We start from the raw sequence: 56554 nt of genomic DNA, 5'->3' as shown, positions 1-56554 counted from the left end.
ATCGCCGGTGAAACCTTGTTGCTCCAGTACCTGCAAAAAATTCAGCACCAGCTGAACGACGCCCGGCGCTTGAGAAATCTGTGGGATCATGACGCTTGACCCTGCCTGAATATGTTGTGTTTAGAAGATGTAATAATGCGCAATTAAACGTTTGCGTGGCGCACTCAACTTTTTATCACATTTTTTTCATATCCGCCCACGAGATTTACGGGCAAAATCAGGCGCGCGAAATTATTGATATTATTATCTGTACATGGAATTACGCTGCGTCAGCATTGAGACGCGACTGGAAAGGTAAATTTTCTCTATGATTAACCAACATCAGCCCCGGGACATACCGCAAATTCTGCTGTCGGTGCTGTTTTTGTCCCTGATAATTATTTCCTGCCTGTGGGTTGTGCAACCATTTATTCTCTCTTTTGCCTGGGCCGGTACCGTGGTCATCGCCACCTGGCCGGTGCTGCTGCGTCTGCAAAAGCTGCTGTTTGGCAAGCGCTCGCTGGCGGTGCTGGTGATGACGCTGCTGCTGTTTTTACTGTTCGTTATTCCTATCGCCTTACTGGTGAATAGCCTGGTCGATAATAGCGCCCCGCTGATCAAAATCGTCAGCACCGGCCAGGTAACGCTGCCGGATTTCGCCTGGCTGAACTCGATTCCGCTGATCGGCGATAAACTCTATTCCGCCTGGCATAGCCTGCTGGAGATGGGCGGCGCGGCGATTATGGCTAAGGTTCGCCCTTATATTGGCGCCACCACCACCTGGTTTGTCGGCCAGGCGGCGCACATTGGTAAACTTCTGGTTTACTGCGGACTGATGCTGTTGTTCAGCGCCCTGCTTTACTGGCGCGGCGAGCGCGTCGCCTATGGTTTCCGCTACTTCGCGACCCGTCTGGCCTCAAAGCGTGGCGATGCTGCGGTGGTCCTCGCCGGACAGGCGGTACGCGCCGTAGCGCTGGGCGTGGTTGTCACCGCGCTGGCTCAGGCGGTGCTCGGCGGTATCGGGCTGGCGATAAGCGGCGTGCCTTACGCCGCGCTGTTGACCGTGGTGATGATTTTCACCTGTCTGGTACAGCTGGGGCCGCTTATCGTGCTGGTCCCTTCAATTATCTGGCTATACTGGACCGGCGATACGACCTGGGGCACGGTGCTGCTGGTGTGGAGCTGCGTGGTGGGTACGATGGATAACGTGATTCGCCCGGTATTGATTCGCATGGGCGCCGACCTGCCGATGATTCTGATCCTCTCCGGCGTTATCGGCGGCCTGATCGCCTTCGGGATGATTGGCCTGTTTATCGGTCCGGTGCTGCTGGCCGTCTCCTGGCGTCTTTACGACGCCTGGGTGCAGGAAGTGCCGCCACCGCCGCTGGACCCGGATCTGGTTCTGGCGGAGCTCGCCGAGCTTAATGCCAGCCATAACAAAAGCGAAAAGTAACCGAAAGGCGGGGAAACCCGCCTTAAACTTAAGCTAAATTTATCAATCCCCCGCCACTTCCGGCATATTCATGTTCCAGCTCGATATTTACCTCTCATATTCTTCACACTGATTTAACTATTGAGAAGAATCCGATCGACGCCAACAGCCCTGATGCCTACTATTAGCCCACGGTTATAGATCAAGATATTGATTTATAAGCATGGAAATCCCCTGAGTGAAACAACGAATTGCTGTGTGTAGTCTTTGCCCATCTCCCACGATGGGCTTTTTTTTACGTCAAAACCAACCATCGCGAAACGTTGCTGAAGGCAAAAAAAATCCCCGGCATCTCTGCCAGGGATTGGGCTATCCGCGTTGAACTTATTTATTCAGTTCAGCCAGACCTAACCAGGTTTGCACCACGGTATCCGGGTTCAGGGACAGGCTATCGATCCCCTCTTCCATCAGCCAGGCGGCAAAGTCTTCGTGGTCGGACGGCCCCTGGCCGCAGATGCCCACGTATTTGCCCTGTTTTTTCGCCGCGCGGATGGCCATCGACAGCAGCGCTTTCACTGCGTCGTTGCGTTCATCAAACAGCTCAGACACGACGCCGGAGTCGCGATCGAGGCCCAGCGCCAGCTGCGTCATGTCGTTCGAGCCAATCGAGAAGCCATCGAAGTACTCGAGGAACTGCTCCGCCAGCAGCGCGTTCGACGGGATTTCGCACATCATGATGATCTTCAGCCCGTTCTCGCCGCGCTTCAGTCCCTGACGTTCCAGCTCTTCAACCACCGCTTTCGCCTGCGCCACGGTACGTACGAATGGCACCATCACTTCCACGTTGGTCAGGCCCATGTCGTTACGCACGCGTTTCATCGCTTCACACTCCAGCGCGAAGCAATCGCGGAAGCTTTCTGAAACGTAGCGTCCGGCGCCGCGGAATCCGAGCATCGGGTTCTCTTCTTCCGGCTCGTAACGCTCGCCGCCCACCAGGTTGGCATACTCGTTAGATTTGAAGTCGGACAAACGCACGATCACCCGTTTCGGGTAGAAGGCGGCGCCAAGGGTAGCGATCCCTTCGGTCAGGCGGCCAACGTAGAACTCTCTCGGTGAGTCGTAGCCTTTCATCAGCTCGCGGATTTCGTTCTGCAGGCCCGGCTCCTGGTCGTCAAATTCCAGCAGCGCGCGCGGGTGAACGCCAATCATGCGGTTGATGATGAATTCCAGACGCGCCAGGCCCACGCCTTCATTCGGCAGGCAGGCGAAGTCAAAGGCGCGATCCGGGTTGCCGACGTTCATCATCACCTTCAGCGGCAGATTCGGCATCTCGCCAACGCTTGAGCTCTTCACGCTGAAGTCCAGTAGCTCCGCGTAGACGTAGCCGGTGTCGCCTTCAGCGCAGGAAACGGTGACGTTCTGGTTTTCCTGGATGCGATCGGTCGCATCGCCGCAGCCGACCACCGCCGGGATGCCCAGCTCACGGGCGATAATCGCCGCGTGGCAGGTACGCCCGCCGCGGTTGGTGACGATCGCCGAGGCTTTCTTCATGATCGGTTCCCAATCCGGGTCGGTCATGTCGGTGACCAGCACGTCGCCAGGTTCGATACGGTTCATCTCACTGATATCGTGGATAACCTTGACCGGGCCGGCGCCGATACGGTGGCCGATGGCTCGCCCTTCGGCAATGATCTGCCCCTGGGCATGCAGCGTATAACGCTCCATCACCTGACCGCGCGAACGGACGGTTTCCGGGCGCGCCTGGACGATAAACAGCTTACCGGTATGGCCATCTTTCGCCCACTCGATATCCATCGGACGACCGTAGTGCTTCTCGATCTGCACCGCCTGCTTCGCCAGCTCTTCCACTTCCTCGTTGGTTAACGAGAAAACATCGCGCTGCGCCTGCGGCACATCTTCGATGCGCACCTGCTTGCCGTGTTCCTGAGTCGGCGCGTATACCATGCGAATTTTTTTCGACCCCATGGTACGGCGCACGATAGCCGGGCGATTAGCCGCCAGGGTCGGTTTATGGACGTAAAATTCGTCGGGGTTCACCGCGCCCTGCACCACCATCTCGCCGAGCCCCCACGCCGAGGTGATAAACACCACCTGGTCGAAACCGGACTCGGTATCGATGGAGAACATCACGCCGGAGGAGGCCAGGTCGGAGCGCACCATCCTCTGCACCCCGGCAGATAGCGCCACGCCGCGGTGATCGTAACCCTGATGCACGCGATAGGAGATCGCGCGATCGTTAAACAGTGAAGCGAATACGTGCTTCACGGCAACGAGCACGGCGTCAAAGCCCTGCACGTTGAGGAATGTCTCTTGCTGACCGGCGAAGGAAGCATCCGGCATATCTTCCGCCGTCGCGGAAGAGCGCACGGCAAACGAGGCCTCGGCGTCATCGGCGGACAGCAGGTCATAAGCTTCGCGAATCGCGTTTTCCAGTTCGCTCTGGAAGGGGGTGTCGATGATCCACTGACGGATCTGCGCGCCCGCTTTCGCTAATGCGGAAACGTCGTCAATGTCGGTTTCATCCAGCAGTGCATAAATGCGCTGGTTAACACCGCTTTGGTCCAGGAACTGATCGAAAGCATCAGCGGTGGTGGCGAACCCGTTTGGTACGGAGACACCCATACCGGACAGGTTAGTAATCATTTCACCAAGGGAGGCATTTTTGCCCCCAACTCTGTCTACATCATTCATGCCGAGTTGGTTATACCAAAGCACCAGCGGTGACGAGCCATTGTTGGACATCGAGACAATCCTTTTGTGATTTAATACAAATTATAGAAAACACACGATCGACTACGGTATTCATCCTGACATATTTATGCCGCTGAAAAAAACGGTGAATCGTTCAAGCAAATTAATTTTCTGTTTTTCGGATTGTTTTCCAGAATTGTCTAACTCTATGATTAAAATGAAATCTATTGATATTTGATACAAATAATGGGCAAAATCAGAAACTGGACCTGCCATTTCATTAAAAACAAAAATAGCGTTTCATTTTTTTAAGTGAGACAAAGGTTAAAGCTCTGTGCTTAAATTTACTCTGCTTTTAGATAATTATACCGGATGGTCAAAATGGACAGTGCTGTAGATCGCCACGTATTTTATATTTCTGACGGTACCGCTATTACGGCGGAAGTTTTAGGCCATGCGGTAATGTCGCAATTCCCGGTGGCTATCAGTAGCGTAACCCTGCCGTTCGTCGAAAACGTCAGTCGCGCCCGGGCGGTTAAAGAGCAAATCGATGCCATTTTTCAACAAACCGGCATCCGGCCGCTGGTCTTCTATTCCATCGTTATCCCCGAAATTCGCGACATTATTTTGCAAAGCGAGGGGTTTTGTCAGGATATCGTGCAGGCGCTGGTAGCCCCGCTGCAACAAGAGTTACATCTGGATCCCACGCCGGTGGCTCACCGCACCCACGGCCTGAATCCCGGTAACCTGATTAAATACGATGCGCGTATCGCCGCCATCGATTACACGCTTGCCCACGATGATGGCATCTCGCTGCGCAATCTCGATCAGGCGCAGGTGATCCTGCTCGGCGTTTCGCGCTGCGGCAAAACGCCGACCAGCCTGTATCTGGCCATGCAATACGGTATTCGCGCCGCTAACTACCCTTTTATCGCCGACGATATGGACAATCTGGTTCTCCCGGCCTCGTTAAAGCCGCTGCAGCACAAGATGTTCGGCCTGACGATTAACCCGGAGCGACTGGCGGCAATCCGCGAAGAGCGCCGGGAAAATAGCCGCTACGCCTCGTTGCGCCAGTGCCGCATGGAAGTGACCGAAGTCGAAGCGTTGTACCGCAAAAACAAAATCCCCTGCCTCAACAGTACCAACTATTCGGTAGAGGAAATTGCCACCAAAATCATGGATATCATGGGGCTGAATCGCAGAATGTACTAACACACTAGTACATTATTGAAAATTTGTTTATGCTATCGCTCGTGGCCTATACAGGATCATGCCCTGCTCTTGCAATAAGCAGGGATTGGTTTATCGTGATGCGCATCACTTCCCGGCATTTTCGCCGCGGAAGAAACAGATTTTTGAGACCCCAATGAATAAAACAGACGAATTGCGTACCGCGCGCATTGAAAGCCTGGTAACGCCCGCGGAACTGGCGCAGCGCCATCCCGTGACGGCCGAGGTTGCCGCCCACGTCTCCGCCTCCCGCCGGCGGATTGAAAAAATCCTCAACGGCGAAGACCGCCGCCTGCTGGTAATTATCGGCCCCTGCTCCATTCACGACCCTGAAGCGGCGCTGGAATATGGGCGCCGCCTGCAGGGCATGCGCGAACGTTACCAGCCGCAGCTGGAAATTGTCATGCGCACCTATTTCGAAAAACCGCGCACCGTCGTGGGCTGGAAAGGTCTTATTTCCGACCCCGATCTCAACGGCAGCTACCGGGTCAATCACGGTATCGAACTGGCGCGTCGTCTGCTGCTGCAGATCAACGAGCTGGGTATCCCAACCGCCACCGAATTCCTGGATATGGTGACCGGGCAGTTTATCGCCGATCTGATTAGCTGGGGCGCCATCGGCGCGCGCACCACCGAAAGCCAAATCCACCGCGAGATGGCCTCGGCGCTCTCCTGCCCGGTTGGTTTTAAAAACGGAACCGACGGCAACACCCGTATCGCGGTCGACGCGATACGCGCCTCGCGCGCCAGCCATATGTTCCTGTCGCCGGATAAACAGGGCCAGATGACCATCTACCAGACCAGCGGTAACCCGTACGGCCATATCATTATGCGCGGCGGTAAACGGCCGAATTATCATGCAACGGATATCGCCGCCGCCGGTGAAGCGCTACGGGAATTCGATCTCCCTGAGCAACTGGTCGTCGACTTCAGCCACGGCAATTGTCAGAAGCAGCATCGCCGTCAGCTGGAAGTGTGCGCCAATATCTGCCAGCAGATCCGCGATGGATCCACCGCCATTGCCGGGATCATGGCGGAGAGCTTCCTCGCCGAAGGGACGCAAAAAGTGATCCCCGGTCAGCCGCTGATCTGGGGCCAGTCGATTACCGACCCGTGCCTGAGCTGGGAAGATAGCGAAAAAATGCTCGCTGAACTGGCTGCAGCCACCGCTACACGGTTGTAATCCCTCCCCCCGCCGCGCTCGCGGCGGGATTTCACCGCTCGCCGTTCATCCTCTGCGCAATAACTACCTGAAATGGTAAGCAACAACAAAAAAGGCTTGCCGTGAAAATTAACATTACTGATAATGATTATCATTGTTGCTTTTATTTTTATTTTGGTGCTATGACGCGTATGGACAACACTGCCACAGCTGAGAAAACGAAAGACAATGCTCCCTATCCCCTTGCCAGCGATCGCCAAATCAGCAGCCGGACGCTGTTGGGTGCGGAAGGTCGCGTGGTGATCGAACATGACGGCCAGCGCTATCTGTTGCGCCAGACCCACGCCGGTAAGCTAATTTTGACCAAATAAAACCCCGCGCGATGGCGAGGCTTTACGGTTAGCTGGAGCAGCTCACTTCCAGATGTTTACCCCAGTCAGGCGGGCGGCTGGCATAATCATCTGTACGATCGGCAAACGGCTGCGCAAGGGCTTCATGCAGACGTTCCAGCTCGCCCATGTCGCCATCTTCGGCTTTTTCTATCGCCCGCTGCGCCAGCCAGTTGCGTAGCACCACCGCCGGGTTGACGCCCTGCATCCGCAACTGGCGTTCGCTATCGTCGATCTGTTCATCGCGCAGCCGCGCCCGGTAGTCGGCAAACCAGCTATCAAAGGCCGCGCGGTCGATAAACTCATCGCGCAGCGGCGATGCCGCGCTGTGCTGCTCGCTTTGGCTCAGCATCCGGAAGGTACGAGTGTAGTCACTCCCTTCACGTTCCATCAGACTGAACAGTCCATCAAGCAGAGTGTTATCACCGGTTTGCTGAGTATAGAAGCCGAGTTTGTCGCGCATACGGCGGCCGTAGGTGGTCAACAAGGCAGGCTGATAGTCATCCAGCGCCGCGTTCAGCGCGTCGGCGCTGATGAACGGCGAGAGCGACTGGGCCAGACGCTGCAGGTTCCACAACCCTACCGCCGGTTGGTTATCAAAGCTGTAGCGCCCCTGGTAATCAGAGTGGTTACAGATAAAACCGGGCTGGAAATCATCGAGGAAGCCATACGGACCATAATCCATGGTCAGGCCAAGAATCGACATATTATCGGTATTCATCACCCCGTGGGCAAAGCCAACAGTCTGCCAGCTGGCGATCATTTCCGCGGTACGCGTGACAACGTCACGGAACCAAAGAATATACTTATCCGCCTCCTGCTGCAGCTGCGGCCAGTGGTGTTCAATCACATAATCTGCCAGCTGCTGCACTTTTTCCGCTTCGCGACGATAGTAAAAATGTTCGAAATGGCCGAAGCGGACGTGGCTTTCGGCGATGCGCATCAGCATGGTGCCGCGTTCTTCGCGTTCGCGGTAAACCGGCGTGTCGCTGGTCACCATCGCCAGCGCGCGGGTGGTTGGGATCCCCAGCGCATGCATTGCTTCGCTGGCAAGGCTTTCGCGGATAGTCGAGCGCAGTACCGCCCGGCCATCGCCCATTCGCGAATAGGGCGTCAGACCGGCGCCTTTAAGATGCCAGTCAAAACGTTGACCATCCGGCAACTGCTGCTCGCCAAGCAAAATGCCGCGCCCGTCGCCAAGCTGACCGGCCCAGGCGCCAAATTGATGGCCGCTATAGACCTGCGCCAGCGGCGACATCCCTGGCAGCACCGCTTCGCCTCCCCAGACGCCCGCCCCATGTTGCGGATTAAATAACGTCTCCGGGACGCCCAGCGTTTGCGCCAGAGCGGTGTTGCGCCAGATGAGACGCGCGTTATCCAGCGGCGTGGGCGCCAGTGAAGTGTAAAAACCCGGCAGCCGATCGCGCCAGTGAGTAGTAAAAGACAGGGTCATGGTTCCTCCTGCCGCCAGTGTAGTGCCTTCAACAGGGGATTAACACGGGCGAACTGCAGGGTTATGGCAATTAAAAAAGGGAGCTCTCGCTCCCTTTTCTCGCCAGATGCGGGTTAAATGCGCCTCGCCTGCCAGAATTTCTTATTCCAGTAGACGTTGTCCAGCGACGAGCGGGTTACGCCCTGACTGGTGGAGGCGTGAATAAATTGATTGTCGGTATCATAGATACCGACGTGCAGGCCGCTTTCGCCGGAGCCGGTTTTGAAAAACACCAGGTCGCCGGGCAACAGATCGCTTTTATCAATACGGGTGCCGATTTCCGCCTGCTCGCGAGTTTCCCGCGGCAGCTGCATGGCGAATTTGTCACGGAACGTGCGTACCACAAAGCCCGAGCAGTCGACGCCGCGTGGCGTCATGCCGCCATAGCGGTACGGCGCGCCGCGCCAGTTGCGCAATTGCTCATTGAGATTGGCTACCACGGTAATGGAATCAGCCAGTCGTGGATTCGGCGGCGGCGCGCGGTGGCTGCTACAGCCTGCCAGCACCATCGCCGCAATAAGAATGAACCACACACGCATCTCAGACGATTCCTCTGTTCCCTGTCCTGTTATTGCAATAATTTAGCCTGTTTAGCGGCTTACAGGCAAGATCCTTACCCGCTACTGTGACGCCACGAGCATAAGATGACCCGCGACTTCCACCCGCTGGAAAGCGATATGATAAGCGGCGGTCAAATTCTCTTCACTTAACACCTCATACGTTTCCCCGCAGGCAATCATCTGCCCCTTACAAATGAGCCACGCCCTCTGCGCATGACGCAATGTATGGTTGAGATCGTGGCTGCTCATCACGATAGCGATCCCCAGCGCGCACAGCGACGCCAGCACGTTATCCAGCGCCGCCTGCTGCGCCACATCAAGGCTGTTCATTGGTTCATCCAATAACAACAGTTGCCCGGCTGGATTCGCGCGGCGGTGAATCTGCAGGATCACCGCCGCCAGACGCACCCGCTGCCACTCGCCGCCGGAGATCTGGTTGACCTGGCGCCCCAGCTTATCGCTTAAGCCCAGTTGCCCGGCAATCTCGTTGAGCAACTCCTGCGGGGCGCTATCCTGCATATGTAACGACAGATAGTGCCACACCGGCATCGCGAAGGGCGGGAGCTGCTGCTGGCTCAGATAGGCGCGATGGCGGGCAAGCTCCGCTGCGGGCCACTGAGCCAGCGCCCGCTGGTTAAGCGTAATCAAACCGGGACCGCTGGTCAGCCCGGCCATGCGCGCCAGCAGGGTACTTTTTCCGGCGCCATTCGGCCCCACGAGATGGATTATCTCACCGGGCCGCACGTCAGCGGTAAACGGCGACAACCGCCCCGCTTCCGCTACATCCTGTAGCTGCATCAAAAACGGCATTATTGCGCTAGCGCTCCTTTTACCGCAGCCAGCAGTTGCGGGTCGTCCGGCGTCATATCCGGCGAGAAACGCTGAATCACCTGACCATCGCGGCCAACGAGGAATTTTTCAAAGTTCCACAGGATGTCGTCAACGTACAGCGGCGCGCGGCCTTTACTGGCCATCCGCTCATAGAAACCGCTCCCTTCCGGCGCGACGGCCTTCGGCGCGGCGGCAATCAATTTTTGATACAGCGGCGCGCGATGTTCGCCGTTGACGTCAATTTTACTGAACAGCGGGAAGGTGATGCCGTAGGTCACGCTGCAGAACGTTTTAATCTCTTCTTCGCTGCCCGGCTCCTGGCCGAGAAACTGATTACAAGGGAAGCCAAGGACGCTGAATCCCTGCGGGGCAAACTCTTCTTGCAGCGCTTCCAGTTGCTCATACTGCGGCGTGAGGCCGCATTTTGAGGCCACGTTGACGATCAGCAGCACCTTTCCGGCATACGCCGCCAGGGTGGTTTTTTCGCCATCGATGGTCGTCACTTCGGTATTAAGAATGTCGTGTTGCATAGCCTTCCCTCAGTCAATAATGCAGGTTAAGGAGATCCCTATCTACTGTAGCGGATTCAACGCGCTTGATTCTACTTTGATTCGCGGGCAAATGTCGCTTGATGTGACAGCGCTGCGCTTGTCGACGGCAACATGAATTCCTCTCAATATCAGCAACGGACAAATCAGTGTACAGTGTGAAAAGTATGTAATATTGTTTCGTTACTTGTTAATTTAAGAGAGTTTTTAGAGATGAAGAAGTTGTTAAGCTCGGTGTTAATCGCCACATCGGTGGCGCTGTTATCCGCCTGCTCTCCGGACGATAACAATAAGGTTAAAGTCGCGATCAATACCGGCCCGGATGAAGCTATCTGGAAAGTCGTAGAGCAGGTAGCAAAAGATAAATATAACCTCGACGTTGAGGTTATCTCTTTCAATGATTACGTCCTGCCGAATGAAGCGTTAAATAATAAGGATGTCGACGCTAACGCTTTCCAGACGCTGCCCTATCTCGAAGCGCAGTCGAAAGAGCGCGGCTATAAATTCGCCATCGTCGGTAAAACATTCGTCTTCCCGATCGCCGCCTATTCGCGCAAAATCAAAAATATCAGTGAACTGCCTGACGGCGCGACCGTCTCTATCTCTAACGAAACCACCACGCTTGGCCGCAGCCTGCTGCTGTTACAGGCGCAAGGATTAATCAAGTTGAAAGACGGCGTAGGCTATCTGCCCACTACGCTGGATATCATTGATAACCCGAAACACCTGAAGATTGTTGAAGTCGATACTCCGCAGCTGACCCGTACGCTCGACGATCCGAACGTAACGCTTGCCATCATCAACACTAATTTCTCGGCGCAGGTCGGTTTATCCGCCGCCCGCGATGGCCTGTTTATGGAAGGCCCGGATTCACCTTATGTCAATGCGATTGTGGCGCGCGAAGATAATAAAGACAGCAAGAAAATTCAGGAGCTGAAAGAGGCTTTCCAGACCAGGGAAGTCGCCGATAAAGCGCAGGAAGTCTATAAAGGCGATGCCATCAAAGGCTGGTAAGCGTCCCCCGACGCCGTCCATGCTGACGGCGTCTCCCTACCCCCGTCGCCCTGAACGCAGCAGCAACCAGATGAACACCGGCGCCCCCAGCGTCGCCGTCACCACGCCGATCGGTAATTCCGCCGCCGATAACGCCAGCCGGGCGATGATATCGGCGCCGAGCAGCGCGCTGGCGCCAGCTAACAGGCAGGCGGGAAGCAGCACCCGATGATCGCTCAGGCCGCACAGGCGCAAAATATGCGGGATCACCAGACCAATAAAGCCAATCGCCCCCGCCAGCGCCACGCTGACGCCGACCAGCCAGCCGGTGGCCACCACCAGTAATTTCCGCCATAGCCACAGCGGCAGGCCGAGCTGACGCGCCGAGACTTCGCCCAACGCCAATAAATTCAGCGGCTGCGACTGCCAGCATCCCCACAGCAGCACCGGTAGCAGCGCCAGCATCAGCCACAGCTGCTGCCAGTCGACACCGCCAAAACCGCCCATCATCCAGTACATCAGCTGGCGCAGGTCAAAAGAGGTTGAGAAATAGACCGCCCAGGTCATCAACGCGCTACAAATAATACCGAGCGCGACGCCCGCCAGCAGCAGACGGCTGGTAGACAGGTGACGCCGGGCGAAACGGAGCAGAATAAAGGTAATCAGCAGCGCGCCGGCAATGGCGCACAGCCCCAGCGCCCACATGGGTAACACGCCGTGGCCTAACAGCACGGCGGCAATCAGCCCAACGCCCGCGCCGTTAGAGACGCCCAACAGTCCCGGTTCCGCCAGCGGGTTTTCAAACAGCGCCTGCATGATCGCGCCGGAAAGCGCCAGCGCCGCCCCCACTAACAGCACCGCCAGCGTGCGGGGCAGACGGATTTGCCAGATAAACAGCTCGCCTTTGGCGCTAAACCACTCCTGCGGCGGGATCCATTGGTCGCCGGCGCACAGGCTAATAGTCAATGTGACGAGCAGGATCAGCGTTAAGGCGGTTAGCCAACGACGGTTATGGCGCTGTTGAATATCGGCAAAGGTCTGCATAAGTCCCGGAGGCAAATGAGCGAGGTGATTGATTTTACGGTGACGATGGCGGGGAGAAAAGGAAAAACTCAGAGTCATCACCACGCTGGCGCCAGCGCTCCTCGTGACGCCAGCGTGGGAATGGAATTTACACCAATACCTGGAACAGTAACGCGAAGAGAATGATATTCGCCACCACAATCGCCCAGCCGTTATACAGCATGTATTTCAGGTGGGTAGACTGCGCCAGCCCCATTTGACCAAACATATCCGAAGAGGGGAATGGGCCAAACCAGTCGACCTGCGAAGAGGCCAGTAACACCGCGGTAGTCCCCTGCGGCGGCACGCCGGCGGCCATTAGCATCGGGCCGAAAATTTTGTGGGTGAAGGTCATCTGCGCCACCGCCGCCCCCGGTACGTGGCCAATAATATTGAAAGCGAAGATGCAAAAGCACAGCCAGGCAGGCGAAATACCTTCCAGCAGTGGCTGGGTATAGTCGAGCAGCCCCTGATAGGCATGAAGGCCATCCATCAGCTCCAGGATCGGGTTATACAGCCAGTAGAGGATAAACATCCACACCAGACGGCCACAACCGTGGTACAGCGCCTGCAGGATCTGCGTCGGACGCAGGCCGCCCACCAGCCCGGTAATCAAGGCCACCAGCAGCATCACGATAATCGCAAAGCTGAATCCGGCTTTGATCACCACGCCAATGACCGCCATCACGATAATCGTTGCCGCGAAGGCCAACGCGCTGAGCTTACGCCGACGCAGCTGCGCGGCGCTCAGTGCTTCTGTTGGCTTCTCCGTGAGATCGACTTCATAGCGCAGTTTTCCTTCGGTCATCTTCTGGATCCGCCCCGCCATCACCCAGCCGGCCAGCAACGTCACCGCACTCATCGGCAGCCCCACGTACAGCAGATAATCCGGATAGCTTAATCCGCCGAGGCTCAGGATAGTCACGGTGCTGGGGGTAAACGGCCCGGTAAACAATCCCACGGATCCGGCGGTCATCATCAGCGCGGCCACCGTCGGCGGAGTCAGGCGTACCGCTGCCGCCACCGGGATGATCACCGCGACAATAATCGCGTTACCACCAGCCATCGTCCCCAGCGAGCCGCAGATTAAAATCGAGGACACCACAATGCCAAACTTCACTCGGGTCTGGCTGGACAGGCCGATGCGGTGAACCACAAATTTCACTAACTCAACCGCGGCGCCGGTACGGGTGGCGACTTCGCCCACCCCGGCGCCGAGCATAATAATCAGCCCGACGGTGGCGATAAATGAACCGGTGGATTTCGCCAACATGGTGCCCATTTCCGGCAACCCGGTGGAGGTCATAATCATGGCGATAATAATTGAAGAAATCACCGCCAACACAATATCGACGCCGACTAGCGACAGCACCGCTAACGCCACTAAAGGCGTAAAGCCCAACAGGCCGAGTTCACTGCTCGGGCGGCCATGGCACCACCACGCGGTCAACACAAACAGCACCAATAACAGGCCAATAATAACGTTTTTTCTTGTGATATTTCGTCTGGCGAGCGTATTGCCAGCGAGCGTTGAGTCACTCATATAACTCCTTAAAGCCATTAGAACCGACCGCGATTGCAGGTTGGCGTATTCGGGCCTGCTCAGAAAATATCCCCCCTCGTTATCATTATTGGCTTCATGGCCTGAGGGTTTGTAGGGTACAAAGGGAATGGTTCTGAGAACGTAAAAGACCGCCTGAAGACGGTACCAGCAGCACAATATGTAACCGGAGCGCTGATTGGCGATTAAATTTATGTTAATTTAGTGTTAGTAGAAAATGACTTTTTATCGGCAAGCTATAACCCTGAGTTAACTGTTCATGAAACTGCGCCATCTGGAAATCTTCTACGCCGTGATGACTTGCGGCTCTCTTTCACGTGCGGCGGAATCGCTGAATATCTCCCAGCCGGCCGCCAGCAAAGCATTAAAAAACGCCGAGCTTAAGCTCGGTTTTAAGCTGTTTCAGCGGGTACGGGGTAAGCTGCTGCCAAGTAGCGAAGCGCTCACACTTTTTGAAAAAGCGCAGAGCATTTATCAGGATCTCGATAACCTGCGCCTGCTGGCGGATAATCTGGCCCGCGATCCGCGCGCCAAGATCACCTTAGGCTGTTTACCAAGCCTTGGATTAAGCCTGGTGCCGGAGCTGGTGACCGATTTTTATCAACAAAACAGTAATCTGGTGATGACCTTAACCACCGAGCATACTGAGACGCTGGTCAAGAAATTGGATCTGCGCGAAATAGATTTAGCGCTGACGCTGCAGCCGGTCCAGCAGGGGGAGATCATCACCACCCTGATTGCCGAAGTGCCGCTGGTCTATATCGACCGCGACTACCGACAAGGCGCGGTGGACATCAAAGAGATCGATCAGCAGCGCTGGATCTCGCCGGGGCCACATTCGCTCTCTGCCGCCATCGCCACCCGCCGTGATTTTTCCACTACCCGGCTTAATGTACAGACCTACTACATGGCCACCGAGTTCGTGAAGCGCGGTATCGGCTGCAGCATCACCGATATCTTTTCGGCGCGACATAATCTGTCGCCGGAGATGATTCACCCGATTACGCCGCCAATGAAAATCAACCTTTGCCTGCTGCGTCGCGCCGATGTTTCGCTCAGCCCAATCACACAGAAATTTGTCGATTTTCTGTGTAAACAGCTGCGTCAACAGCTCAAAGAAATTAACCTGCAGTTATACCCTGACCATAAAAAGTCAATTGCGCCGCTGGGGTAAATGCTTTGACATAACTGCAAGATATTTATCAGCGGTGGATATATCAGGTTATGAAAAAACGCATTGTGATTATCGGCGGCGGCGTGGTGGGGCTGGCCACCGCCTGGGTATTAATTAAGAGCGGACACCAGGTGCAGCTACTGGAGCGCAACGCCGAGCCGGGCAGCGCCACAAGTTTCGCCAACGGCGGGCAATTAAGCTACCGCTACGTGGCGCCGCTTGCCGACCGTGGCGTCCCCCTGCAGGGGATTAAATGGATGGGCAAAGCCGATTCGCCGCTGAATATGCGCCTGCAAATGTCTTTCCAGCAGTGGCGCTGGCTATTGCAGTTCCTGCGCGCCTGCAATAGCCAAAGCAACAAAATTAACGGCGATCATATTTTACGCTTATCCCTGCTCAGCCGTCAGGTTATGCAGTCGTGGCTTGATGAAGATAATCTTGCTGATTTTCACTGGCGGCGTAGCGGTAAACTCATTATTCATCGCCGGGAGTACGACTTTCATAAAGCGGCGAAAGGGATTAATCCCCAGTATCAGCATGCCCTGAGCGCCGAAGCCTGCCTGCAGCTGGAACCGGCGCTGAAACACATCAGCCATTCGCTACAAGGCGGGATTTATTCACCGGGAGATGAAACGGCAGACTGCCATAAATTCTGCCTCGCCCTGCTCGACAAACTCAATGCCAGCAGCAACTTCAGCCTACTCACCCACTGCGAGGTGCTGCGGCTCAATAAGCACGACGGGCGTATCAGTTCGCTTGAGACCAGCCGCGGTACAATAACCGGCGATGATTATGTCGTCGCCGCCGGCAACGGTAGCGGCTCACTGCTGGGTCATCTGGGCGTGCGCGTGCCGCTGTGCGCGCTGAAGGGATACAGCCTGACCCTTCCCTACCCTAAAGAGGCCGGGATCGCGCCGGATATCAGCGTGACTGACTACGGACACAAAATCGTTTACGCCCGCCTGGGCGATCGGTTACGCATCGCGGCGATGGTGGATATCGGCTACGACGGTGAAGAAATACGGGATAGCCGCGTTCAGGCGCTGAAAAATATCGTCGCGAACAGCTTCCCCGATCTGCAGGGGCTGGATGAGGCTGAAGCCTGGACCGGTATGCGCCCGTCGACGCCAGCGGGCCCACCGATGCTGGGGCGCGCCGGATACCAGAATCTGTGGATGAATCTCGGCCAGGGTAGCCTTGGTTTTACGCTCGCGGCCGGCAGCGCCGTGATACTGGGAGCACTCCTCGATGGCGAAGCGCCGGCAATTTCTTTAGATGGTCTGACATGGAAACAATCCGCATGACAATTATTCGTAATAATCCGCAACCCCGACTTTCCGCCAGCGTCGAGTACGGCAACCTGGTGTTTCTCTCCGGCCAAACGCCGAAAAGCAGCGCTGATGATATTGCGCTGCAAACCCGCGAAGTACTGGAGAAGATCGACGCCCTGCTGGTCGCCGCCGGTAGCGACAAGCAGCACATCCTTTCCGCACAGATCTGGCTTAAAGATATCTCACGCGATTTTGCCGCGTTTAATGAGGTCTGGGTGGCGTGGATGCCGGAAGGCCATAGCCCGGCGCGGGCGGCCGTTCAGGCCGAGATGGCGCGGCCCGACATCCTGGTGGAAATCATGGTCACCGCCGTAAAAGCGTAAGATAAAACAGGTAAGAAAAAAGGCCGCATAGCGGCCTTTTTAATTAGTCAGTCCAGATTATTTCTCTCTGGGTGAAGCGTTTTCGACACGGCTTTTTAACTTCTGTCCGGGTCTGAAGGTCACCACACGCCGGGCTGTAATGGGAATATCTTCCCCCGTTTTCGGGTTACGTCCCGGGCGTTGGTTCTTATCACGCAAATCGAAGTTGCCAAACCCGGAGAGTTTTACCTGTTCTCCGTTTTCCAGAGCACGACGGATCTCTTCGAAAAACAACTCTACCAGTTCTTTGGCATCCCGCTTGCTAAGCCCAAGCTTATCAAACAGATATTCTGACATTTCAGCTTTTGTAAGCGCCATAGGTTCAATCCCTCAATGATGCCTGGAATCGCTCTCTTAATGCCTCTACACATTTGGCAACGGTAGCGGCAATCTCCTCTTCTTCGAGTGTACGGCTGGTATCCTGAAGGATCAGGCTAATCGCAAGGCTCTTAAAGCCTTCCGCCACACCCTTACCACGGTACACGTCAAATAAGTTTACGCCAACTACCTGATTTACGCCAACTTTCTTACATTCGGCCAAAACATCGGCTGCAGGGACGTTTTCCGCGACCAGTACCGCGATATCGCGACGGTTCGCCGGGAAGCGAGAAATTTCGCGCGCCTGAGGCACCACGCGGTCTGCAAGCTTGTTCCACTCGATTTCGAACACCAGAGTGCGGCCGTTAAGATCCAGTTTACGTTCCAGTTCCGGATGAACAACCCCAATGAAACCAATGCGTTCACCTTTCAGATAAATCGCCGCGGATTGTCCCGGATGCAGTGCGGTAGCCGCTTCTGCGCGGAATTCGATATCGGCTAATTTACCGGTCAGATCAAGAACAGATTCCAGATCGCCTTTTAAATCATAGAAATCGACGGTTTCTTTTGCCAGGTTCCAGTGTTCTTCGTAGCGGTTACCGCTAATCACCCCGGCCAGCATCACATCCTGACGAATGCCCAGCGGCGCCTGCGTATCCGGCACGAAGCGCAGACCGCTCTCAAAGATGCGCACGCGGCTCTGTTGACGGTTCTGGTTGTAGACGACGGTGCCCAACAGACCGGTCCACAGCGACAGGCGCATCGCCGACATTTCGCTGGAAATCGGGCTTGGCAGAATCAGCGCCTCTTCACCGGCGTGGATTAGCTGCTGTACTTTCGGGTCAACGAAGCTGTAGGTAATGACCTCCTGATAACCTTTGTCGTTCAGCAGCGTTTTCACGCGCTTCAGCGACAGGTCCGCTTCACGGTGGGTTCCCATGATGAGACCCGCCTGTACCGGCTCGTCAGGAATGTTGTTGTAGCCGTAGACGCGGGCCACTTCTTCAACCAGATCTTCTTCGATCTCCATATCGAAACGCCAGCTTGGCGCAACGGCCTGCCACTGGTCCTGACCAACGGTCACTTCGCAACCCAGGCGCTGCAGAATGTCGCTAACCTGCGCGTCATCGATATGATGGCCAATCAGGCGATCCAGCTTGCTGCGGCGCAGGGTGATGGTGGCGCGTTTTGGCAGCGTCTCTTCGTTGGTTACATCGATAATCGGGCCAGCTTCACCGCCGCACAGGTCGATCAGCAGACGGGTCGCACGCTCCAGCGCTTTATACTGCAGGGCTGGATCGACGCCGCGCTCGTAGCGATGGGATGCATCGGTGTGCAGGCCATGACGGCGCGCGCGACCGGTGATAGACAGCGGGCTGAAGAACGCGCATTCCAACAGCACGTTCTGGGTTTCATCGTTAACGCCGGAGTGTTCGCCGCCGAAGATACCACCCATCGCCAGCGCTTTCTTATGGTCAGCAATAACCAGCGTATCGCTATCGAGCTTAGCTTCAGAGCCGTCCAGCAGCACCAGCGTTTCGCCCTCTTTCGCCATCCGCACCACGATACCGCCTTCAATGCGGTCGCGGTCAAAGGCGTGCATCGGCTGGCCCAGTTCAAGCAGCACGTAGTTGGTCACGTCAACCACCGCATCGATGGAACGGATACCGCAGCGGCGCAGTTTTTCTTTCATCCACAGCGGGGTCGGCGCTTTGACGTTGATGCCTTTCACCACGCGGCCCAGATAACGCGGGCACGCCTGCGGCGCCTCAACCTGAATCGGCAGCACGTCGTCAATGGTCGCGGCAACCGGAGTGATTTCCGGCGCGTTCAGCGGCGCTTTGTTCAGCACAGCGACATCGCGCGCCACGCCGATGATACCCAGGCAGTCGGCGCGGTTTGGCGTAACGCTGATTTCGATGGTGTTGTCGTCAAGCTTGAGGTATTCGCGAATGTCGGTACCAATCGGCGCATCGGCCGGCAGTTCGATGATACCGCTATGATCGTCGGAAATACCCAGCTCGGAGAAAGAGCACAGCATCCCTTCTGACGGTTCGCCGCGCAGTTTCGCCGCTTTAATTTTAAAATCGCCCGGCAGTACGGCGCCAATGGTCGCGACGGCCACCTTCAGGCCCTGACGGCAGTTTGGCGCGCCGCAGACGATGTCCAGCAGACGCTCGCCGCCGACATTGACTTTAGTAACGCGCAGTTTGTCAGCATTCGGATGCTGGCCGCACTCGACCACTTCACCGACGACCACGCCGTTGAAGCTACCGGCCACCGGCTCAACGCCGTCAACTTCCAGGCCCGCCATGGTAATCTGATCGGACAGCGCTTCGCTGTCGATCGCCGGGTTAACCCATTCGCGTAACCACAGTTCACTGAATTTCATTGTTCTGTCCTGCCCTTATTTAAACTGTTTGAGGAAACGCAGATCGTTTTCGAAGAATGCGCGCAAATCGGTCACGCCATAACGCAGCATGGTCAGACGCTCCATGCCCATGCCGAAGGCGAAGCCGGAGTAAACTTCCGGATCGATGCCGACGTTACGCAGTACGTTCGGGTGCACCATGCCGCAGCCCAGCACTTCCAGCCATTTACCGTTTTTACCCATCACGTCAACTTCTGCAGACGGCTCGGTGAACGGGAAGTAGGACGGACGGAAGCGTACCTGCAGATCTTCTTCGAAGAAGTTATTCAGGAAATCGTGCAGGGTACCTTTCAGATTGGTGAAGCTGATGTTCTTATCAACAATCAGACCTTCCATCTGATGGAACATCGGGGTGTGGGTCTGATCGTAATCGTTACGATAGACGCGGCCCGGCGCGATAATACGAATTGGCGGCTGCTGGTTTTCCATGGTGCGGATCTGTACGCCAGAAGTCTGAGTACGCAGCAGACGGGTCGCATCGAACCAGAAGGTATCATGGTCGGCGCGAGCCGGATGGTGACCCGGAATGTTCAGCGCATCGAAGTTATGATAGTCATCTTCGATTTCCGGGCCAGTCGCCACGGTAAAGCCGAGTTCGCCGAAGAAGTTTTCGATACGATCGATGGTGCGGGTAACCGGATGTAAACCGCCGTTTTCGATGCGGCGACCCGGCAGCGAGACGTCGATGGTCTCTGCCGCCAGACGGGCATTGAGCGCGGCGCCTTCCAGCTCAGCCTTACGCGCGTTCAGCGCCTGCTGCACCTGCTCTTTCGCTTCGTTAATGACCGCACCCGCTGCCGGGCGCTCTTCCGGCGGCAACTCACGCAGGGTGGTCATTTGCAGGGTCAGATGCCCTTTTTTACCCAGATATTCAACGCGGACGTTGTCCAGCGCGGCAACATCTGATGCCTCGTTAATGGCTGCCTTGGCACTGGCAACCAGCTCTGCGAGATGTGACATGGTTTTCCTCATTATGTCGGTGCAGACACCGGTTTTAGTGAAATAAATATCCCGAATCTATATACGAAAAAAGCCTCCACAGGGGAGGCTTTCTGGCGCTGTTTTCCGTTTCTTCTTTCACGCGCTAGCCTCCTGAGTTCAGGTGCTAAAGTAAAAAAAGAAGCGGAAAATAGCAGCATTCATGCTTGCATTACCTTGTCTGGTAAGAAATGTCAGACCTGTATTGAAAAGCCTGCACGGATAAAAGTCAATGTATTGATAGTGTTGAAACGAAAAGAGGGAGACAAGCTCCCTCTTTCAACTGGCTTATGCCAGAGCTGCTTTCGCTTTTTCGACCAGAGCGGTGAACGCTAATTTGTCGAATACGGCGATGTCAGCCAGGATCTTACGGTCGATTTCAACAGAGGCTTTTTTCAGGCCGTTGATGAATTTGCTGTAAGAAATACCGTTCTGACGTGCTGCTGCGTTGATACGCGCAATCCACAGTTGGCGGAACTGACGCTTTTTCTGACGACGGTCACGATAAGCGTACTGACCAGCTTTGATAACAGCCTGGAAGGCAACGCGGTATACGCGAGAACGCGCACCGTAGTAACCTTTAGCTTGTTTCAAAATTTTCTTGTGACGTGCACGGGCAACTACACCACGTTTTACGCGAGCCATATGTGCTCTCCTGTATCTATTCTAATTAAAAAGTTAAAAGGGTTAACGACTTATGCGTACGGCAGGCACGCGATTACCAGGCCCAGATCGCCTTTGGAAACCATGGCTTTCGGACGCAGGTGACGTTTACGCTTGGTAGCTTTTTTGGTCAGAATGTGACGCAGGTTAGCGTGCTTGTGCTTAAAACCACCTTTACCGGTTTTTTTGAAGCGCTTTGCAGCACCGCGTACGGTCTTAATTTTTGGCATTTTAATAACTTCCACTTCGCATTGTTAATAAACGAAACAAAGGCGAACAAACCAGTGAGCCGAAGCCCACCGGAATGTTACTTGATGGCCTTACTGTTTCTTCTTCGGAGCGAGCACCATGATCATCTGGCGGCCTTCGATCTTCGTTGGGAAGGATTCGACTACTGCCAGTTCAACCAGATCGTCTTTCACGCGATTAAGCACTTCCATACCGATCTGTTGGTGGGCCATCTCACGACCGCGGAAACGCAGCGTGATCTTGGCCTTATCGCCATCTTCGAGAAAGCGAATCAGGCTGCGGAGTTTTACCTGATAGTCACCTTCATCAGTACCAGGGCGGAATTTAATTTCCTTAACCTGGATAACTTTCTGCTTCTTCTTCTGTTCCTTAGAAGACTTACTCTTTTCATAAAGGAACTTGCCGTAGTCCATGATACGACAAACTGGCGGTTCGGCGTTAGGGCTGATTTCAACTAAATCTACTCCAGCCTCTTCAGCCTTTTCGATAGCTTCTCTCAGACTCACAATACCCAGCTGCTCACCTTCCAGACCAGTTAAGCGAACTTCCTGGGCGCGAATCTCGCCATTAATACGATTCGGACGTGCCGTTTGAACTCGTTTTCCGCCTTTAATACCTTATTCCTCCAGTTGTTGAAGACTGCGGCTGCGAATCTCTTGTTGCAGCTTCTCGATCACTTCATTTACGTCCATGCTGCCGAGGTCTTTACCGCGACGGGTACGCACGGCCACTTTGCCGGCTTCGACTTCTTTGTCGCCACAGACCAACATATACGGGACACGACGTAAAGTGTGCTCGCGGATTTTAAAGCCAATCTTCTCATTTCTCAAGTCCGCTTTTACGCGAATGCCCGCATTTTGTAGTTTACGCGTCAATTCGTTAACGTATTCAGACTGAGAATCAGTAATATTCATGACCACTACCTGCACTGGCGCAAGCCAGGTTGGGAAGAAGCCAGCGAACTCTTCGGTCAGGATGCCGATGAAGCGCTCCAGCGAGCCGAGAATCGCGCGGTGAATCATTACTGGTACCTGACGCTCGTTGTTTTCGCCAACATAAGAGGCGCTTAAACGCTGCGGCAGGGAGAAGTCCAGCTGTACAGTACCGCACTGCCATGCACGATCGAGGCAGTCATACAGGGTAAATTCAATTTTCGGGCCGTAGAACGCCCCTTCGCCCAATTGATATTCAAATGGGATGTTGTTTTCTTCCAGCGCCACCGCCAGATCCGCTTCCGCGCGATCCCAGGTCTCATCGCTACCGATACGTTTTTCCGGGCGAGTAGACAGCTTGACGACGATTTTCTCGAAGCCAAAGGTGCTGTACATATCATAAACCATACGAATACAGGCGTTCACTTCATCGCGAACCTGATCTTCAGTACAGAAGATATGCGCATCATCCTGAGTAAAGCCACGAACGCGCATCAGGCCATGCAGCGCGCCCGACGGTTCGTTACGGTGGCAGCTACCGAATTCAGCCATACGCAGCGGCAGATCGCGGTAAGATTTCAACCCCTGGTTGAAGATCTGCACGTGACCCGGGCAGTTCATCGGCTTAATGCAGTATTCACGGTTCTCGGAAGAGGTGGTGAACATCGCATCTTTGTAGTTGTCCCAGTGGCCGGTTTTTTCCCACAGCACACGGTCCATCATGAACGGGCCTTTAACTTCCTGATACTGATACTCTTTCAGTTTCGAACGAACGAAAGTTTCCAGTTCACGGAAGATAGTCCAGCCGTCATTGTGCCAGAACACCATACCCGGCGCTTCTTCCTGCATATGATACAGGTCAAGCTGTTTACCAATTTTACGGTGATCGCGCTTAGCGGCTTCTTCCAGACGCTGCAGGTAGGCGTTCAGCGCTTTTTTATCTGCCCAGGCAGTGCCGTAGATACGCTGCAACATTTTATTGTTGCTGTCGCCACGCCAGTACGCGCCAGCGGTTTTCATCAGTTTGAAGTGATGGCAGAAACGCATATTCGGTACGTGCGGACCGCGGCACATATCGATATATTCTTCGTGATGATACAAGCCTGGCTTGTCATCATGGCCGATGTTTTCGTCAAGAATAGAAACTTTATAGGGTTCGCCGCGCTTCACGAAGGTTTCACGCGCTTCGTGCCAGCTGACTTTCTTCTTGATGACATCGTAGTTTTTCTCGGCGAGCTCGTGCATACGTTTTTCGAGCGCGTCGATGTCTTCCTGAGTCAGGGTGTGGTCCAGATCGACATCATAGTAAAAACCGTTGTCGACAACCGGGCCAATGGCCATTTTAGTGTTCGGCCACAGCTGTTTGATCGCATGACCTAACAGGTGAGCGCAGGAGTGACGAATGATCTCCAGGCCGTCTTCATCTTTTGCGGTGATAATAGAAAGCGTGGAGTCAGTTTCGATCGGGTCGCAGGCGTCAACCAGCTCACCGTTTACACGTCCGGCGATGGTGGCTTTCGCCAGGCCTGGACCGATATCCAGAGCGACATCCATCGGGCTAACTGCGTGGTCGAAATGGCGTTGGCTGCCATCAGGAAGCGTAATTACAGGCATTTTATGTCCTTATTTGCAGTGGTGCCCCGCACGAAAGAGCACATACAAAACAATATAATCATAATTATCAACGAGTTGTGGCTCAGCTCCCGCTTCACTCTGCGAAAATATGAGTACGCCCGTCTATCTATTGAACCGCCCTCACCTGCAGCCGCTCGTTGATAACACCGAGGGTTAGTGTACACATCATTACTGCGCGATTAAAGTCGCAATAACTAAATGGTTATTCTTCTTTTAAATAGCAAGGGGCGTTGACAATTTGTCGTGGCAATTCCCGCTTAAACCACACGGTTAATTAACCGATAAATTACCTGAAATGAAGAAATAAATGCCACCACCGCTAAAAAACGAAATGAAAAAATCATCCGTAATAGTGAGTATTCATACCCGGCAGGAAATAACAGGAATCAGGCCGGTTGCCCGGCCTGAAAATTACATTTTATAACCGAGCGATAAGGTGGTGCGGCGGTCGGTATGCTCCGGCGCCGAAGCCGGCGGCTGCGAGTTCCACGTCAGGTTATAGGCGACACGCAGCGCAAAGTGGGCGTTGATTGCCACATTTAATGCGCTTTCCGAGTTCAGCGTCGTGTCTTCAGCGCCGAATACCGAAACACCTTGAGTAAATTTGGCGTTATCGGTCATCTGCCATGCCCAGGTGCCGGAGGCGTACCCCAGCGGCTGAGTTTCGTTATCGCCATCGGTATACTCGTCGTAACGCACGCCCGGACCAAATTCAAAACGCAGGCTGTGAACCGGGCCGTTGAGGATCTGGCGACCATAACCGGCAGTCAGCACGTCGCGCTGTTGATAGCCGTTGTAGCGATCGGTCAGCCAGCTGGCCTGGCCAAATACATAGTTCATATCGGTCAGGTTATAACGACTACGGCCGCCAACGGCATATTTCTCCGAAGAGCGTTGATCGTTAGAGGACGTGTTGCTCGCATTGCCCCACAGTGACCAGGCCGTGGTATCGCCGTACCAGGTCAACGTGGAGTCAGCGGTCATTGAGGAGCTTTTCGTGTTGCCGGACTGAGCGAGATAACCCGCATTCACAGCACCTTCGAAAGGTTTTTTGGCAGTGGAAGGGTCATCCATGACGGTAAAAACGGAATCATCGGCCAGTGCGTTTACAGACGCAAAAAGCCCCCCCGCCAGCAATGCCGCTGCGGGTACTGTCTTCAAAAGCTTCATTATAACTCTCTAAAATACATATCTTCAGGACAGTACAAATGATGAATGGACCAGCGATCCCTTCATTTAATTTAGAGTCCGTACAACATTTAAGGAGACCAGGCAGGTCCCGGAAACTTTCGCGAGGCGCGCTGAATGCGAGTCCTAAGAAAGGCGCTTGATTATAAAAAAGCACGAATAACTTAGCAATCAGTTGCTATTTCGTTTTTTGAATAAGACTGTTCCCAAAACAATCTTTATTTCATAAAGATAAAAACCCAGACATCTTTGTAAATCCATCGTCCGCCCCGCTTCCCCTCACTCCATTTCAGTGCCATGCTTAAAAAAGCAGCTTTATTCGTATTAAGGAGGAACAGGATGACCAAAATTTATACGCTCACGCTGGCCCCATCACTCGATAGCGCAACGCTGACACCGCAAATATACCCTGAAGGCAAGTTACGCTGTAGCGCACCGGTATTCGAACCCGGAGGCGGCGGGATCAACGTCGCCCGGGCCATTACCTTTCTGGGCGGTAAAGCGACGGCGATTTTCCCGGTTGGGGGCGCCACCGGCGAGCATCTTACCGCCCTGATGGCTGATGAGCAGGTCCCGGTCGAAACAATAGAAACCCGCGACTGGACGCGGCAGAACTTACATGTGCATGTCGATGCCAGCGGCGAACAATATCGCTTTGTCATGCCCGGCGCGGCGCTAACCGAAGAGGAGTTCCGTCGCCTGGAAGAGAAAGTACTCGCGATTGAGCCCGGTTCTCTGCTGGTTATCAGCGGCAGTCTGCCGCCCGGAATCAGCGTCGAGCATCTGACTCAACTGGTAAAAAACGCGCAGCAGCACGGGCTACGTTGCATCATCGACAGCTCCGGCGATGCGCTGGCCGCCGCGCTGGATGTCGGCAACATCGAGCTGGTCAAACCGAACCAGAAAGAGCTTAGCGCGCTGGTACAGCGCGACCTCAGCCAGCCTGACGACGTGCGTAATGCCGCGCTGGAACTGATCCGCTCCGGAAAAGTACGCCGGGTTGTGGTTTCGCTGGGTCCGCAGGGGGCGCTGGGAGTTGATGCCACCGGCAGCGTACAGGTGGTGCCGCCACCGATGAAAAGCCAGAGCACCGTTGGCGCGGGTGACAGTATGGTCGGCGCAATGACGCTACGTCTGGCGGAACATGCCTCGCTTGAGGATATGGTCCGCTTTGGCGTTGCCGCTGGTAGCGCCGCCACGATTAACTACGGCACCCGCCTGTGTTCATTAACCAACACGCAGAAAATCTACGATTACCTGTGTGGCCGCTAGTATCGACACCCTTCACCCGGGTGAAGGGGGTCAATTCGCTACCATGGTCTATGCTAGAAATTCCATGCATAACAACAGAGTGAAAAATGAGCAACGATATTACCGCGCACGTGATCACCGTTAAGTTCCAGGAACAAGCGCTGACTGAGATTAACGAGCTCAGCAATCATTTCATTCGCGCAGGTTTCGTCCTGACGCTCAACGACGATGATGGCAAAACCCATGATTTAGGTACTAACACATTTGGCCTGCTGAGCGCACAAAGCCCCGAAGACGTTCGGGCATTAAGCGCAGGTCTCGCGGAAGCCGCTTTAGGCAGGCCGGCAGAGATCGCCATCACCACATTTAGCGAATGGTTAAAAGCTCAATAAGTGCGATCGCCATCGTGGAAGACGTCAGTTGTGCGTTAGCTCGAACTTTACGGCCAGGTTATACGCTAACCTTATGATATGGTGGAAAACATGGGGAGAGACAGCATGTGGCAAGCTATTAGCAATTTGTTAAGCGAGCAGCACACTGACGGCGCTGAAATCGAACTGCGCAACGAGCTACCCGGCGGAGAGATCCATGCCGCCTGGCATTTACGTTTTGGCGGAAAAGATTATTTCGTCAAATGCGATGAACGCGAACTGCTCCCCATTTTTACCGCGGAGGCGGACCAGCTGGAGCTGCTCTCGCGCTGTAAAACCGTCAGCGTTCCACAGGTTTTTGCCGTCGGCAGCGACCGGGATTACAGTTTTCTGGTGATGGAATATTTGCCGCCGCGACCGCTGGACGCGCATAACGCGTTTCTGCTTGGTCAGCAGATCGCCCATTTACATCAGTGGAGCGACCAGCCGCAGTTTGGCCTTGATTTTGACAACGATCTGTCGACGACCCCGCAGCCGAATGCCTGGCAGCGCCGCTGGTCAACGTTTTTCGCTGAACAACGCATTGGCTGGCAGCTGGAGCTAGCGGCGGAAAAAGGACTGCACTTCGGCGATATCGACAACATTGTCGAAAGTGTACAGCAGCGGCTCAGCAGCCATCAGCCGCAGCCTTCTTTATTACATGGCGACTTGTGGTCCGGGAACTGCGCGCTAGGGCCCAATGGGCCGTATATTTTCGATCCGGCATGTTATTGGGGCGATCGCGAATGCGATCTGGCAATGCTGCCTCTGCATCCGGAACAACCGCCGCAGATTTACGATGGCTATCAGTCGGTCTCGCCGCTGCCCGCTGGTTTCCTTGAACGGCAACCGATTTACCAGCTATACACTTTACTTAATCGGGCAATTCTGTTCGGCGGCCAGCACCTGGTCACCGCGCAAAAAGCGCTCGATGAAGCCCTGCAATAGGCGTAAAAAAAGGCCCTCAAAAGGGCCTTTTTCATCAGCGAGCTTAATCCATTTTTACGCCGTTTAAGCGGAATTTGATGTTCATCGTCAAACCCGTTCCCGGCCTGCCTGCCTCGTAGCGCCATTTGCGCATCGCGGTTTTGACATCACGCTCAAACATATTGGCCGGCTTCGCAGAGAGTATCTGGATATTCTCCACCCGACCATCGGCGGTGACATCAAATTTCACGCGCACGTCACCTTCAATACGCAGCGCCTGCGCACGTTGCGGGTAAGACGGGTCGCCGCGTTTCAACGCTTTAGGACCGCTCGGCGCGGTGGTCATCGGTTTTGCCGTTGCCGCCGTGGTACTCGGGGCAGTACGCGCAGGCGCCGTATTGTTATTCTCAAACGGCGAGACCGGGCGCGGCTCAGCGGGCTTCACCTCGCGTTTCGGCTCGACTTTTTTCTCCGGCTTAGGCTTTGGTTTCGGCTTGGGTTTGGGTTTGGGCTTCGGCTCCGGTTTGTGGATAACCACTGGCGCCTCTTTTGGCGGCTCAGGCACCACTTCAGGCTCCGGTTCCGGCTCCGGTTCAACAACGGGTTCAACGACCGGCTGCGCCGCCTGCGGAGGCTCTAAATCCGCCGGCGCCACCATCGTGATTTCGATTGGCTGTGAAGGCGAAGGCTTTTCAATAACCTGATGTACCGAGGTATAAAGCAACCCCGCCACAACGGCACCGTGGATAGCCACGGACAGCAGCGTTGGCCACGGAAAGCGGCGAGGTAAATCAAGGGTCATTGCGCTCATAGTCGTTTCTGTTGAAAAATGATGCCGTGATTTTAAATGCAAATAGCAATCATATTCAATAAGACGTGTTATCTTGCATCAAATTTTGCCTCGTTTTGTGGAAAAAAACCGGCGTGCCGTGGCATGCTAAAGGCGTGCACATCTTACATTGCTGCCCATAACGCTTTCACGTCACGTGATTTGCCTATTTTTTGATTAAGGAGCCTTGCCGTGCTTTACGTCATCTACGCAGAAGATATCGCCGATTCTCTGGAAAAACGCCAGGCGGTGCGCCCTGCCCATCTGGCGCGCCTACAACTATTACATGATGAAGGCCGTTTACTGACCGCAGGCCCGATGCCCGCGGTGGATAGCAATGAACCTGGCGCGGCAGGATTTAGCGGCTCAACGGTTATCGCAGAATTTGAATCGCTGGAAGCGGCGCAGTCCTGGGCCAACGATGACCCCTATATCGCCGCGGGCGTCTATCAGCACGTCTCGGTGAAACCTTACAAGAAAGTATTTTAGTTAAGCAAATTAGCTAGTTAATATCAGTAAGATATACCAATCATAATATAGCGATCATTCTGTAAAGGACGCATTTAGGTACACTAAGTGCAGAATGGTCGCCCTTCCTTGGATCCTCGATACGTCTTCACTTTCAGTCTGACCACTGGAGGTTGATATGTGCGGACGCTTCTCCCAGTCAATGACCCGTGAAGATTATCTTTCCTGTCTTGCCGATGAAGCCGATCGTGACATCGCATATGACCCGGAGCCGATTGGTCGATACAACGTCGCGCCCGGTACCAAAGTTTTGCTTCTGAGCGAACGCGATAGAACGTGGCATCGGAAATGCCCTGCTTACCGCAGACCTCCGGCACGGACGTCTCCAGTTCAGCCTGCTTCAGGGCAAAAACCATCTGTTCTTCGGTGAATCGTGACTTTTTCATCGGCACCACCTCCGTTCAGGGAGTGTAGATCATGCCGGCATTCTGTTTCTGAATGGTGCAGGATTTCGGGTCAGGGTCACAGCCGCAGTGTTCATGCAACCTTTCGTACCGGTATTGATCAACAGGTGGCCAATTCCGGGTTTGTTTCCTATTTTTTAAACCAGAACCCTTTCTTTAAGGCAATGAGGTCATGCTGAACACGTGGATCATCCTGATTGTGGCCATCGCGGCCGAAACCTTTGCAACAACCATGGTCAGAGCATCAGAAGGATTCACACGCCTGCTTCCTTCCCTTGGGGTCGTCGCCGGTTATGCCGTGTCATTTTACGGACTCTCTCAGGTCGTTAAGGTCATGAATCTGGGGATCGCTTACGCGATATGGGCCGGCCTGGGCATCTTTCTTGTCTCCATTTTTTCCTGGTTTCTCTTCGGCCAGAAGCTTGATCTTCCCGCCATTGCAGGGATGGGCTTGATACTGTCGGGGGTGGTGGTCATTCAGCTGTTTTCCTCCACCGTCACGCACTGATATTATCTGCAGGTACTGGATATGCCGAAACGTATACAGATTGCAGAAAAAAACTATCTTCCTGCCCTCATTATCTGGCCCGTCATTTATCTTATTCTGGCATTTATCTCTCTGAAACTGGACGATCCGCAAAATCGTGTAGCGATGGTCTGGTTTCCTGCCGGGGCTGCTGTCAGCGCTTTCCTTTCTCTGCCGCGACGATTCTGGCCCGCAATGTATATCGTGCTCTTTGCTGCCCGCGCAGGGATGGATCTGCTGATGCGCCATTCTTCGGAAACATCCCTGATACTTTCCCTGATTTCAGTCAGTGGTGACGTTACAGTGGCGCTGGCCGTACAGCACTACAGTCGTGGACAGGATGATTTTCGTAAGGTGTGTGTCTGGCTAATCAGTACCCTGATCATCAGCGCGCTGGCTGGTATGGCAGCAGCAGGATGGCTGTCTTCGCGTCATCCCGTGTCTTTTGCGGATACCACTGCTTTGTGGTGGGCGGCAAATGTCAGCGGCAACATCGTCGCCACTACCATACTGACAGGTCTGACATGGGAGCCAGCCCGGAAGGCAACGGGGGACGTCGTAAAGACCCTCGCCAGCGTGCTGTTGGTCGCGGTGATTGCCATACTCATTTTCTCTTCCCCTTCCGGGGAAGAGTCCCGGGCGGGGCTCATTTACGGACTGGCCTGCTTGCCGGTCCTGTTGACTGCTGTCGTCCCGGTCATCGCCGGTGCCCAGGCCGGCGCGCTGGCTTTTCTGGCACTGAGCATCGTTGTGGTTTCCTTTTCATGGCACCAGACAGGCCCCTTTTTTATTAAAGGCCTGGATCCGGGCGAACCGCTGCTTCTCGCTCAGGGATACCTGTCCGGTACGGCCATCCTGACTATCTTTGTCCGGCTGTTACTGCGGTTGCCGGATAAGCTAAACGGTCCGGGGCGTAAGCAGATGCATCACGAAGAAACCGCCTTTCGCATGGATATCCGAAGTGGCCGGATCGACTGGGATCTGCAGGGAACACCGGTGCTGGCAGATACGGTGGCACACCTGCCTGACAGAAAAATCCTGCTCCAGAGCGTGGATACTGCTGTCAGGCAACAGTTAACATCACGCTGGGAACAGGCGATCCGCGGCCTGCCCGTAGGCGGATCGTTGATATTTCGGCTTACATTGCCGGGAGATGAGCACGTAATGATCTGCGAGCGGGGACTATTCTTTTTGCCCGGTACAACAGGTGGATTCCTCGTCGGATACTGGTTACCCGCCAGTGGTCCGGTTTCCGTTATCCGTCCGGAGGACCACTGAATATGCTGCAGATTGCACTGCTTTTATGCGGCCGACGTTTTATCGGTGGCAACCGGTACCTTCTTACTGCTGCAGGTCTGATGTGGGGTCTTTTCGGTTTTCTGGTACTGGCGGACGGTATGCTGGGAGCACGCTATTTTCCGCTCGGACTTTTTGGCTGGTTTCTTTTGTGCGAGAGTCTGTTAACGCTTGTTGCGTCATCCGGTGCCACCGGGGCTAAGCGAGGAATTTATCTGTTTAAAGGTGGGATTATTGGAGCCGTGGCCCTGCTTATTCTGTCAGGATATTCAGGCAGTAATCTCCTCCTGGCTATCATACTGGGATTTATCTGTTTGTTGTCCGGCGCTTTTCAGGTTGCTGCCGCCTGGGTGGTTCGTTATCCGTACTGGAGACGCGCGCTGGCTGGCGGGATGTGTCAGATCCTGTATGCGGTATTCCTTTTCCAGCCCTATCCCACTCATCATGATGGAACGGTTCCTCAGTTCATCGGGGCGCTGATGCTGCTCAGTGCCGTTGACTGCATTCTGCTTGCTTTTCGGCTCCGAAGTCTGGCCCCGGGGGTGACTATTTTTGATGTCCAGTCTCCGGACAGCACAGGATACGCGCCGACAAATACAGAACCACAGCATCCCTGTCAGGAAGAAGTGGCGTTGGAAGCGACAGAGCTCCGGGTTCTGGTCTGGACACCGGAAGGTTCTGCTACCCAGGACACTCTCCCCCGGCCAGTGATGAATCGCTATATTGCAGCAGTGGATTCTGCCGGGGTCATTTCTACCGGACATGCCGCGCTGGAGATGCAGGATATCTATATCAGTCTTTACCCGGCAGTGGATATAGATCGGTCCCCTTCGGAGTTTTTTCGCACACTCCGGGCCGTACGGGAGAATAATGTACCCGGAAAATTTCAGGACAGTTACGCATCAGAGTCCGCCGCCTGGTGTGAAGCCGACAGACAGGTTTGTTTTCATACTTTCAACGCGGTATCACTCCGGGCATTCGCTACATACTATCGCCGCCAGGAAATATATAACCTTACCTGGCGAAATTGCTCCAGCAGTGTGGCATACGCACTTGAAGCCGCGTTAGATGGTGTGCTGTGCAACCGGAGCGGCTGGTCGGTTTTTTTACGGCTCTTCTTGCAGCCGGAGCTCTGGATCGCAGCACAACTCCGCCGCCGTGCCACTACCATGGCCTGGACTCCCGGGCTGGTTCTGGATTATTCCCGCGCATTGCACGGGCTGGTTCATCCGGCCAGACTGAACTGGTTTCGCAAACTATGAGATGCAACGGCGTCAGGAAAAGGTGCTCCTTCCGGGCGGTAGAAGAAACATCACCGGCTTCTGACTCCGCCTCCCTCCCGAGCCCTGACAGAAACCGGTATACCTCAGGGTTGTCGGGTCGTGCCGGCAAGTGGTGTCCTGTCAGGATGCTTGTTTCTGCCATCGCAACAGACGGTAGTGTTACCCCAGCATTGTTCATACGGAAAACCGATCAGGGCTTCCATGACGGCACGAACATCCGCTGTGACATGTGAAATCTGGCCACCAGCCCGGATACGTGCCACCTCAGCAAGCACCACCAGATGTGCCTTCCGGTTCAGCTTCATCTGCGCGCTGAAATAAATCCCCGCGAGAGCCAGTGCAATCACACCGACGCAAAAGACCAGCGCAATAGCCATTACCGCACTTTCCGGCTGGGTTTGCGATTTAGACTGGAATCCATAGTAACTCAGGATCGCTCCCATAGTAAACACAATCACAGAGCGCACAAGTTTACCGGAGAAGGTCATCGTGCCGGCATAGATCCCCTCGCGGCGGCGTCCGGTAAAGACTTCGTCAACATCAGCGAGAAAGGTATACACAGTCCAGGGAATGTAATACACCCCGCCCGTACCGATCCCGAAAACAACGGTAATCGCCAGCATCGCCGCAGTGGCATACTGTTGAGGTAGGTGGAAAAAATAGAGCGCGGCATAACACAGTACGGAAAAAATAACGATACCCAGCGCAAGTATATAGGGCTTGCTGAACCCATGTTTTACGCAGATAGCAATAAAAATAGCTGTGGAAAAGAGCTGAAGTACGGAGTTCAGGCTGCTCAGTCCGGATACCATGGTCGGATCATACTGCAGGACAAAAATGATAAAGTAGGTAAAGACAGAAGCAAACAGCCACTCTGCCCCGAAGCCGCACAAATACATACCCAGATGTTTGCGAAAAACACGCAGTGAAAAAGTCGATCTCATCTCCCTCAGCAATGCCAGCATTGCATGGCTGAGCGTGGTGTTTTCTTCACTTTCCGGCGAAGCATCTGCGGCCGGGCGCTCCCACGAGTAATACCAGAGTGTCCCCATCGCCACACATAAAATCACCCCATATGTCAGGGCGGTGTAAAAAAATGGGGTGGCCGATTCTTTACCGTAAACAAGAATGAACTGGCCCGGAATGAAAGCGGCGAGAAAGTTGGCTACTTTACCAAAAATAGCTTTAAAACCAGTGAGTTTAGATCGTTTCGCGAAATCTGCGGTCATTTCAGTGGCGAGTGTTTCATAGGGCACCATGACAGAGGTGTAGATCAACTCAAACAACACATAGGTACAAAGGTAATACCAGAAACCAAATCCATCGATCCACAGCAGGGGGTAGACCATCATCAGGGGGATGCCCAGCAGAATGAAGAACCGGCGGCGGCCAAAGCGTTTACCGAGACGCGTTTTGCCGAAATTATCTGAAATATATCCCATGAGCGGATTGCTGATGGCATCAATAATACTGGCAACCGAAAAAATAGCCGAAGCCTGCAGCAGTGTCAGACCACAAAAGGTGGTGTAAAAGTAAAGTAACCAGATACCGGCAATGGCCAGTGCCCCGCTACCCAGCAAGTTACCCCCTCCATATGCGAGTTGATGCCTGAAAAGAACTGGCCTTTCTGTCTTCATAACCCTGCCCTTTGTTATCAAACAAGAAACGAAATAGCGTTTTATATTTTATGAATCTGTGTTTTATAGTATGGGTAGCCGTAAAGAAAGGTGAGTATGTTCACATTAAAAACATTGCTAAGGGCGCTTCTGAAGAAATTGTGACCGGGGTTACATTTCCATCATCGGTACTGGACATTTCCCCTCGACAGAAAAGATACTTTGTTTTTATTATTATGAAACGCAATTTCATAATAAAATTTCCTTCTGTAATGCAGGGGCTAGTAATGGCTAAGGGTTCAACGATTCAGTTACATTTTCACCATTTCAGTGACCCGCATACCGGGGCTCGGATAACGCGTCTGACACCACCAGATGTGATATGTCATCGCAACTATTTCTATCAAAAAAGCTTTACACGTGACGGCAGCAAACTCCTGTTTGCTGCTGAATTTGACGGTCATCGCAACTATTACCTGCTGGACCGGCAAAAACAGACCGCCGTTCAACTTACACACGGTCGTGGTGACAATACTTTCGGTGGCTTTTTGTCGCCCGACGATCGCAGCCTTTATTACGTGAAAAACGAACGGGAATTACGTCGTGTCAGTCTGGATGATTACAGCGAACATACGATCTATACGGTACCGGAGGAATGGGTTGGCTATGGCACCTGGGTAGCAAACAGCGAATGTACGCGTCTGGTCGGTATCGAAATTGCCCGTGATGACTGGACACCGCTCACCGACTGGCAAAAATTCCGGACGTTTTATCTGCGTCGTCCGCATTGTCGCCTGTTGCAGGTGGATCTGCATAACGGTTCCACGCGGGTGATCCATGAAGCGAACGAATGGCTTGGACATCCCCTCTATCGACCTTACGACGACAGTACGGTGGCATTCTGTCATGAGGGACCTCACGATCTTGTGGATGCACGCATGTGGCTGGTCAACGAAGACGGGAGTAACGTACGCAAAGTGAAAACGCATGCGCCGGAAGAAAGCTGTACCCATGAGTTCTGGGTACCGGATGGTTCCGCACTCCTCTACGTTTCATACTTTAAAGGTCATTCCGAGCGTTACATTCGCCGCTTCTCACCACAAACCGGAGAAGACAGCAGCCTGATGACAATGCCGGCCTGCTCACATCTGATGAGCAATGCCGATGGCACGCTGCTGGTGGGTGATGGCTCGGGTACCCCGGTGGATGTACAGGATACCTCAGGGCATGTCATCGAAAACGATCCCTTTCTCTATCTCTTTGACACCCGAACCCGCCGCTATGCGCCACTGGCAACACATCAGAGTTCCTGGCAGGTGCTGGACGGCGACCGGCAGGTTACCCATCCGCATCCCTCTTTTTCACCCGACGACCGGGACGTGTTATTTACATCTGATTTCGAAGGCCTGCCGGCCCTTTATCTTGCACAAATACCGGATACTCAGGTCAGTTCACTTGGTAAGGAGTAACTATGTTTATTTTTAGGGACGAGACTTCGGAGGAAGATCTCGGTAACGGAGTACGCAGGCGGATTCTGGCGCACAGTGGTTCGCTGATGGCGGTCGAAGTACATTTTGAAAAGGGTGCTGTCGGGTCACTCCACCGGCATATTCACGAACAACTGACCTATGTGCTTTCCGGGCGCTTTGTGTTCACCATTGGCGATGAGACTCGTGAGGTGAAAGCCGGTGACACACTCTACAAACAACCGAATATCATACACGGTTGCGAGTGTCTGGAGGCAGGTATATTGCTGGATACTTTTACGCCACAGAGAGAGGATTTTCTGTAAGAGGCATGGTTTGACGTGGAGTCAGAGGAACCTGTAAAGAGCGGGAGAAGCCAGTGTGTAAGTATCCCGCATAATCGTGCCATTCATAAATGCAAAATGACGAACGGCATCGCTATTCTCTGCGCAGGTCCTGCAGCAGTGTTCCGTATTCCGCGTGAATGACGCTGGAAAATTCACGAATGTTAGCCACCGGGGCCGCTGTCTTGTGCCTGTCCGGTATCACGCACTTGCGATAACCATAGACGCAGCCAGACTCAAGCCAGAACTGTTTGATCTGCCCGGTCAGCATCTGGTCTGTCTGAAGACGGCGGATCCCGGCCTGAGCATCTGACTGTTCATTATGAGTGGAAGAATCCGGACCGTACTTCTTTATCCAGGCCTAAAGACTGTGAGTGGTGATATCGAGACGTGTTGCAACACTGGAAACAGAATGACCACGATCAACAACCTGTTTGACTGCTTCAATTTTAAACTCTTCAGAATAACGCTTACCGCTCATGGGCACCTCTCTTTAAGTCATCTTCAATGACTCTGAGGTGTCTGTTAAACCCGCGGCGATTCACGGTGCCTTTAATTTTTACTCTCAAAATTCAGAGAAGGTGAACAGCAAAGCATGACGCTGCCGTTTGACCAGGCACTTCCTGATTGAAAGAATCCGCATGTTGCGGCGAGATTGGGCTTCCAGCCAGCGCGATTTACGGCGACTTACTTGTCTAAGCATGCGCCAGCGCCCTACTTCCGTTCTACTACGCTTCATTGCTACTACTCTACGAGTGAAAACACGCCCCATTATAAACCGATGAATCTGTCTGACCATCGCTTTCGCTGTGTTTTTATTTGCCAGATGGATGCTGATGCGTAAACTCATGGCATCGGGCTATTCAAAAGGATTTTTCATCTATGACAACCTTTTACACGGTCGTAAACTGGCTGGTCATTCTGGGGTACTGGCTGCTGATTGCCGGCGTGACATTACGCATTCTAATGAAACGCCGTGCAGTGCCTTCCGCCATGGCGTGGTTACTGATTATTTACATCCTGCCGCTGGTGGGAATTATCGCCTATCTTTCCTTCGGCGAATTGCATCTTGGAAAACGGCGCGCCGAGCGCGCGCGCGCCATGTGGCCCTCTACCGCCAAATGGCTAACGGACCTGAAAAGCTGCAAGCATATCTTTGCGCAAGAAAATAGCCCGGTTGCCGAATCGCTGTTCAAACTCTGTGAACGTCGCCAGGGGATCGCCGGCGTTAAGGGTAACCAACTACAGTTGCTAACCGAATCCGATGACGTGATGCAGGCGCTGATTCGCGATATTCAGCTCTCACGACACAATATTGAGATGGTGTTCTATATCTGGCAGCCCGGCGGAATGGCCGATCAGGTCGCCGAGTCGCTGATGGCCGCCGCGCGCCGCGGCGTGCATTGTCGGCTAATGCTCGATTCAGCCGGCAGCGTCGCCTTCTTCCGCAGCCCGTGGGCGGCCATGATGCGTAACGCCGGTATCGAGGTGGTTGAAGCGCTTAAAGTTAATCTGATGCGCGTGTTCTTACGCCGCATGGATTTACGTCAACATCGTAAAATGGTGATGATCGACAACTATATCGCCTACACCGGCAGTATGAATATGGTCGATCCGCGCTACTTCAAACAAGATTCCGGCGTCGGTCAGTGGGTCGATCTGATGGCGCGAATGGAAGGCCCGGTGGCTACGGCAATGGGGATTGTCTACTCCTGCGACTGGGAAATTGAAACCGGCAAGCGAATTTTACCCCCGCCGCCGGACGTCAATATCATGCCGTTTGAAGAGGCTAACGGGCATACCATTCATACTATTGCTTCCGGCCCCGGCTTCCCGGAAGATTTGATTCATCAGGCGTTGTTAACTGCGGCTTATGCGGCGAAAGAACATCTGATCATGACCACCCCCTACTTCGTCCCCAGTGATGATCTGCTGCACGCCATCTGTACCGCAGCCCAGCGCGGCGTCGAGGTCAGTATTATTATGCCGCGCAAAAACGACTCCCTGCTGGTAGGCTGGGCCAGCCGCGCCTTCTTCACTGAACTGCTCGCTGCTGGGGTGAAAATTTATCAATTCGAAGGCGGCCTGCTACATACCAAAAGCGTGCTGGTAGATGGCGAACTGAGCCTGGTCGGTACCGTTAATCTTGATATGCGCAGCCTGTGGCTCAATTTCGAGATCACGCTGGCGATCGACGACGTGGGCTTTGGCGGCGACCTGGCGGCGGTGCAGGACGATTACATCTCCCGCTCGCGCCTGCTGGATGCAAAACTGTGGGCCAAACGACCGCTATGGCAGCGGATCGCAGAGCGACTGTTTTACTTCTTCAGCCCGTTGCTGTAAAACGTGCCCATCAGATGCTTAACGGGTAGCAATCATGGATATGGATTTAAACAATCGCCTGACCGAAGACGAAACGCTCGAACAGGCCTACGATATCTTTCTTGAGCTGGCGGCCGATAACCTCGACCCGGCGGATATCATTCTTTTCAATCTGCAGTTTGAAGAGCGCGGCGGCGCCGAACTGTTTGACCCGGCGGAAGACTGGCAAGAGCATGTCGATTACGACCTCAATCCAGATTTCTTCGCCGAAGTCGTTATTGGCCTGGCCGATACCGATGGCGGCGAGATCAACGATATTTTCGCTCGCGTTCTGCTATGCCGGGAAAAAGATCACAAGCTGTGCCACATTCTGTGGCGCGAATAAGCATTAAGCTAATGCGCCTGTAGGAAAGCCTGCCGACGGTAACATCGGCAGGCTTTTTGTTTTATACGTTATTGCGGTAATTCTGTTCCGCAGGCGTGGCAGAAACGGGCATTTTTATCATGCTCGGCGTTACTGCAGTTTGGGCAAACGCGGCGGGCACGTCGGTTTTGCAGCGCCGTCGTCATATGCGTCGTAATCAGCCCGGTCGGGATGGCGATGATAGAATAACCGATGAGAATAAGCACCGAGGCGAGTATCCGCCCTAATGGCGTATGCGGCGTAATGTCGCCGTATCCCACCGTAGTAATGGTGACGATTGCCCAGTAGACCGAGGCATTTAAGGTGGTAAACCCGTATTGCGGCCCTTCAATTAAATACATCAGCGAGCCAAAAATCACCATCACAATAGCAATAAACGAGTAGAACAGAATGAGCTGGTGACGGGCGCTGACGATAGCCCGCCAAAAAATATTCAGCGACGGCATAAAGCGCAGCAGTTTAAGAATACGCAGCGCGCGGATAACCCGCATGGCCCGCCAGGCAAAGACATACTCAAGGCTCATTTCCGGCCATAACCACATTACATACAGCGGAAGAACGGTCGCCAGATCGATAAATCCCCAGAAGCTGAAGATATAGCGCAGCGGATTCGGCCAGCTTATTACGCGTAAAATATATTCCACGGTGAAGACCGCGGTAATTCCTAATTCCAGCCAGACAAAAACATGCCATTCATCTAGCGACAGGTGATACTGCGAACCGAGTCCGGACTCAACAAAAATAATAACCACGCTCAACAGGGCAAATAAACCGCAAAGCCCTTCAAAACGGCGGCCGGAGCGACGAGTTTGATCAAAGAGTAGATGGTAAAGCCGCAAACGGGCGGCGGAAAGCGAAACTGCCACGTTAACCTCACAATAAAAAAGGGCTGACATCAGTCAGCCCGAGTGATTATAACGGGTCTACCTTCAGGCAGGAAACCGCATGGCGGAAACTGCCCTCCAGCACCGGCCGCGTTTTGGCGCATTCGGGCCCGGCCAATGGGCATCGGGTGCGGAATACACAACCCGATGGCGGATTAATCGGCGAAGGCAACTCCCCTTCCAGCAGTTGGATGGTTTTGTTTTTCTCCAGATCGGGATCCGGCACCGGCACCGCCGACATCAGCGCTTTGGTATAAGGGTGCAGCGGATTATGGTACACCTCATCATAGGTCCCCAACTCCACCGCGTGGCCTAAATACATCACCAGCACACGGTCGGAAATATGTTTTACTACCGCCAGATCATGGGCGATAAAAATCAATGATAGCCCCATCTCCCGTTGCAGTTGCTGTAGTAAGTTCACCACCTGCGCCTGAATGGAAACGTCCAGCGCCGAAACCGGCTCATCGCAAATAATCAACTTAGGCTCAAGGATCAGCGCACGCGCGATACCAATGCGCTGACACTGGCCGCCGGAGAATTCGTGCGGATAGCGGTTAATCAGGTTCGGCAACAGGCCGACCTTCATCATCATCGCCTTCACGCGATCGCGCACTTCCTGACGAGGCATCTTCGGGTGATAGGTCCGCAGCGGTTCAGCGATGATTTCGCCAATGGTCATACGCGGATTCAGTGAGGCCAGCGGATCCTGGAAGATCATCTGGATATCACTACGCACATCGCGCCACTCTTCAGGTTTCATGCCCAGCAGGTCTTTACCCAGCCAGGCGACTTTACCGTCGGTGGCTTTCACCAGGCCGATAATGGCGCGGGCGAAGGTCGATTTACCGCAGCCGGATTCGCCAACCACCCCCAGCGTTTCGCCTTCATACAGGCGCAGAGTGACGCCATCGACCGCTTTGAGCGTTTTTGATGGCTGCCAGAACCATTGCTTGCCATCTTTAATATCAAAATGCACTTTCAGATCGGCAATTTCGAGCAGCACTTTTCTTTGTTCGATCACGGCGTTCATAGCAGGTCCCCCACCGGTTTAAAGCAGGCACGCAGGCGGCCTGGCGCAAACGACTCCAGAGGCGGAGCGCTATTACAGATTTCCATGGCATGCGGGCAGCGCGGCTGGAAAGGACACCCTTTCGGCAGACGCAGCAGGTTCGGCGGGTTGCCTGGAATCGTTAGCAAGGAATCGCCTTCGCCATCGAGACGCGGTACCGCATTGAGTAAACCGATCGAGTACGGGTGCGACGGTTGATAGAAGACGTCGCGCGCCTGACCGTATTCCATGGTGCGCCCGGCGTACATCACCAGTACCTTATCGCAGATCCCCGCGACCACGCCGAGGTCGTGGGTAATCATAATAATCGCGGTGTTGAATTCGCGCTTCAGCTCGTTGAGCAAGGTCATGATCTGCGCCTGCACCGTGACGTCCAACGCGGTGGTCGGTTCATCCGCGATCAGCAGTTTTGGCCGACATAACAGCGCCATGGCGATCATCACGCGTTGGCGCATCCCGCCGGAGAACTCGTGCGGGAACATCTTCATGCGCTTACGCGCTTCCGGCATCTTCACCGCATCGAGCATCCTTACCGACTCTTCAAAAGCCGCGGCTTTGCTCAGCCCTTTATGCAGCATCAGCACTTCCATCAACTGCTCGCCGACCCGCATATAAGGGTTCAACGAGGTCATCGGGTCCTGGAAAATCATCGAAATCTGTTCGGCGCGCAGCTTATTCAAATCGCGCTCGGGCAAATTAAGGATTTCGCGACCGTTAAAAGTGGCGGAACCGCTAATATGGCCATTCGCGGCCAAAAGCCCCATTAGCGCGAACGCCGTTTGCGATTTACCGGAACCTGACTCACCGACGATGCCTAAGGTTTCGCCGGCCCTCAGGTTAAAATTCAGATCGTTAACCGCGGTGACATCGCCGTCTGGCGTTTTAAACGTCACCCGAAGATCCTTCACATCCAGCAGCAGACCGCTTTGCTGCGCGGCCTGCGGCGCTTTAGTCATTTCAATTGTGCTCATGACGGCGCTCCTTAGCGGTCTTTCGGGTCGAGGGCATCACGCAGGCCATCGCCGATAAAGTTAAAACAAAACAGCGTTACCACCAGGAACCCGGCAGGGAACAGCAACAGCCACGGCGATACCTCCATTGAGTTGGCGCCATCACTGAGTAATGCGCCCCAACTGCTTAGCGGCTCCTGGGTCCCAAGGCCGAGGAAGCTCAGGAAGGATTCGAACAGAATCATGCTAGGTACCAACAGTGATGCGTAAACCACAACTACACCCAGCACGTTCGGCACGATATGACGAATAACGATATTCGCGGTAGAGACCCCGCCGACCTGCGCGGCTTCAATGAACTCTTTACGTTTCAGACTCAGGGTCTGGCCGCGTACGATACGCGCCATATCCAGCCACGACACCATCCCGATCGCCACAAAGATCAGCAGGATGTTCTGGCCAAAGAAGGTAACCAGCAGGATCACGAAGAACATAAACGGGAAGGAGTTGAGGATTTCCAGTAAACGCATCATCACCGAGTCCACTTTGCCGCCGAGATAGCCGGAAAGCGAACCATAGAGGGTACCGAGGATCACCGCCACCAGCGCCGCGGCAACGCCAACCATCAGCGATATGCGCCCGCCAATCGCCACGCGCACCAGCAGGTCGCGACCGGATGAATCGGTACCAAAATAGTGACCAGACTCCATATCCGGGGCATTGGACATCATCCCCCAGTCGGTATCGAAATAGGAGAACTGCGACAGCATTGGAGCGATAGTCACAAACAGTGCAATAATCACCAGCACAATCAGGCTTGCCACCGCCGCGCGGTTATGCATAAAGCGACGACGCGCATCCTGCCACAGGCTACGGCCCTCAACTTCCAGCTTCTCACTGAAGTGCTCCAGCGCCTCGCTGTTTTTCTTACTTAACATCATGGCGAACTCCGGCTTCAGTAGCGAATTTTCGGATCGATAACGGCGTACAGTACGTCGACGATCGCGTTAAACAGAATGGTCAGCGCGCCGACCAGAATCGTCAGGCTGAGCACCAGCGAGTAGTCGCGGTTAAGTGCCCCGTTGACGAATAACTGGCCAATACCCGGCAGGCCGTAAATCGTTTCGATAACCATTGAGCCGGTGATAATGCCGACGAATGCCGGCCCCATATAGGAAAGCACCGGCAGCAACGCAGGCTTCAGCGCGTGGCGGAAGATAATTCGGCGCATCGGCAGGCCTTTCGCCCGTGCGGTACGGATGAAGTTGGAGTGCAAAACTTCAATCATCGATCCACGGGTGATACGGGCGATACTGGCAATATATGCCAGCGATAACGCCACCATCGGCAGGATCATAAATTTCAGCGCCCCGCCGTTCCAACCGCCGCCAGGCAGCCAATGCAACGTGATGGCGAAAATCATCACCAATAGCGGCGCCACCACAAAACTCGGTATGACGACGCCGGTCATTGCCACCCCCATCACCGCGTAGTCCCATTTGGTATTTTGTTTTAACGCGGCAATAACCCCGGCGCTGACGCCCAGGATTACCGCTAATAAAAAGGCGGCAAGGCCCAATTTGGCGGAAACCGGGAAGCTTGATGCCACCAGATCGTTCACCGAATAATCTTTATATTTAAAGGAAGGACCAAAATCACCGTGCGCCAGCTGCTTCAGATAATTGAAGTACTGGGTCATGATGGGGTCGTTTAAATGATATTTCGCTTCAATGTTCGCCATGACTTCCGGCGGCAGCGTACGTTCACCGGTAAAAGGACTGCCCGGCGCGAGGCGCATCATGAAGAAAGAGATAGTAATAAGGATGAATAGCGTCGGAATCGCTTCCAGACAGCGACGTAATATGAATTTTAACATTGCCCGTACCTTCTGGCCTGTGCCTATCGAGTGCGATGAATTCAGACACGGTGGGGCAAGCTCTGCCTGCCCCACGTCTTGCCATTAATGTTTGATAATATATAGGTTCTTCACGTAAATATTATCCAACGGGTCTTTACCGGTATAACCGCCAACCCACGGTTTAACCAGGCGCGCGTTCACATAGTAGTAAACCGGAACAATCGCGGAATCTTTATCCAACTGTTGCTCCGACTGCGCGTACAGCTCTGCGCGTTTCGCTTCATCGGTGACCTGCAGGGTATCGCCGATGATCTTATCAAATGCCGGGCTCTTATAATGCGCCGTGTTGTTAGAACTGTCGCTGAGCATGGTGTTCAGGAACGATGTCGGCTCATTGTAATCAGCACACCAGCCGGCGCGGGCGACGTCAAAGGTGCCTTGATGGCGGCTGTCGAGGAAGGTTTTCCACTCCTGATTTTCCAGCTTAACGTTAGCGCCAAGGTTTTTCTTCCAGATGGACGCCACGGCAATAGCCAGTTTTTTATGTAGGTCGGAAGTGTTATACAGCAGGTTAAAGGTCAGCGGCTTATCAGCGGTATAACCGGCTTCCGCCAGTAATTTTTTCGCTTCTTCATTACGCTTTTCCTGAGACCATTTGAACCACTCGGGTTCAACGAGTTTCATGCCGTCGGTGTATGGCGGAGTGTAACTGTAAGCCGGCAGATCGCCCTGGTTTTTCACTTTATTGACGATAATATCGCGATCCAGCGCCAGCTTAAGCGCGGTACGGACGCGTACATCGGTAAATGGCGCTTTCTGGTTATTGATTTCGTAATAATAAGTACACAGATAAGGATCGACGTGAACTTCTTTCGGGATCTCTTTTTTCAGCTTCTGGAACAGTTCAATCGGCATGTTGTTATAGGTCATGTCGATTTCGCCGCTGCGGTAGCGGTTCACATCGGTAACTTCAGAAGAAATTGGCAGGTAAGTTACCTGGTTAATAACCGTTTTAGCGTTGTCCCAGTAATTCGTATTACGCTCGAGCACAATACGTTCGTTCACCACCCAATCTTTTAGTTTATAGGCGCCGTTGGTGACGATATTCGCCGGCTGAGTCCATTTTTCACCATATTTTTCGATGGCGGCTTTTGGTACTGGGGAAACGGATGGATGGACAAGGAGTTTATAGAAATAAGGGACCGGCTCGCTCAGGGTGACTTCAAAGGTTTTGTCGTCGATCGCTTTGACGCCGAGATCGGTTGCTGGTTTTTTGCCGGCAATAATCTCATCGACGTTGGCGACATGGCCGTACTGGAGATAGCTGGCGTACGGTGATGCTGTTTTCGGGTCGGCCAGACGCTGCCAGCTATAAACGAAATCTTGCGCGGTAACCGGCGAACCATCAGACCATTTGGCATCTTTGCGAATATGGAAAGTCCAGACTTTAAAATCTTTGTTATCCCACGATTCGGCAACGCCCGGAACAGGATGGCCGTTAAGATCGCCAATCACTAACCCTTCAAACAGATCGCGGTTAACGTTGGACTCCGGTACACCTTCAATTTTATGCGGATCCAGAGATTGCACCTCTGCCCCGTTATTACGCACCAGCGTTTGTTTATCCGCCAGTTGCACCCCGGCAGGAACATCCGCTGCCATAGCAACATTTGCGGTGATGAGCGCAGATAAAATTCCCGCCGCTACCAGACTTTTTTTAGTGATGATGGTCATGTGTTGTTACTCCACTCATTATAATTACTGGTTATTTAACCAGCCTGTTATTTTTCCCTTATAGGGATTCTGTACAGTGCAGGAGTCTTTGCCGCTGTCAGATTTTACTGCTTGCTATCACCGACTTATTTATTACGACCGCTCAAACGGCAGCCTTGACGTCGATTCTTTACCCCTTGTCCAGAGGGGAATGTCGGCACAACGAGTCATTTAATAATAATTCTCATTTGTGCATATTAGTTAGTTAGCGATCAGGCCGGAAAGTACCAAAACGATTTCTTGTCCGCCAATGCAATTTGCAAATATGTTACCGGATTCTCTTTTATTGTTTTTTTTACCGTGCTTATCGTAAGACTTATAACGCCAAAAAAGAAAAAACATTGTTTTTAATCAGCAAGATAGGACCACCCTGTCGTTTTGCGGCCCGGCGCTGCGCGCGAAGTTGCTTTTTTGTACAAAAATTTAACAGTTGTCTATTTTTTAGCACATTAATCTGCTGTCTCAATGAAATTACTAATATCATTTCAATGATCCGACAGCAAGCGCCAGAGAATGGTGTGATGAAAATAACAGTGACGACAGGAGAAAGACAGTACGGCGAGATAGAATAAAATCAACTAACCATATGATAAATATAAAATTAAATTATCATTAGCAAAAGTTATCGCTTGTCTTTGTTATTAGTACCAGGAATAACTTTTGCTAATAATCTTTCAAACGCGAGGCCCAACCCCGCGCCTGATACACCGGCTATGCTGTCAATCCAGGAAACAACGCTTTAATCCCGGTAACAATAAACTCGATGCCTAAAGCCATCAGTAACAGACCCATGATACGTGTAATGACGTTAATACCGGTCTGCCCCAGCAATCTGACTAACCATGGCGCCATGCGGAAAATTCCCCAACAACAGGCGGCAAACAACGCAATAGCGATTGAAAAACCAATCAGATGGGCAATCGAGTGATAACGCGTGCCCCACACGATCGTGGAACTAATTGCCCCCGGCCCCGCCATTAAAGGTAATGCCAACGGTACGACACCAATGCTTTCACGAATGGCCGTCTCCGACTTCTCTTGTTTATTTTGTTTATCTTCGCCGAGTTTGCCGCTGATCATCGACATGGCGATCGTCACCACCAGGATCCCGCCGGCAATACGGAAGGAATCAATTGAGATGCCGAAAATTTGTAAGATGCCATCGCCAAGAAAGAGCGAGGTAAGCAGGATGATACCCACCGACAGGTTAGCCGTCAGATTCGTCTTATTACGTACCAGCGCCGTCTGGTAACTGGTCATACTAATGAAAACCGGAATGATGCCAACCGGATTGACCAGCGCGAACAGGCCGATAAAAAATTTAAAATAAATAGCGAAATCAAACAACGGTAGGGTCACAGTGAACTCCGCAGCACCATTAAAAAAGGCTGTTGACAGTATCGGTACAAAATAATTGCGCAGAAGATACCCTTTTCATCGCCACAATTCATCTCAAATATGCAGCCGGGGTTTATTGATTTTATTTGTTATATATTTGTTTCGCGCATGCACTTTATTCATTAAATATGCATATCTTATCATTAACCTTGACTTGATTGGTTAATTATTGACCTGCTGAAAGGTATCAGCATCGCCAAATATTGATCCAAATCACGTAATTAATACTCAGAAGTGAGTAATCTTGGCTACATCAACAGAGTGAAAGGCCGAAGTACCTGAGTGCGTAGTGAGACAAAGCTTTTTTAGTAAATCAGTGGGTTCAAAGCGTTAGAAATCTTTACGTTAACATTTACATGCAAGCTGTTAACAGCCTGTCTATAATGTCGAATCGAGCTACTGTTTTACTAAAAAAGTTTAACATTATCAGGAGAGCATTATGGCTGTTACTAATGTCGCTGAACTTAACGCACTTGTAGAGCGCGTAAAAAAAGCCCAGCGTGAATATGCCAGTTTCACTCAAGAACAAGTTGATAAGATCTTCCGTGCCGCCGCTCTGGCCGCTGCAGATGCTCGAATCCCTCTCGCTAAAATGGCTGTTGCCGAATCCGGCATGGGTATTATTGAAGATAAAGTGATCAAAAACCACTTCGCTTCCGAATATATCTACAACGCCTATAAAGATGAAAAGACCTGTGGCGTCCTGTCTGAAGACGACACTTTCGGTACCATCACCATTGCTGAGCCAATCGGTATTATTTGCGGTATCGTCCCGACTACCAACCCGACTTCTACTGCTATCTTCAAATCGCTGATCAGCCTGAAGACGCGTAACGCCATCATCTTCTCTCCGCACCCGCGTGCTAAAGACGCGACTAACAAAGCGGCGGACATCGTATTGCAGGCAGCTATTGCCGCAGGCGCGCCGAAAGATCTGATCGGTTGGATCGACCAGCCTTCCGTAGAACTGTCTAACGCACTGATGCATCATCCTGACATCAACCTGATCCTCGCCACCGGCGGCCCAGGTATGGTTAAGGCCGCTTATAGCTCCGGTAAACCAGCTATCGGCGTTGGCGCGGGCAACACGCCGGTTGTTATTGATGAAACGGCTGATATCAAACGCGCTGTGGCGTCCGTACTGATGTCAAAAACCTTCGATAACGGCGTTATCTGTGCTTCTGAACAATCCGTGGTGGTTGTCGACTCCGTCTACGACGCCGTCCGCGAGCGTTTTGCCAGCCATGGCGGCTACCTGCTGCAGGGTAAAGAGCTGAAAGCCGTTCAGGACATCATCCTGAAAAATGGCGCGCTGAATGCGGCGATCGTTGGTCAACCAGCGGCAAAAATCGCTGAACTGGCAGGCTTCACCGTGCCAGCCACCACTAAGATTCTGATCGGCGAAGTTACCGACGTTGACGAAAGCGAACCGTTCGCTCACGAAAAACTGTCTCCGACGCTGGCAATGTACCGTGCGAAAGATTTCGAAGACGCGGTCAATAAAGCAGAAAAACTGGTCGCCATGGGCGGTATCGGTCACACCTCTTGCCTGTACACCGACCAGGACAACCAGCCGGCTCGCGTGGCCTACTTCGGCCAGATGATGAAAACCGCGCGTATCCTGATCAACACCCCGGCTTCCCAGGGTGGTATCGGCGACCTGTATAACTTCAAGCTCGCACCTTCCCTGACTCTGGGTTGTGGTTCCTGGGGTGGTAACTCCATCTCTGAAAACGTTGGTCCGAAACACCTGATCAACAAGAAAACCGTTGCTAAGCGAGCTGAAAACATGTTGTGGCATAAACTTCCGAAATCTATCTACTTCCGTCGTGGCTCACTGCCAATCGCACTGGATGAAGTGATTACTGATGGTCACAAACGCGCGCTGATTGTGACTGACCGCTTCCTGTTCAACAACGGTTACGCGGACCAGATCACTTCCGTACTGAAAGCGGCTGGCGTAGAAACCGAAGTGTTCTTTGAAGTTGAAGCTGACCCAACGCTGACTATCGTGCGTAAAGGCGCGGATCTGGCCAACTCCTTCAAACCAGACGTAATCATCGCCCTGGGCGGCGGTTCCCCGATGGATGCGGCAAAAATCATGTGGGTCATGTACGAGCACCCGGAAACCCACTTCGAAGAACTGGCGCTGCGCTTTATGGATATCCGTAAACGTATCTACAAGTTCCCGAAAATGGGCGTCAAAGCCAAGATGGTTGCCATTACCACCACCTCCGGTACCGGTTCTGAAGTTACCCCGTTCGCCGTAGTAACCGACGATGCAACTGGACAGAAATATCCGCTGGCTGACTACGCTCTGACTCCGGATATGGCGATTGTCGATGCCAACCTGGTCATGGATATGCCGAAGTCTCTCTGTGCCTTCGGTGGTCTGGATGCCGTGACTCACGCTCTGGAAGCTTACGTCTCCGTACTGGCTTCTGAGTTCTCCGATGGTCAGGCTCTGCAGGCGCTGAAACTGCTGAAAGAGTATCTGCCGGCCTCTTACCATGAAGGTTCTAAGAACCCGGTAGCCCGCGAACGTGTGCACAGCGCCGCCACTATCGCCGGTATCGCGTTTGCTAACGCCTTCCTCGGCGTGTGCCACTCAATGGCGCACAAACTGGGCTCGCAGTTCCACATTCCTCACGGTCTGGCAAACGCCCTGCTGATCAGCAACGTTATCCGCTATAACGCGAATGACAACCCGACCAAGCAGACCGCATTCAGCCAGTATGACCGTCCGCAGGCGCGCCGTCGCTACGCTGAGATCGCAGACCACCTGGGCCTGAGCGCTCCGGGCGACCGCACTGCGGCGAAAATCGAGAAACTGCTGGCATGGCTGGAAAGCCTCAAAGCTGAACTGGGTATTCCGAAATCTATTCGCGAAGCCGGCGTTCAGGAAGCTGATTTCCTGGCTCACGTTGATAAGCTGTCTGAAGACGCCTTCGATGACCAGTGCACCGGCGCTAACCCGCGCTACCCGCTGATCGCCGAGCTGAAACAGATTCTGCTGGATACCTACTACGGTCGTGACTTTGTAGAAGGTGAAGCGGCGGCTGTGAAAAAAGAAGCGGCTCCGGCCAAAGCTGAGAAAAAAGCGAAAAAATCCGCTTAATTCGCAGAATTGAAATGAACGAAGCCCCATCTATTGATGGGGCTTTTTTTATATTCGTACTTTATTAGAGTTTCATCCAGGAGTATTGAATGCAATGAATCTGGTGAAGTCGGAATAAAGGAACCGATTCCATAAAAGACAACAGGCGCCATTTAGACGCCTGAAGGTAATGAAATTACAGCATTATTCGCCGTGGCGCAGCTTACTTTGCACCTGAGTTAATGAACCGGTGCTTAACGCCTCTTTATAATGCTTACGGCATACGGAAACGTACCGCTCATTACCGCCAATCACTACCTGTTCTCCTTCATTGTATGGCCGCCCTTCCTGATCAAGGCGTAACACCATGCTTGCCTTACGGCCACAGAAGCAAATCGTTTTTAACTCAACCAGTTTATCCGACCATGCTAACAAATACTGGCTACCGCTGAATAACTCACCGCGGAAGTCTGTACGCAAGCCGTAGCACAATACAGGGATATCCAGCTCATCCACGACTTCTGAGAGCTCATGAACCTGTTCGCGGGTCAGGAACTGGCTTTCGTCCACCAGTACGCAATGGATGGGCTGGCGGGCATGTTCTGACGCTATATCGGCATATAACGATGTCTGAGGATTATACAGCCGCGCTGGTGAAGAAAGCCCGATTCGTGAGCTCACTTTGCCAGAACCAAAACGGTCGTCAATTTCAGCGGTATAAACGACGGTACGCATCCCTCGTTCCTGGTAATTGTACGACGACTGCAACAGCGCAGTAGACTTACCTGCATTCATTGCAGAATAGTAAAAATAAAGTTGTGCCATCGGCTGCGTAACCCCAATCAATGTGTTTTACCGCGCAATTGTATCATATATTACTGAGCCTACCGTGCTTTCACGGCGGTATTGCTGCTGGTTTAATGACAATGCTTTACAACAAATGAAACGGCCAGCGAAGGAATAGCGTTCAGACATCACCGTCACCACGGTAGCAGATACAAATCATTGTCGTTTTGTGCTTAAACCGCCATTCTCCAGACAACTATAATGGGTTTTGGTCGCCAATTTATATTAAACATCACCATAACTAATGCGCTAAAACTGAAGTGTGATATTTATCCACGTGAAGTATAAATTTACTCTCGAAACGCAGGAAAATCATCCTGACTCATGGTTTTAGCGTCAGTGCGTATGCTTAAGCTATAAGCGAGAAGATGTGAAGTCGCGCGAAAATTTAACTTAAATTATTTAATCAACCAGACAAATAACAAGTAATTTTGAATTCCTTACATTCTCCCCTATTGCACATCTGATTTTATCGCTCTATTATTAGTTCAACAAACCACCCCACAATATAAGTTTGAGATTACTACAATGAGCGAAGCACTTAAAATTTTGAACAACATCCGTACTCTTCGTGCGCAGGCAAGAGAATGCACCCTTGAAACGCTTGAAGAGATGCTGGAAAAATTAGAAGTTGTCGTTAACGAACGTCGTGAAGAAGAAAGCGCCGCTGCTGCTGAAATTGAAGAGCGCACTCGTAAACTGCAACAGTACCGCGAAATGCTGATCGCTGACGGTATTGATCCGAATGAACTGCTGAGCACTATGGCAGCAGTTAAAGCTGGCACCAAAACTAAACGTGCTGCACGTCCGGCAAAATACAGCTACGTTGATGAAAACGGCGAAACTAAAACCTGGACTGGCCAGGGTCGTACTCCGGCAGTCATCAAGAAAGCAATGGACGAGCAAGGTAAAACACTGGACGATTTCCTGCTCTAATTCGCTTTACGCTTGATATAAAAATCCCGCTTCGGCGGGATTTTTTTTATCGTTACACGCTGAAAGTATCAGGCATAAAAAAACCGGTTCGCTATCAGGCGAACCGGTTTTTCGGGTGGCGAATATTACTTCGCGACCACTTGCGCAAGCCAGGCTTTAAAGTCTTCGCCCAGAGTTTTATGGCGAACGCCATATTCTACGAAGGCCTGCATATAGCCGAGCTTATTACCGCAGTCATGGCTTTTGCCTTTCATGTGGTAAGCTTCTACGGTTTCTTTCTCGATCAGCATATCGATAGCATCTGTCAGCTGAATTTCATCACCGGCTCCCGGAGGGGTTTTCGCCAGCAGCGGCCAAATATCGGCGCTCAGCACATAACGACCGACTACCGCCAGATTAGACGGCGCGACGTCTGCTTTTGGTTTCTCAACAACGCCAACCATCGGCACGCTTTCGCCAGGCTGCAGGCTTTCGCCTTTGCAGTCAACAACACCATAAGCGGTGACGTCTTCAACCGGCTCAACCATGATCTGGCTGGCGCCCGTTTCGTCAAAGCGAACAATCATCTCCGCCAGGTTATCACGGGTCAGATCGGACTCATATTCGTCCAGAATCACGTCGGGCAGAATAACCGCAACCGGCTCATCGCCGACAACCGGATGCGCGCACAGCACCGCGTGACCCAGACCTTTAGCCAGCCCCTGACGTACCTGCATAATGGTGACGTGCGGCGGACAGATAGACTGAACTTCTTCCAGAAGCTGACGTTTTACACGTTTTTCCAGCATCGCTTCGAGTTCGAAGCTGGTATCGAAATGGTTTTCAATAGAATTTTTCGAAGAGTGTGTCACCAGAACAATTTCAGTAATCCCAGCGGCGATACATTCGTTAACAACATATTGGATTAATGGTTTATCTACCAGTGGCAGCATTTCTTTCGGAATAGCCTTGGTGGCGGGTAGCATCCTGGTGCCTAATCCCGCTACCGGGATAACAGCTTTTCTTACTTTAGAATTAAGGGCAGCCATTGAAATCTCCTGGACTGTTCGTTTTTTGAACTTAATCGTCAATAAATAACGCATCGAGTATATCAGTCTGATCAGTTAAACCTGGTCTGAAAAGGTATGGATACCCTCGAATTAGGACTTTTACGCATAAAACGCAGTGATAGTACCACCGGAAATGTAGGCCCGGTAATCCCACCTACTAAAAATAGAGCGAATTGTTCAATCTGCAGACAACATCAAGCGTAAACGTCCCCCTGCTCCCCAAATTTGGCACTGCCAGGATGCGCAGCGCTGACTAATTTGGTTGAGGTATGCGTTGCCCAACGTTCCTAATGGAACGCCGTTACTAATTTGAATTTTATGCTCTCCGGTATTCAACGTACCGTTAAGACCGGCAGAAACCAGAATCAAATTTTTTAATCCGCTGTGATAATAACCAACCAGCAATGGGAATTGACCCGGTAAATTGGCCTGGCGGAGTAATTGGTTAACTTGTTTTAACAATGCGCCCATTTCCGGCAGGCGCTGTCCCTGATGAGCAAGTTGTTCTTGCAGCAAACCATTAAACAAAGCGCGTAATAATAATGCCGCCAGAACGCCATTATCGCCAGCGCGGGTGACATCCAGGCAATAAAACGCCAGATCGTTTTCTGATAACGGCGCAATATCCAGCACCAACCCCGGCTTATCCGCTGAGATAAGCTGACGATAATTGATACGACAATGGGAAATCTCCTGCTGCACCGGCGGCTGAAGTTCCTGTAATAACCTTGACGCCGCCAGGGGATCGCTAACTAACGCGTCCCAGTCTTCAAATAATCTCTCTTCCTCTTCAACTCGTGAACTAAACATTGTCGGGTAGAGACATGCATACACCGTTTCACGCAGGCGATTAAAATCTTTTACCGGCTTCAGTAAGACATCCTGCACGCCAAGACGTAATGCTTTAGCAATATCCGCCATGTTTTCGGTTGCTGAAATCATCAGAATCGGGAGCTGTTCACCCTGGTTGCGAACCTGCTCAACCAGTTCAAGGCCGTTCATCCTCGGCATCGAGATATCGCAAATCATCAGATCCGGTTTCGAAATCGCGATTTGCTGTAGCGCTTCAATGCCGTCTTCCGCCTGGCGGGTAGTCGCCCCCAGGGAAGTTAGCCAGCTATCAAGGAGAGAGCGGAAAACGGGTTCGTCTTCAACTATCAGAATCTGTTTTCCCGCCAATGGCTGCGTCATGTTCTCTCCCCTGGCTGACGATAATTAAATAGTGGCACGCTATTCACGCTATCGCCTGTCAGAATTTACTTAAGTGTTGGACAAGTGCGCTACGCGGAAGTGCGCACCAAGGGTAATAATTCATCCATTTTTTTCTCAACGGCCAGCTGTCCTGCGGCCATCGCTTCGCCAGCACGATGAAAATCGAGAGTGGAGATTTGCGGACAAAACGGCTGGAGCAGGATATCCGGCGGATCGCCTGCCATACGATTACGTTTAAGGCGATTTTCCAGCACCTGTATCGAGGTTGACATAATCTCCATCGCCGTGGGGGTTATTGTCGCACGGCGAGAGCTCATTCTCCCCAACCGGGATCGCAGACGGGAATGCCAACTGAGCTCCTCTATCGGCTCCGGACGAGGCGACTCTATTGATAATAAATCCTGTTGCATAAGATGGGCGTCATGCTGGAGATCGACGGCAATCACAATATCCGCCCCCAAAGCTCGCGTCAGTGAGACCGGGACCGGATTAACCACCGCGCCATCCACCAGCCAGTAGCCGTTATGCATCACCGGCGACATCAGGCCAGGCATACTACAAGAAGCGCGGACCGCCATGTGCAGATCGCCTTCCGTAAACCATAATTCGCGCCCGGTACTCAGATTAGTCGCCACGGCGGCAAAACGGCGTTCGCACGCTTCAATTTGCGCGACGGGCATAATTTGCCGGTATTGATTGAACACCCGCTCGCCGCGTAACAGTCCGCCGCGCCGCCAGGAGAGATCCATCAATCGCAGCACGTCCCAGTTGCTAAAGGAGCTAACCCACTTTTCCAGCGCAGGGAGGCGATTGCAGGCGTAGGCCGCACCGACTAAGGCACCAATCGAACATCCCGCTACCACATCGACATCAACTCCCGCCCGATGCAGCGCTTTGATCACGCCGATATGCGACCAACCGCGCGCGGCGCCAGCCCCTAGCGCTAAACCAATCTTTAGCTTTCTCATTAGTACAGATACATATCCTTCCACTCCGAGCATGACATCAGCGCCATCGCTCAGTTAACATAATGCACTTTGGCGCTCTGGCGCCGTCATTCTTTTCCATGGAGGCGATTTTGTCGCAATTATGCCCCTGTGGCAGCGCTCTGGAGTATAGCTCATGTTGCCAGCGATATCTGACTGGCGGTCAGCTTGCGCCGAGCCCGTCACAGCTGATGCGTTCCCGCTATAGCGCATTCGTGATGAAAGATGTCGATTATTTAATCAAAACCTGGCATCCACACTGTGAGGCGCCACGCTTTCGCGCCGATATCGAAAAAGGCTTTGCCAATACGCAGTGGCTTGGTTTAACCGTTTTCGCAACCGATAACGGCCGTAGTTCCGATGAAGGCTTTGTCAGCTTTATCGCACGCTTTACTGAAGATAACCGTCCCGGCGCGATTATTGAACGTTCCAGATTCTTAAAAGAAAACGGACAGTGGTACTATATTGACGGCACCCGACCATTAATTGGTCGTAATGACCCCTGCCCTTGCGGCTCAGGTAAAAAATTTAAAAAATGCTGCGGCCAGTAAGGCCCGGCATCAGCAATTGCAAACACAACAGGATTTTCCCCGCGATGCATTCATTACAACGTAAAGTACTACGCACCATTTGCCCTGATCAGAAAGGCCTCATCGCGCGTATCACGAATATTTGTTACAAACACGAGCTGAACATTGTACAGAACAATGAGTTTGTCGATCATCGTACCGGCCGCTTCTTTATGCGTACCGAGCTCGAAGGCATCTTTAATGACGCCACCCTGCTCGCCGACCTCGATAGCGCGCTGCCGGAAGGCTCAATCCGTGAACTCAATCCCGCGGGCCGTCGCCGGGTGGTGATTCTGGTCACCAAAGAAGCTCACTGTCTCGGCGATCTGCTGATGAAAGCCAACTATGGCGGTCTGGATGTCGACATCGCCGCGGTTATCGGCAACCATGAAACGCTGCGCACGCTGGTAGAACGTTTTGATATTCCTTTTGAGCTGGTGAGCCATGAAGGATTGAGCCGCGAAGAGCACGACCAGCGGATGGGTGATGCGATAGCCGCCCACGATCCGGATTACGTGGTACTGGCAAAATACATGCGCGTGCTTACCCCGGAGTTTGTCGCCCGCTTCCCGAATAAAATCATTAATATCCACCATTCATTCCTGCCCGCGTTTATCGGCGCGCGTCCGTATCATCAGGCCTATGAGCGCGGCGTGAAGATCATTGGCGCCACCGCCCACTACGTGAATGATAATCTGGATGAAGGCCCAATCATCATGCAGGACGTGATTCATGTCGATCATACCTATACCGCCGAAGATATGATGCGCGCGGGCCGCGACGTGGAAAAAAACGTCTTAAGCCGTGCGCTGTATCAGGTGCTGGCGCAACGCGTCTTTGTTTACGGTAATCGGACGATTATTCTTTAATCGACAGCGAAATGAATTGGTTAGCTTTGCGGCGTTACGCGTAAAAATCAGGCAACCAGTTTAATTTTGTCAAAGGAATGCTTTACAGGGGCGCGTCATTTGGTATGATGCGCCCCGCTTCCCGAGAAGGGAGCAGGCCAGTACAAAGCATTACCCCGTGGTGGGGTTCCCGAGCGGCCAAAGGGAGCAGACTGTAAATCTGCCGTCATCGACT

Annotated in this window: 55 protein-coding genes, 1 other RNA gene, 3 pseudogenes and 1 other annotated feature (1 of these 60 cut by a window edge); of the genes and pseudogenes, 26 read left to right on the top strand and 33 right to left on the bottom strand. The window is 53.1% G+C overall.

What is annotated here, in order from left to right:
• Nucleotides 1-90: the 5' portion of an FAD-binding and (Fe-S)-binding domain-containing protein gene (locus ABLV08_RS17785; protein ID WP_015367023.1), read on the bottom strand. It extends 2967 nt beyond the left edge of the window; 90 of the gene's 3057 nt are visible here — the first part of the coding sequence; its start codon is at nt 88-90; the stop codon falls past the left edge of the window.
• A gap of 217 nt (nt 91-307) precedes the next feature.
• On the opposite strand from ABLV08_RS17785, the gene ydiK reads away from it, so the two are divergent.
• The gene (ydiK, locus tag ABLV08_RS17780) at nt 308-1432 is read left to right on the top strand and encodes an AI-2E family transporter YdiK (RefSeq protein WP_015367025.1); all 1125 of its coding nucleotides are present in this window, start codon (nt 308-310) and stop codon (nt 1430-1432) included.
• Between the two features lie 170 nt (nt 1433-1602).
• An RNA gene (gene rprA, locus ABLV08_RS17775) (antisense sRNA RprA) lies at nt 1603-1710 on the top strand.
• Between the two features lie 85 nt (nt 1711-1795).
• Here the strand turns inward: rprA and ppsA are convergent.
• The gene (gene ppsA, locus ABLV08_RS17770) at nt 1796-4174 is read right to left on the bottom strand and encodes a phosphoenolpyruvate synthase (protein WP_015367026.1); all 2379 of its coding nucleotides are present in this window, start codon (nt 4172-4174) and stop codon (nt 1796-1798) included.
• Between the two features lie 76 nt (nt 4175-4250).
• Between ppsA and ABLV08_RS17765 the strand changes: the two genes are divergently transcribed.
• From ABLV08_RS17765 to hemP, 4 genes are all read left to right on the top strand, one after another.
• Entirely contained in the window at nt 4251-4361 is a 111-nt protein-coding gene (locus ABLV08_RS17765) for a hypothetical protein (protein WP_072201375.1), read from the top strand.
• 143 nt (nt 4362-4504) lie between these two features.
• Complete coding sequence (locus ABLV08_RS17760) at nt 4505-5338, top strand: pyruvate, water dikinase regulatory protein (RefSeq protein WP_015367027.1); 834 nt, start codon at nt 4505-4507, stop codon at nt 5336-5338.
• Nucleotides 5339-5492: 154 nt separating this feature from the next.
• Nucleotides 5493-6539, top strand: a complete 1047-nt coding sequence (locus tag ABLV08_RS17755; protein WP_348856087.1) for a 3-deoxy-7-phosphoheptulonate synthase — start codon at nt 5493-5495, stop codon at nt 6537-6539.
• A gap of 170 nt (nt 6540-6709) precedes the next feature.
• Complete coding sequence (gene hemP, locus ABLV08_RS17750) at nt 6710-6889, top strand: hemin uptake protein HemP (protein ID WP_026612342.1); 180 nt, start codon at nt 6710-6712, stop codon at nt 6887-6889.
• A 28-nt stretch (nt 6890-6917) separates the two neighbouring features.
• Here the strand turns inward: hemP and selO are convergent, their stop codons facing one another.
• The 4 genes from selO to ABLV08_RS17730 all read right to left on the bottom strand — a co-directional run bounded on the left by selO (nt 6918) and on the right by ABLV08_RS17730 (nt 10320).
• Nucleotides 6918-8360, bottom strand: a complete 1443-nt coding sequence (gene selO / locus ABLV08_RS17745; protein ID WP_126028787.1) for a protein adenylyltransferase SelO — start codon at nt 8358-8360, stop codon at nt 6918-6920.
• Nucleotides 8361-8473: 113 nt separating this feature from the next.
• Nucleotides 8474-8938, bottom strand: coding sequence for an NlpC/P60 family protein (locus tag ABLV08_RS17740; protein ID WP_015367031.1), 465 nt, complete (start codon nt 8936-8938; stop codon nt 8474-8476).
• 81 nt (nt 8939-9019) lie between these two features.
• Entirely contained in the window at nt 9020-9769 is a 750-nt protein-coding gene (btuD, locus tag ABLV08_RS17735) for a vitamin B12 ABC transporter ATP-binding protein BtuD (RefSeq protein ID WP_047056334.1), read from the bottom strand.
• Nucleotides 9769-10320: a glutathione peroxidase gene (locus tag ABLV08_RS17730; protein ID WP_032707807.1), complete on the bottom strand. Its 552-nt coding sequence runs from the start codon at nt 10318-10320 to the stop codon at nt 9769-9771. The genes btuD and ABLV08_RS17730 overlap by 1 nt, the downstream gene beginning before the upstream one ends.
• Before the next feature lie 231 nt (nt 10321-10551).
• Between ABLV08_RS17730 and ABLV08_RS17725 the strand changes: the two genes are divergently transcribed.
• A complete protein-coding gene (locus tag ABLV08_RS17725; RefSeq protein ID WP_015367035.1) occupies nt 10552-11352 on the top strand; it encodes a MetQ/NlpA family lipoprotein in 801 nt (266 codons plus the stop codon).
• Between the two features lie 36 nt (nt 11353-11388).
• Here ABLV08_RS17725 and btuC read toward each other — a convergent pair whose 3' ends face one another.
• Complete coding sequence (btuC, locus tag ABLV08_RS17720) at nt 11389-12375, bottom strand: vitamin B12 ABC transporter permease BtuC (RefSeq protein ID WP_032711434.1); 987 nt, start codon at nt 12373-12375, stop codon at nt 11389-11391.
• Between the two features lie 127 nt (nt 12376-12502).
• Nucleotides 12503-13936 carry a gluconate:proton symporter gene (locus ABLV08_RS17715; protein WP_213708249.1) on the bottom strand — a complete coding sequence of 478 codons (1434 nt, stop codon included), beginning with the start codon at nt 13934-13936 and terminating at the stop codon, nt 12503-12505.
• A gap of 277 nt (nt 13937-14213) precedes the next feature.
• On the opposite strand from ABLV08_RS17715, the gene ABLV08_RS17710 reads away from it, so the two are divergent.
• Genes ABLV08_RS17710 through ABLV08_RS17700 form a run of 3 tightly spaced genes read left to right on the top strand, consistent with a single transcriptional unit; the run spans nt 14214 to nt 16782 of the window.
• Nucleotides 14214-15128 carry a LysR family transcriptional regulator gene (locus ABLV08_RS17710; protein ID WP_015705115.1) on the top strand — a complete coding sequence of 305 codons (915 nt, stop codon included), beginning with the start codon at nt 14214-14216 and terminating at the stop codon, nt 15126-15128.
• Between the two features lie 38 nt (nt 15129-15166).
• Nucleotides 15167-16432 (top strand): D-amino acid dehydrogenase, encoded by a 1266-nt coding sequence (locus ABLV08_RS17705; protein ID WP_340172096.1) that lies wholly within the window; start codon nt 15167-15169, stop codon nt 16430-16432.
• Nucleotides 16429-16782, top strand: a complete 354-nt coding sequence (locus tag ABLV08_RS17700; protein ID WP_026612343.1) for a RidA family protein — start codon at nt 16429-16431, stop codon at nt 16780-16782. Before ABLV08_RS17705 ends, ABLV08_RS17700 begins: the two co-directional genes overlap by 4 nt.
• 57 nt (nt 16783-16839) lie before the next feature.
• Here the strand turns inward: ABLV08_RS17700 and ihfA are convergent, their stop codons facing one another.
• The 9 genes from ihfA to ABLV08_RS17655 all read right to left on the bottom strand — a co-directional run bounded on the left by ihfA (nt 16840) and on the right by ABLV08_RS17655 (nt 25197).
• Entirely contained in the window at nt 16840-17139 is a 300-nt protein-coding gene (ihfA, locus tag ABLV08_RS17695; RefSeq protein ID WP_015367042.1) for an integration host factor subunit alpha, read from the bottom strand.
• 4 nt (nt 17140-17143) lie between these two features.
• Entirely contained in the window at nt 17144-19531 is a 2388-nt protein-coding gene (pheT, locus tag ABLV08_RS17690; protein ID WP_015705112.1) for a phenylalanine--tRNA ligase subunit beta, read from the bottom strand.
• A gap of 15 nt (nt 19532-19546) precedes the next feature.
• Complete coding sequence (gene pheS, locus ABLV08_RS17685) at nt 19547-20530, bottom strand: phenylalanine--tRNA ligase subunit alpha (protein ID WP_015367044.1); 984 nt, start codon at nt 20528-20530, stop codon at nt 19547-19549.
• Nucleotides 20531-20593: 63 nt separating this feature from the next.
• Nucleotides 20594-20718 (bottom strand) — a sequence feature (Phe leader region).
• The gene (gene pheM / locus ABLV08_RS17680) at nt 20669-20713 is read right to left on the bottom strand and encodes a pheST operon leader peptide PheM (protein ID WP_001386830.1); all 45 of its coding nucleotides are present in this window, start codon (nt 20711-20713) and stop codon (nt 20669-20671) included. (Overlaps the previous feature by 45 nt.)
• A 118-nt stretch (nt 20719-20836) precedes the next feature.
• On the bottom strand, nt 20837-21193 hold the full coding sequence (gene rplT / locus ABLV08_RS17675) for a 50S ribosomal protein L20 (protein WP_004102963.1): 357 nt from the start codon (nt 21191-21193) through the stop codon (nt 20837-20839).
• 50 nt (nt 21194-21243) lie between these two features.
• Entirely contained in the window at nt 21244-21441 is a 198-nt protein-coding gene (gene rpmI, locus ABLV08_RS17670; RefSeq protein WP_001124225.1) for a 50S ribosomal protein L35, read from the bottom strand.
• A gap of 90 nt (nt 21442-21531) precedes the next feature.
• A complete protein-coding gene (infC, locus tag ABLV08_RS17665; protein ID WP_004189469.1) occupies nt 21532-22074 on the bottom strand; it encodes a translation initiation factor IF-3 in 543 nt (180 codons plus the stop codon).
• Nucleotides 22075-22077: 3 nt separating this feature from the next.
• The gene (gene thrS, locus ABLV08_RS17660; RefSeq protein ID WP_015367045.1) at nt 22078-24006 is read right to left on the bottom strand and encodes a threonine--tRNA ligase; all 1929 of its coding nucleotides are present in this window, start codon (nt 24004-24006) and stop codon (nt 22078-22080) included.
• Between the two features lie 432 nt (nt 24007-24438).
• Nucleotides 24439-25197, bottom strand: a complete 759-nt coding sequence (locus ABLV08_RS17655) for a YdiY family protein (protein WP_015705111.1) — start codon at nt 25195-25197, stop codon at nt 24439-24441.
• Nucleotides 25198-25554: 357 nt separating this feature from the next.
• Here ABLV08_RS17655 and pfkB point away from each other — a divergent pair, with 357 nt between their 5' ends.
• From pfkB to ABLV08_RS17640, 3 genes are all read left to right on the top strand, one after another.
• On the top strand, nt 25555-26487 hold the full coding sequence (gene pfkB / locus ABLV08_RS17650) for a 6-phosphofructokinase II (protein WP_348856085.1): 933 nt from the start codon (nt 25555-25557) through the stop codon (nt 26485-26487).
• Between the two features lie 86 nt (nt 26488-26573).
• Nucleotides 26574-26858 (top strand): type V toxin-antitoxin system endoribonuclease antitoxin GhoS, encoded by a 285-nt coding sequence (ghoS, locus tag ABLV08_RS17645; RefSeq protein WP_015367048.1) that lies wholly within the window; start codon nt 26574-26576, stop codon nt 26856-26858.
• Nucleotides 26859-26963: 105 nt separating this feature from the next.
• Nucleotides 26964-27824 carry a fructosamine kinase family protein gene (locus ABLV08_RS17640; protein WP_015705109.1) on the top strand — a complete coding sequence of 287 codons (861 nt, stop codon included), beginning with the start codon at nt 26964-26966 and terminating at the stop codon, nt 27822-27824.
• Between the two features lie 43 nt (nt 27825-27867).
• Here ABLV08_RS17640 and tonB read toward each other — a convergent pair whose 3' ends face one another.
• Nucleotides 27868-28614: a TonB system transport protein TonB gene (tonB, locus tag ABLV08_RS17635; protein ID WP_032711427.1), complete on the bottom strand. Its 747-nt coding sequence runs from the start codon at nt 28612-28614 to the stop codon at nt 27868-27870.
• A gap of 210 nt (nt 28615-28824) precedes the next feature.
• On the opposite strand from tonB, the gene ABLV08_RS17630 reads away from it, so the two are divergent.
• Nucleotides 28825-29121, top strand: coding sequence for a YciI family protein (locus ABLV08_RS17630; protein ID WP_015367051.1), 297 nt, complete (start codon nt 28825-28827; stop codon nt 29119-29121).
• Nucleotides 29122-29278: 157 nt separating this feature from the next.
• A pseudogene (locus ABLV08_RS17625) lies at nt 29279-29431 on the top strand (SOS response-associated peptidase); the annotation flags it as partial.
• Here the strand turns inward: ABLV08_RS17625 and ABLV08_RS17620 are convergent.
• Nucleotides 29430-29546 (bottom strand): annotated as a pseudogene (locus tag ABLV08_RS17620) (transposase); the annotation flags it as partial. The pseudogenes ABLV08_RS17625 and ABLV08_RS17620 overlap by 2 nt on opposite strands.
• Before the next feature lie 190 nt (nt 29547-29736).
• On the opposite strand from ABLV08_RS17620, the gene ABLV08_RS17615 reads away from it, so the two are divergent.
• From ABLV08_RS17615 to ABLV08_RS17605, 3 genes are read left to right on the top strand one after another with little or no spacing between them, the layout of a single operon-like run.
• On the top strand, nt 29737-30072 hold the full coding sequence (locus ABLV08_RS17615; protein ID WP_015367055.1) for an SMR family transporter: 336 nt from the start codon (nt 29737-29739) through the stop codon (nt 30070-30072).
• Nucleotides 30073-30093: 21 nt separating this feature from the next.
• Nucleotides 30094-31368 (top strand): MASE1 domain-containing protein, encoded by a 1275-nt coding sequence (locus ABLV08_RS17610; RefSeq protein ID WP_045385830.1) that lies wholly within the window; start codon nt 30094-30096, stop codon nt 31366-31368.
• A gap of 2 nt (nt 31369-31370) precedes the next feature.
• Nucleotides 31371-32648: a peptidase gene (locus ABLV08_RS17605; RefSeq protein WP_032711425.1), complete on the top strand. Its 1278-nt coding sequence runs from the start codon at nt 31371-31373 to the stop codon at nt 32646-32648.
• A 104-nt stretch (nt 32649-32752) separates the two neighbouring features.
• On the opposite strand, the gene ABLV08_RS17600 is transcribed toward ABLV08_RS17605, so the two are convergent.
• Complete coding sequence (locus ABLV08_RS17600; RefSeq protein WP_348856084.1) at nt 32753-34306, bottom strand: MFS transporter; 1554 nt, start codon at nt 34304-34306, stop codon at nt 32753-32755.
• Nucleotides 34307-34572: 266 nt separating this feature from the next.
• On the opposite strand from ABLV08_RS17600, the gene ABLV08_RS17595 reads away from it, so the two are divergent.
• Entirely contained in the window at nt 34573-35754 is a 1182-nt protein-coding gene (locus ABLV08_RS17595) for an oligogalacturonate lyase family protein (RefSeq protein ID WP_348856083.1), read from the top strand.
• Between the two features lie 2 nt (nt 35755-35756).
• Complete coding sequence (locus ABLV08_RS17590) at nt 35757-36077, top strand: cupin domain-containing protein (RefSeq protein WP_020079107.1); 321 nt, start codon at nt 35757-35759, stop codon at nt 36075-36077.
• Nucleotides 36078-36303: 226 nt separating this feature from the next.
• Here ABLV08_RS17590 and ABLV08_RS17585 read toward each other — a convergent pair.
• Nucleotides 36304-36576, bottom strand: a pseudogene (locus ABLV08_RS17585) (transposase); the annotation flags it as partial.
• 84 nt (nt 36577-36660) lie between these two features.
• Nucleotides 36661-36834: a YciY family protein gene (locus ABLV08_RS17580; RefSeq protein ID WP_086538044.1), complete on the bottom strand. Its 174-nt coding sequence runs from the start codon at nt 36832-36834 to the stop codon at nt 36661-36663.
• Nucleotides 36835-36977: 143 nt separating this feature from the next.
• On the opposite strand from ABLV08_RS17580, the gene cls reads away from it, so the two are divergent.
• Nucleotides 36978-38438, top strand: a complete 1461-nt coding sequence (gene cls, locus ABLV08_RS17575; protein WP_015367063.1) for a cardiolipin synthase — start codon at nt 36978-36980, stop codon at nt 38436-38438.
• Between the two features lie 34 nt (nt 38439-38472).
• Nucleotides 38473-38802 carry an HI1450 family dsDNA-mimic protein gene (locus ABLV08_RS17570; RefSeq protein WP_015367064.1) on the top strand — a complete coding sequence of 110 codons (330 nt, stop codon included), beginning with the start codon at nt 38473-38475 and terminating at the stop codon, nt 38800-38802.
• A 68-nt stretch (nt 38803-38870) separates the two neighbouring features.
• Here ABLV08_RS17570 and ABLV08_RS17565 read toward each other — a convergent pair whose 3' ends face one another.
• From ABLV08_RS17565 to ABLV08_RS17535, 7 genes are all read right to left on the bottom strand, one after another.
• The gene (locus ABLV08_RS17565) at nt 38871-39737 is read right to left on the bottom strand and encodes an ion transporter (RefSeq protein ID WP_020079110.1); all 867 of its coding nucleotides are present in this window, start codon (nt 39735-39737) and stop codon (nt 38871-38873) included.
• Between the two features lie 16 nt (nt 39738-39753).
• Nucleotides 39754-40758, bottom strand: coding sequence for a murein tripeptide/oligopeptide ABC transporter ATP-binding protein OppF (gene oppF / locus ABLV08_RS17560; protein WP_015367066.1), 1005 nt, complete (start codon nt 40756-40758; stop codon nt 39754-39756).
• The gene (locus tag ABLV08_RS17555) at nt 40755-41768 is read right to left on the bottom strand and encodes an ABC transporter ATP-binding protein (RefSeq protein ID WP_015705106.1); all 1014 of its coding nucleotides are present in this window, start codon (nt 41766-41768) and stop codon (nt 40755-40757) included. The genes oppF and ABLV08_RS17555 overlap by 4 nt, the downstream gene beginning before the upstream one ends.
• Nucleotides 41769-41779: 11 nt before the next feature.
• A complete protein-coding gene (gene oppC, locus ABLV08_RS17550; RefSeq protein WP_015367068.1) occupies nt 41780-42688 on the bottom strand; it encodes an oligopeptide ABC transporter permease OppC in 909 nt (302 codons plus the stop codon).
• Between the two features lie 14 nt (nt 42689-42702).
• On the bottom strand, nt 42703-43623 hold the full coding sequence (gene oppB, locus ABLV08_RS17545) for an oligopeptide ABC transporter permease OppB (RefSeq protein WP_015367069.1): 921 nt from the start codon (nt 43621-43623) through the stop codon (nt 42703-42705).
• An 84-nt stretch (nt 43624-43707) separates the two neighbouring features.
• The gene (gene oppA, locus ABLV08_RS17540; protein ID WP_015367070.1) at nt 43708-45339 is read right to left on the bottom strand and encodes an oligopeptide ABC transporter substrate-binding protein OppA; all 1632 of its coding nucleotides are present in this window, start codon (nt 45337-45339) and stop codon (nt 43708-43710) included.
• Between the two features lie 750 nt (nt 45340-46089).
• On the bottom strand, nt 46090-46737 hold the full coding sequence (locus tag ABLV08_RS17535; protein WP_015367071.1) for a YchE family NAAT transporter: 648 nt from the start codon (nt 46735-46737) through the stop codon (nt 46090-46092).
• A 478-nt stretch (nt 46738-47215) separates the two neighbouring features.
• Here ABLV08_RS17535 and adhE point away from each other — a divergent pair, with 478 nt between their 5' ends.
• Entirely contained in the window at nt 47216-49894 is a 2679-nt protein-coding gene (gene adhE / locus ABLV08_RS17530; RefSeq protein ID WP_015705105.1) for a bifunctional acetaldehyde-CoA/alcohol dehydrogenase, read from the top strand.
• A 183-nt stretch (nt 49895-50077) separates the two neighbouring features.
• Here adhE and tdk read toward each other — a convergent pair whose 3' ends face one another.
• Nucleotides 50078-50698 (bottom strand): thymidine kinase, encoded by a 621-nt coding sequence (tdk, locus tag ABLV08_RS17525; RefSeq protein ID WP_015705104.1) that lies wholly within the window; start codon nt 50696-50698, stop codon nt 50078-50080.
• 549 nt (nt 50699-51247) lie between these two features.
• Between tdk and hns the strand changes: the two genes are divergently transcribed.
• Entirely contained in the window at nt 51248-51655 is a 408-nt protein-coding gene (gene hns, locus ABLV08_RS17520; RefSeq protein WP_004103116.1) for a histone-like nucleoid-structuring protein H-NS, read from the top strand.
• A gap of 125 nt (nt 51656-51780) precedes the next feature.
• Here hns and galU read toward each other — a convergent pair whose 3' ends face one another.
• The 3 genes from galU to rssA all read right to left on the bottom strand — a co-directional run bounded on the left by galU (nt 51781) and on the right by rssA (nt 54884).
• Entirely contained in the window at nt 51781-52683 is a 903-nt protein-coding gene (galU, locus tag ABLV08_RS17515; RefSeq protein WP_048228664.1) for a UTP--glucose-1-phosphate uridylyltransferase GalU, read from the bottom strand.
• A gap of 198 nt (nt 52684-52881) precedes the next feature.
• On the bottom strand, nt 52882-53895 hold the full coding sequence (rssB, locus tag ABLV08_RS17510; protein ID WP_015367077.1) for a two-component system response regulator RssB: 1014 nt from the start codon (nt 53893-53895) through the stop codon (nt 52882-52884).
• Nucleotides 53896-53984: 89 nt separating this feature from the next.
• Nucleotides 53985-54884, bottom strand: coding sequence for a patatin-like phospholipase RssA (rssA, locus tag ABLV08_RS17505; RefSeq protein WP_015367078.1), 900 nt, complete (start codon nt 54882-54884; stop codon nt 53985-53987).
• 110 nt (nt 54885-54994) lie between these two features.
• Between rssA and ABLV08_RS17500 the strand changes: the two genes are divergently transcribed.
• Nucleotides 54995-55453, top strand: coding sequence for a YchJ family protein (locus ABLV08_RS17500; RefSeq protein ID WP_026612345.1), 459 nt, complete (start codon nt 54995-54997; stop codon nt 55451-55453).
• Between the two features lie 44 nt (nt 55454-55497).
• Nucleotides 55498-56340, top strand: coding sequence for a formyltetrahydrofolate deformylase (gene purU, locus ABLV08_RS17495; protein WP_015705100.1), 843 nt, complete (start codon nt 55498-55500; stop codon nt 56338-56340).
• Nucleotides 56341-56554 lie beyond the last annotated feature (214 nt).

Source organism: Klebsiella sp. CN_Kp088 (genome assembly GCF_040064335.1).
In the GTDB taxonomy this organism is placed as follows: domain Bacteria; phylum Pseudomonadota; class Gammaproteobacteria; order Enterobacterales; family Enterobacteriaceae; genus Klebsiella; species Klebsiella aerogenes.
This window is presented reverse-complemented; position numbering and strand designations above follow the sequence as displayed.

What these genes read in the sequence shown, in the direction of transcription:
- pheT (WP_015705112.1), bottom strand. Translation starts at nt 19,531, where the DNA reads ATGAAATTCAGTGAACTGTGGTTACGCGAATGGGTTAACCCGGCGATC.
- selO (WP_126028787.1), bottom strand. Translation starts at nt 8,360, where the DNA reads ATGACCCTGTCTTTTACTACTCACTGGCGCGATCGGCTGCCGGGTTTT.
- hemP (WP_026612342.1), top strand. Translation starts at nt 6,710, where the DNA reads ATGGACAACACTGCCACAGCTGAGAAAACGAAAGACAATGCTCCCTAT.
- ihfA (WP_015367042.1), bottom strand. Translation starts at nt 17,139, where the DNA reads ATGGCGCTTACAAAAGCTGAAATGTCAGAATATCTGTTTGATAAGCTT.
- ABLV08_RS17760 (WP_015367027.1), top strand. Translation starts at nt 4,505, where the DNA reads ATGGACAGTGCTGTAGATCGCCACGTATTTTATATTTCTGACGGTACC.
- ghoS (WP_015367048.1), top strand. Translation starts at nt 26,574, where the DNA reads ATGAGCAACGATATTACCGCGCACGTGATCACCGTTAAGTTCCAGGAA.
- galU (WP_048228664.1), bottom strand. Translation starts at nt 52,683, where the DNA reads ATGGCTGCCCTTAATTCTAAAGTAAGAAAAGCTGTTATCCCGGTAGCG.
- ABLV08_RS17580 (WP_086538044.1), bottom strand. Translation starts at nt 36,834, where the DNA reads ATGAAGCGTAGTAGAACGGAAGTAGGGCGCTGGCGCATGCTTAGACAA.
- ABLV08_RS17700 (WP_026612343.1), top strand. Translation starts at nt 16,429, where the DNA reads ATGACAATTATTCGTAATAATCCGCAACCCCGACTTTCCGCCAGCGTC.
- ABLV08_RS17655 (WP_015705111.1), bottom strand. Translation starts at nt 25,197, where the DNA reads ATGAAGCTTTTGAAGACAGTACCCGCAGCGGCATTGCTGGCGGGGGGG.
- ABLV08_RS17595 (WP_348856083.1), top strand. Translation starts at nt 34,573, where the DNA reads ATGGCTAAGGGTTCAACGATTCAGTTACATTTTCACCATTTCAGTGAC.
- ABLV08_RS17765 (WP_072201375.1), top strand. Translation starts at nt 4,251, where the DNA reads ATGCCGCTGAAAAAAACGGTGAATCGTTCAAGCAAATTAATTTTCTGT.
- oppF (WP_015367066.1), bottom strand. Translation starts at nt 40,758, where the DNA reads ATGAACGCCGTGATCGAACAAAGAAAAGTGCTGCTCGAAATTGCCGAT.
- ABLV08_RS17710 (WP_015705115.1), top strand. Translation starts at nt 14,214, where the DNA reads ATGAAACTGCGCCATCTGGAAATCTTCTACGCCGTGATGACTTGCGGC.
- ABLV08_RS17640 (WP_015705109.1), top strand. Translation starts at nt 26,964, where the DNA reads ATGTGGCAAGCTATTAGCAATTTGTTAAGCGAGCAGCACACTGACGGC.
- btuC (WP_032711434.1), bottom strand. Translation starts at nt 12,375, where the DNA reads ATGCAGACCTTTGCCGATATTCAACAGCGCCATAACCGTCGTTGGCTA.
- rpmI (WP_001124225.1), bottom strand. Translation starts at nt 21,441, where the DNA reads ATGCCAAAAATTAAGACCGTACGCGGTGCTGCAAAGCGCTTCAAAAAA.
- ABLV08_RS17725 (WP_015367035.1), top strand. Translation starts at nt 10,552, where the DNA reads ATGAAGAAGTTGTTAAGCTCGGTGTTAATCGCCACATCGGTGGCGCTG.
- ABLV08_RS17715 (WP_213708249.1), bottom strand. Translation starts at nt 13,936, where the DNA reads ATGAGTGACTCAACGCTCGCTGGCAATACGCTCGCCAGACGAAATATC.
- ABLV08_RS17555 (WP_015705106.1), bottom strand. Translation starts at nt 41,768, where the DNA reads ATGAGCACAATTGAAATGACTAAAGCGCCGCAGGCCGCGCAGCAAAGC.
- thrS (WP_015367045.1), bottom strand. Translation starts at nt 24,006, where the DNA reads ATGCCTGTAATTACGCTTCCTGATGGCAGCCAACGCCATTTCGACCAC.
- ABLV08_RS17570 (WP_015367064.1), top strand. Translation starts at nt 38,473, where the DNA reads ATGGATATGGATTTAAACAATCGCCTGACCGAAGACGAAACGCTCGAA.
- pheS (WP_015367044.1), bottom strand. Translation starts at nt 20,530, where the DNA reads ATGTCACATCTCGCAGAGCTGGTTGCCAGTGCCAAGGCAGCCATTAAC.
- btuD (WP_047056334.1), bottom strand. Translation starts at nt 9,769, where the DNA reads ATGCCGTTTTTGATGCAGCTACAGGATGTAGCGGAAGCGGGGCGGTTG.
- oppB (WP_015367069.1), bottom strand. Translation starts at nt 43,623, where the DNA reads ATGTTAAAATTCATATTACGTCGCTGTCTGGAAGCGATTCCGACGCTA.
- ABLV08_RS17755 (WP_348856087.1), top strand. Translation starts at nt 5,493, where the DNA reads ATGAATAAAACAGACGAATTGCGTACCGCGCGCATTGAAAGCCTGGTA.
- ABLV08_RS17610 (WP_045385830.1), top strand. Translation starts at nt 30,094, where the DNA reads ATGCCGAAACGTATACAGATTGCAGAAAAAAACTATCTTCCTGCCCTC.
- ABLV08_RS17740 (WP_015367031.1), bottom strand. Translation starts at nt 8,938, where the DNA reads ATGCGTGTGTGGTTCATTCTTATTGCGGCGATGGTGCTGGCAGGCTGT.
- rplT (WP_004102963.1), bottom strand. Translation starts at nt 21,193, where the DNA reads ATGGCTCGCGTAAAACGTGGTGTAGTTGCCCGTGCACGTCACAAGAAA.
- ABLV08_RS17565 (WP_020079110.1), bottom strand. Translation starts at nt 39,737, where the DNA reads ATGTCAGCCCTTTTTTATTGTGAGGTTAACGTGGCAGTTTCGCTTTCC.
- hns (WP_004103116.1), top strand. Translation starts at nt 51,248, where the DNA reads ATGAGCGAAGCACTTAAAATTTTGAACAACATCCGTACTCTTCGTGCG.
- oppA (WP_015367070.1), bottom strand. Translation starts at nt 45,339, where the DNA reads ATGACCATCATCACTAAAAAAAGTCTGGTAGCGGCGGGAATTTTATCT.
- ABLV08_RS17600 (WP_348856084.1), bottom strand. Translation starts at nt 34,306, where the DNA reads ATGAAGACAGAAAGGCCAGTTCTTTTCAGGCATCAACTCGCATATGGA.
- rssA (WP_015367078.1), bottom strand. Translation starts at nt 54,884, where the DNA reads ATGAGAAAGCTAAAGATTGGTTTAGCGCTAGGGGCTGGCGCCGCGCGC.
- tonB (WP_032711427.1), bottom strand. Translation starts at nt 28,614, where the DNA reads ATGAGCGCAATGACCCTTGATTTACCTCGCCGCTTTCCGTGGCCAACG.
- tdk (WP_015705104.1), bottom strand. Translation starts at nt 50,698, where the DNA reads ATGGCACAACTTTATTTTTACTATTCTGCAATGAATGCAGGTAAGTCT.
- adhE (WP_015705105.1), top strand. Translation starts at nt 47,216, where the DNA reads ATGGCTGTTACTAATGTCGCTGAACTTAACGCACTTGTAGAGCGCGTA.
- ABLV08_RS17730 (WP_032707807.1), bottom strand. Translation starts at nt 10,320, where the DNA reads ATGCAACACGACATTCTTAATACCGAAGTGACGACCATCGATGGCGAA.
- ppsA (WP_015367026.1), bottom strand. Translation starts at nt 4,174, where the DNA reads ATGTCCAACAATGGCTCGTCACCGCTGGTGCTTTGGTATAACCAACTC.
- ABLV08_RS17590 (WP_020079107.1), top strand. Translation starts at nt 35,757, where the DNA reads ATGTTTATTTTTAGGGACGAGACTTCGGAGGAAGATCTCGGTAACGGA.
- rssB (WP_015367077.1), bottom strand. Translation starts at nt 53,895, where the DNA reads ATGACGCAGCCATTGGCGGGAAAACAGATTCTGATAGTTGAAGACGAA.
- ABLV08_RS17615 (WP_015367055.1), top strand. Translation starts at nt 29,737, where the DNA reads ATGCTGAACACGTGGATCATCCTGATTGTGGCCATCGCGGCCGAAACC.
- purU (WP_015705100.1), top strand. Translation starts at nt 55,498, where the DNA reads ATGCATTCATTACAACGTAAAGTACTACGCACCATTTGCCCTGATCAG.
- ABLV08_RS17605 (WP_032711425.1), top strand. Translation starts at nt 31,371, where the DNA reads ATGCTGCAGATTGCACTGCTTTTATGCGGCCGACGTTTTATCGGTGGC.
- pfkB (WP_348856085.1), top strand. Translation starts at nt 25,555, where the DNA reads ATGACCAAAATTTATACGCTCACGCTGGCCCCATCACTCGATAGCGCA.
- oppC (WP_015367068.1), bottom strand. Translation starts at nt 42,688, where the DNA reads ATGATGTTAAGTAAGAAAAACAGCGAGGCGCTGGAGCACTTCAGTGAG.
- ydiK (WP_015367025.1), top strand. Translation starts at nt 308, where the DNA reads ATGATTAACCAACATCAGCCCCGGGACATACCGCAAATTCTGCTGTCG.
- cls (WP_015367063.1), top strand. Translation starts at nt 36,978, where the DNA reads ATGACAACCTTTTACACGGTCGTAAACTGGCTGGTCATTCTGGGGTAC.